The sequence below is a fragment of the Leifsonia aquatica H1aii genome, assembly GCF_000633535.1.
GTDB lineage: Bacteria > Actinomycetota > Actinomycetes > Actinomycetales > Microbacteriaceae > Leifsonia > Leifsonia aquatica_A.
In genome coordinates this window covers 57,672-114,728 of sequence record NZ_AYMR01000002.1, presented here as the reverse complement: position 1 = coordinate 114,728, position 57,057 = coordinate 57,672, and the positions used below count along the sequence as shown (strand labels likewise).

At 70.4% G+C, this 57,057-nt stretch carries 57 protein-coding genes and 4 tRNA genes (2 of these 61 running past the window's edge); 9 read left to right on the top strand and 52 right to left on the bottom strand.

Annotated features, from left to right (window positions below; genetic code table 11):
• From U870_RS0101880 to U870_RS0101740, 28 genes are all read right to left on the bottom strand, one after another.
• Positions 1-1,746, bottom strand: the 5' portion of a protein-coding gene (locus tag U870_RS0101880; RefSeq protein ID WP_025155724.1) for a hypothetical protein. Its footprint begins 246 nt before the window's first position; the window shows 1,746 of its 1,992 coding nt (coding positions 1-1,746); it begins with the start codon at positions 1,744-1,746; the stop codon falls past the left edge of the window.
• Between the two features lie 2 nt (positions 1,747-1,748).
• Positions 1,749-2,942 (bottom strand): methionine adenosyltransferase, encoded by a 1,194-nt coding sequence (metK, locus tag U870_RS0101875; protein ID WP_025155723.1) that lies wholly within the window; start codon positions 2,940-2,942, stop codon positions 1,749-1,751.
• A gap of 38 nt (positions 2,943-2,980) precedes the next feature.
• The gene (locus tag U870_RS0101870) at positions 2,981-4,264 is read right to left on the bottom strand and encodes a bifunctional phosphopantothenoylcysteine decarboxylase/phosphopantothenate synthase (protein ID WP_025155722.1); all 1,284 of its coding nucleotides are present in this window, start codon (positions 4,262-4,264) and stop codon (positions 2,981-2,983) included.
• Between the two features lie 78 nt (positions 4,265-4,342).
• Entirely contained in the window at positions 4,343-4,600 is a 258-nt protein-coding gene (gene rpoZ, locus U870_RS0101865) for a DNA-directed RNA polymerase subunit omega (RefSeq protein ID WP_025155721.1), read from the bottom strand.
• Positions 4,601-4,708: 108 nt separating this feature from the next.
• Positions 4,709-5,635 carry a guanylate kinase gene (gene gmk, locus U870_RS0101860; protein WP_025155720.1) on the bottom strand — a complete coding sequence of 309 codons (927 nt, stop codon included), beginning with the start codon at positions 5,633-5,635 and terminating at the stop codon, positions 4,709-4,711.
• Complete coding sequence (pyrF, locus tag U870_RS0101855; RefSeq protein ID WP_025155719.1) at positions 5,628-6,500, bottom strand: orotidine-5'-phosphate decarboxylase; 873 nt, start codon at positions 6,498-6,500, stop codon at positions 5,628-5,630. The genes gmk and pyrF overlap by 8 nt, the downstream gene beginning before the upstream one ends.
• Positions 6,497-9,775, bottom strand: a complete 3,279-nt coding sequence (gene carB, locus U870_RS0101850; RefSeq protein ID WP_025155718.1) for a carbamoyl-phosphate synthase large subunit — start codon at positions 9,773-9,775, stop codon at positions 6,497-6,499. Before carB ends, pyrF begins: the two co-directional genes overlap by 4 nt.
• On the bottom strand, positions 9,775-10,953 hold the full coding sequence (gene carA, locus U870_RS0101845) for a glutamine-hydrolyzing carbamoyl-phosphate synthase small subunit (RefSeq protein WP_025155717.1): 1,179 nt from the start codon (positions 10,951-10,953) through the stop codon (positions 9,775-9,777). The genes carB and carA overlap by 1 nt, the downstream gene beginning before the upstream one ends.
• Before the next feature lies 1 nt (position 10,954).
• Positions 10,955-11,500, bottom strand: a complete 546-nt coding sequence (locus tag U870_RS0101840; protein ID WP_025155716.1) for a hypothetical protein — start codon at positions 11,498-11,500, stop codon at positions 10,955-10,957.
• The gene (locus U870_RS0101835) at positions 11,493-12,815 is read right to left on the bottom strand and encodes a dihydroorotase (protein WP_029947060.1); all 1,323 of its coding nucleotides are present in this window, start codon (positions 12,813-12,815) and stop codon (positions 11,493-11,495) included. Before U870_RS0101835 ends, U870_RS0101840 begins: the two co-directional genes overlap by 8 nt.
• 7 nt (positions 12,816-12,822) lie before the next feature.
• Positions 12,823-13,773: an aspartate carbamoyltransferase catalytic subunit gene (locus U870_RS0101830; RefSeq protein WP_025155714.1), complete on the bottom strand. Its 951-nt coding sequence runs from the start codon at positions 13,771-13,773 to the stop codon at positions 12,823-12,825.
• On the bottom strand, positions 13,770-14,351 hold the full coding sequence (gene pyrR / locus U870_RS0101825; RefSeq protein WP_025155713.1) for a bifunctional pyr operon transcriptional regulator/uracil phosphoribosyltransferase PyrR: 582 nt from the start codon (positions 14,349-14,351) through the stop codon (positions 13,770-13,772). The genes U870_RS0101830 and pyrR overlap by 4 nt, the downstream gene beginning before the upstream one ends.
• A gap of 79 nt (positions 14,352-14,430) precedes the next feature.
• Complete coding sequence (locus tag U870_RS0101820) at positions 14,431-15,138, bottom strand: DsbA family protein (RefSeq protein ID WP_025155712.1); 708 nt, start codon at positions 15,136-15,138, stop codon at positions 14,431-14,433.
• 40 nt (positions 15,139-15,178) lie between these two features.
• Positions 15,179-15,598, bottom strand: a complete 420-nt coding sequence (gene nusB / locus U870_RS0101815) for a transcription antitermination factor NusB (RefSeq protein ID WP_025155711.1) — start codon at positions 15,596-15,598, stop codon at positions 15,179-15,181.
• Positions 15,598-16,161, bottom strand: a complete 564-nt coding sequence (gene efp, locus U870_RS0101810; RefSeq protein WP_025155710.1) for an elongation factor P — start codon at positions 16,159-16,161, stop codon at positions 15,598-15,600. Before efp ends, nusB begins: the two co-directional genes overlap by 1 nt.
• Positions 16,162-16,266: 105 nt before the next feature.
• Complete coding sequence (locus tag U870_RS0101805) at positions 16,267-16,704, bottom strand: type II 3-dehydroquinate dehydratase (RefSeq protein WP_025155709.1); 438 nt, start codon at positions 16,702-16,704, stop codon at positions 16,267-16,269.
• 5 nt (positions 16,705-16,709) lie between these two features.
• Positions 16,710-17,102 (bottom strand): hypothetical protein, encoded by a 393-nt coding sequence (locus U870_RS0101800; protein WP_025155708.1) that lies wholly within the window; start codon positions 17,100-17,102, stop codon positions 16,710-16,712.
• Complete coding sequence (aroB, locus tag U870_RS0101795; RefSeq protein ID WP_025155707.1) at positions 17,102-18,187, bottom strand: 3-dehydroquinate synthase; 1,086 nt, start codon at positions 18,185-18,187, stop codon at positions 17,102-17,104. Before aroB ends, U870_RS0101800 begins: the two co-directional genes overlap by 1 nt.
• Positions 18,184-18,681, bottom strand: coding sequence for a shikimate kinase (locus U870_RS0101790; RefSeq protein ID WP_029947058.1), 498 nt, complete (start codon positions 18,679-18,681; stop codon positions 18,184-18,186). The genes aroB and U870_RS0101790 overlap by 4 nt, the downstream gene beginning before the upstream one ends.
• Before the next feature lie 5 nt (positions 18,682-18,686).
• Complete coding sequence (gene aroC / locus U870_RS0101785; RefSeq protein WP_025155705.1) at positions 18,687-19,895, bottom strand: chorismate synthase; 1,209 nt, start codon at positions 19,893-19,895, stop codon at positions 18,687-18,689.
• Between the two features lie 50 nt (positions 19,896-19,945).
• Complete coding sequence (locus U870_RS0101780) at positions 19,946-21,175, bottom strand: shikimate dehydrogenase (protein WP_025155704.1); 1,230 nt, start codon at positions 21,173-21,175, stop codon at positions 19,946-19,948.
• Entirely contained in the window at positions 21,168-22,700 is a 1,533-nt protein-coding gene (mltG, locus tag U870_RS0101770; protein ID WP_029947056.1) for an endolytic transglycosylase MltG, read from the bottom strand. The genes U870_RS0101780 and mltG overlap by 8 nt, the downstream gene beginning before the upstream one ends.
• Before the next feature lie 2 nt (positions 22,701-22,702).
• Complete coding sequence (gene ruvX, locus U870_RS0101765; RefSeq protein WP_025155702.1) at positions 22,703-23,170, bottom strand: Holliday junction resolvase RuvX; 468 nt, start codon at positions 23,168-23,170, stop codon at positions 22,703-22,705.
• 5 nt (positions 23,171-23,175) lie between these two features.
• Positions 23,176-25,833 (bottom strand): alanine--tRNA ligase, encoded by a 2,658-nt coding sequence (alaS, locus tag U870_RS0101760; protein WP_025155701.1) that lies wholly within the window; start codon positions 25,831-25,833, stop codon positions 23,176-23,178.
• Between the two features lie 44 nt (positions 25,834-25,877).
• Positions 25,878-26,069: a hypothetical protein gene (locus tag U870_RS0101755; protein ID WP_025155700.1), complete on the bottom strand. Its 192-nt coding sequence runs from the start codon at positions 26,067-26,069 to the stop codon at positions 25,878-25,880.
• Positions 26,070-26,146: 77 nt separating this feature from the next.
• Entirely contained in the window at positions 26,147-26,527 is a 381-nt protein-coding gene (locus tag U870_RS0101750; protein ID WP_025155699.1) for a DUF948 domain-containing protein, read from the bottom strand.
• A 131-nt stretch (positions 26,528-26,658) separates the two neighbouring features.
• Complete coding sequence (gene rpsD / locus U870_RS0101745; RefSeq protein ID WP_025155698.1) at positions 26,659-27,282, bottom strand: 30S ribosomal protein S4; 624 nt, start codon at positions 27,280-27,282, stop codon at positions 26,659-26,661.
• Positions 27,283-27,476: 194 nt separating this feature from the next.
• Positions 27,477-28,817, bottom strand: coding sequence for a replication-associated recombination protein A (locus U870_RS0101740; protein ID WP_025155697.1), 1,341 nt, complete (start codon positions 28,815-28,817; stop codon positions 27,477-27,479).
• A gap of 169 nt (positions 28,818-28,986) precedes the next feature.
• Here U870_RS0101740 and U870_RS0101735 point away from each other — a divergent pair, with 169 nt between their 5' ends.
• From U870_RS0101735 to U870_RS0101725, 3 genes are all read left to right on the top strand, one after another.
• Positions 28,987-29,784 carry a peptidylprolyl isomerase gene (locus U870_RS0101735; protein WP_025155696.1) on the top strand — a complete coding sequence of 266 codons (798 nt, stop codon included), beginning with the start codon at positions 28,987-28,989 and terminating at the stop codon, positions 29,782-29,784.
• Positions 29,785-29,862: 78 nt separating this feature from the next.
• Positions 29,863-31,092: a DUF349 domain-containing protein gene (locus U870_RS0101730; protein WP_025155695.1), complete on the top strand. Its 1,230-nt coding sequence runs from the start codon at positions 29,863-29,865 to the stop codon at positions 31,090-31,092.
• Between the two features lie 89 nt (positions 31,093-31,181).
• Positions 31,182-31,793 (top strand): hypothetical protein, encoded by a 612-nt coding sequence (locus tag U870_RS0101725; protein WP_025155694.1) that lies wholly within the window; start codon positions 31,182-31,184, stop codon positions 31,791-31,793.
• Here U870_RS0101725 and U870_RS0101720 read toward each other — a convergent pair.
• From U870_RS0101720 to pdxS, 12 genes are all read right to left on the bottom strand, one after another.
• Positions 31,780-34,029 carry a RelA/SpoT family protein gene (locus U870_RS0101720; RefSeq protein ID WP_025155693.1) on the bottom strand — a complete coding sequence of 750 codons (2,250 nt, stop codon included), beginning with the start codon at positions 34,027-34,029 and terminating at the stop codon, positions 31,780-31,782. The genes U870_RS0101725 and U870_RS0101720 overlap by 14 nt on opposite strands.
• Before the next feature lie 69 nt (positions 34,030-34,098).
• Positions 34,099-34,452 carry a rhodanese-like domain-containing protein gene (locus U870_RS0101715; protein WP_025155692.1) on the bottom strand — a complete coding sequence of 118 codons (354 nt, stop codon included), beginning with the start codon at positions 34,450-34,452 and terminating at the stop codon, positions 34,099-34,101.
• Positions 34,453-34,461: 9 nt separating this feature from the next.
• A complete protein-coding gene (gene secF, locus U870_RS0101710) occupies positions 34,462-35,481 on the bottom strand; it encodes a protein translocase subunit SecF (RefSeq protein ID WP_025155691.1) in 1,020 nt (339 codons plus the stop codon).
• On the bottom strand, positions 35,481-37,214 hold the full coding sequence (secD, locus tag U870_RS0101705) for a protein translocase subunit SecD (protein ID WP_025155690.1): 1,734 nt from the start codon (positions 37,212-37,214) through the stop codon (positions 35,481-35,483). The genes secF and secD overlap by 1 nt, the downstream gene beginning before the upstream one ends.
• A gap of 65 nt (positions 37,215-37,279) precedes the next feature.
• On the bottom strand, positions 37,280-37,699 hold the full coding sequence (locus U870_RS0101700; protein WP_029947055.1) for a preprotein translocase subunit YajC: 420 nt from the start codon (positions 37,697-37,699) through the stop codon (positions 37,280-37,282).
• Between the two features lie 56 nt (positions 37,700-37,755).
• Entirely contained in the window at positions 37,756-38,808 is a 1,053-nt protein-coding gene (gene ruvB, locus U870_RS0101695; RefSeq protein WP_025155688.1) for a Holliday junction branch migration DNA helicase RuvB, read from the bottom strand.
• 11 nt (positions 38,809-38,819) lie between these two features.
• A complete protein-coding gene (ruvA, locus tag U870_RS0101690; RefSeq protein ID WP_025155687.1) occupies positions 38,820-39,440 on the bottom strand; it encodes a Holliday junction branch migration protein RuvA in 621 nt (206 codons plus the stop codon).
• Positions 39,437-40,051 carry a crossover junction endodeoxyribonuclease RuvC gene (ruvC, locus tag U870_RS0101685; protein ID WP_205288708.1) on the bottom strand — a complete coding sequence of 205 codons (615 nt, stop codon included), beginning with the start codon at positions 40,049-40,051 and terminating at the stop codon, positions 39,437-39,439. Before ruvC ends, ruvA begins: the two co-directional genes overlap by 4 nt.
• A gap of 16 nt (positions 40,052-40,067) precedes the next feature.
• Complete coding sequence (locus tag U870_RS0101680) at positions 40,068-40,832, bottom strand: YebC/PmpR family DNA-binding transcriptional regulator (protein ID WP_025155685.1); 765 nt, start codon at positions 40,830-40,832, stop codon at positions 40,068-40,070.
• A 32-nt stretch (positions 40,833-40,864) separates the two neighbouring features.
• Complete coding sequence (locus U870_RS22290) at positions 40,865-41,521, bottom strand: hypothetical protein (protein WP_025155684.1); 657 nt, start codon at positions 41,519-41,521, stop codon at positions 40,865-40,867.
• Positions 41,518-42,123 carry a pyridoxal 5'-phosphate synthase glutaminase subunit PdxT gene (gene pdxT / locus U870_RS0101670; RefSeq protein WP_025155683.1) on the bottom strand — a complete coding sequence of 202 codons (606 nt, stop codon included), beginning with the start codon at positions 42,121-42,123 and terminating at the stop codon, positions 41,518-41,520. Before pdxT ends, U870_RS22290 begins: the two co-directional genes overlap by 4 nt.
• Positions 42,124-43,026 (bottom strand): pyridoxal 5'-phosphate synthase lyase subunit PdxS, encoded by a 903-nt coding sequence (gene pdxS / locus U870_RS0101665; RefSeq protein WP_025155682.1) that lies wholly within the window; start codon positions 43,024-43,026, stop codon positions 42,124-42,126.
• Between the two features lie 87 nt (positions 43,027-43,113).
• Here pdxS and U870_RS0101660 point away from each other — a divergent pair, with 87 nt between their 5' ends.
• On the top strand, positions 43,114-44,463 hold the full coding sequence (locus U870_RS0101660) for an aminotransferase class I/II-fold pyridoxal phosphate-dependent enzyme (RefSeq protein WP_025155681.1): 1,350 nt from the start codon (positions 43,114-43,116) through the stop codon (positions 44,461-44,463).
• The gene (gene pdxY / locus U870_RS0101655) at positions 44,460-45,311 is read left to right on the top strand and encodes a pyridoxal kinase PdxY (protein ID WP_025155680.1); all 852 of its coding nucleotides are present in this window, start codon (positions 44,460-44,462) and stop codon (positions 45,309-45,311) included. Before U870_RS0101660 ends, pdxY begins: the two co-directional genes overlap by 4 nt.
• Positions 45,312-45,383: 72 nt before the next feature.
• On the opposite strand, the gene U870_RS0101650 is transcribed toward pdxY, so the two are convergent.
• The 11 genes from U870_RS0101650 to U870_RS0101600 all read right to left on the bottom strand — a co-directional run bounded on the left by U870_RS0101650 (position 45,384) and on the right by U870_RS0101600 (position 54,206).
• Positions 45,384-45,992 carry an HIT family protein gene (locus tag U870_RS0101650; protein ID WP_025155679.1) on the bottom strand — a complete coding sequence of 203 codons (609 nt, stop codon included), beginning with the start codon at positions 45,990-45,992 and terminating at the stop codon, positions 45,384-45,386.
• The gene (gene thrS, locus U870_RS0101645) at positions 45,980-47,962 is read right to left on the bottom strand and encodes a threonine--tRNA ligase (RefSeq protein ID WP_025155678.1); all 1,983 of its coding nucleotides are present in this window, start codon (positions 47,960-47,962) and stop codon (positions 45,980-45,982) included. The genes U870_RS0101650 and thrS overlap by 13 nt, the downstream gene beginning before the upstream one ends.
• Before the next feature lie 75 nt (positions 47,963-48,037).
• Entirely contained in the window at positions 48,038-48,502 is a 465-nt protein-coding gene (locus tag U870_RS0101640) for a GNAT family N-acetyltransferase (RefSeq protein WP_025155677.1), read from the bottom strand.
• A gap of 78 nt (positions 48,503-48,580) precedes the next feature.
• The gene (locus tag U870_RS0101635) at positions 48,581-49,387 is read right to left on the bottom strand and encodes a hypothetical protein (RefSeq protein ID WP_025155676.1); all 807 of its coding nucleotides are present in this window, start codon (positions 49,385-49,387) and stop codon (positions 48,581-48,583) included.
• 92 nt (positions 49,388-49,479) lie between these two features.
• Positions 49,480-50,460: a hypothetical protein gene (locus tag U870_RS0101630; protein ID WP_025155675.1), complete on the bottom strand. Its 981-nt coding sequence runs from the start codon at positions 50,458-50,460 to the stop codon at positions 49,480-49,482.
• Between the two features lie 262 nt (positions 50,461-50,722).
• Complete coding sequence (locus tag U870_RS0101625) at positions 50,723-51,685, bottom strand: nucleoside hydrolase (RefSeq protein WP_025155674.1); 963 nt, start codon at positions 51,683-51,685, stop codon at positions 50,723-50,725.
• Positions 51,686-51,776: 91 nt separating this feature from the next.
• Entirely contained in the window at positions 51,777-53,093 is a 1,317-nt protein-coding gene (locus U870_RS0101620) for an MFS transporter (RefSeq protein ID WP_025155673.1), read from the bottom strand.
• 238 nt (positions 53,094-53,331) lie between these two features.
• Positions 53,332-53,700, bottom strand: a complete 369-nt coding sequence (locus U870_RS0101615; RefSeq protein ID WP_205288705.1) for a DUF2510 domain-containing protein — start codon at positions 53,698-53,700, stop codon at positions 53,332-53,334.
• 194 nt (positions 53,701-53,894) lie between these two features.
• A tRNA-Val gene (locus U870_RS0101610) sits at positions 53,895-53,969 on the bottom strand.
• Between the two features lie 25 nt (positions 53,970-53,994).
• Positions 53,995-54,065: transfer RNA gene (locus U870_RS0101605), tRNA-Cys, on the bottom strand.
• Positions 54,066-54,134: 69 nt separating this feature from the next.
• Positions 54,135-54,206 (bottom strand) — tRNA-Gly (locus tag U870_RS0101600).
• 178 nt (positions 54,207-54,384) lie between these two features.
• Here U870_RS0101600 and U870_RS0101595 point away from each other — a divergent pair.
• From U870_RS0101595 to U870_RS0101580, 4 genes are all read left to right on the top strand, one after another.
• Positions 54,385-54,460, top strand: a tRNA-Val gene (locus tag U870_RS0101595).
• A 104-nt stretch (positions 54,461-54,564) separates the two neighbouring features.
• On the top strand, positions 54,565-54,924 hold the full coding sequence (locus U870_RS0101590) for a hypothetical protein (RefSeq protein WP_025155671.1): 360 nt from the start codon (positions 54,565-54,567) through the stop codon (positions 54,922-54,924).
• A complete protein-coding gene (locus U870_RS0101585; RefSeq protein WP_025155670.1) occupies positions 54,921-55,367 on the top strand; it encodes a hypothetical protein in 447 nt (148 codons plus the stop codon). Before U870_RS0101590 ends, U870_RS0101585 begins: the two co-directional genes overlap by 4 nt.
• Positions 55,368-55,460: 93 nt before the next feature.
• Entirely contained in the window at positions 55,461-56,654 is a 1,194-nt protein-coding gene (locus tag U870_RS0101580; RefSeq protein WP_025155669.1) for a MalY/PatB family protein, read from the top strand.
• Between the two features lie 285 nt (positions 56,655-56,939).
• Here U870_RS0101580 and U870_RS0101575 read toward each other — a convergent pair whose 3' ends face one another.
• A protein-coding gene (locus U870_RS0101575) for an O-acetylhomoserine aminocarboxypropyltransferase/cysteine synthase family protein (RefSeq protein WP_025155668.1) crosses the window boundary here: on the bottom strand, positions 56,940-57,057 show its 3' end. 1,178 nt of this gene lie beyond the right edge of the window; only the last 118 of its 1,296 coding nucleotides appear in the window; its start codon lies off the right edge, out of view; the stop codon is at positions 56,940-56,942.

Sequence of the window (57,057 nt, the reverse complement as noted above, 5' to 3'; positions counted from 1 at the left end):
GACCGCCTCCTCCGTGCCGGTCACCGAGGCGAGCCGCACCGCGGGCGGGAATCGCAGCCCGCGCCGGTCGGCCAGCTCGGCGCGGGCGAAGTCGACGAGCCGGCCGGTCGCGAACGCACGCGCCAGGGGGCCGGACACTCCGACCAGGAGCGTCGGTGCGCCCGCGGCCGCCAGGGTCGCGGCACTCGACCACCAACGGAGGCAGTCCTCGGCGACATGGAGGGTCTCCCGGGCCAGCATCCGCTCACCGTCGAGCAGGAGCACCGCCTGATAGCCGCCTTCCGCGATCGGCTCCGCACCGCGGGTGGCGACGACGAGCGCGGGCGCAGCGGGGACCCGCTGGACCGGGTGGTCGCCGTCGGCCAGGATCACCCGAACGCCCGGGAACGCCCGCCCCAGTTCCTCGGCCGTGCGGCCGGAGCCGAGACTGACCATCCGGAAGCGCCGGCCCTCGCAGCGTTCGCACTGCCAGTCGCTCGCCAGCGCACCGCACCACCCGCACGACGGCGTGGCACCGGAGCGGGTCTGCCCGAGCGGTCCCTCGCAGCGGTTGCAGCGCGCGGCCTGACCGCAGCTCACGCAGGCCAGCAGCGGGACGTAGCCGGGGCGCGCGACCTGCACGAGCACCGGCCCCGCCGGCCGTCCGCTCTCGCCGCTCAGCGACTCCCTGGCCGCCCGCCAGGCCAGCGAGGGGATGCGAGCGGCGCGGGCGGCGTCCTCCGTCGCCTGCTGGTTCGCGGTCAGCACCACCTTCGGGGTGACCGCACGCTCGGGGGCCACATCGCGCAGCCAGCCCAGCTCGACCAGGCGCTGCGTCTCCACGCTGCGCACCAGTCCGGAGAGGACGAGCGCGCAGCCCTCCAGCTCCTGGCGCACCAGTGCGGCATCCCGGGTGTGCACGTAGGGGCTCAGGGGTTCGGCCTGCAGCGGATCGCTGTCCTCCCAGACCACGATCAGCCCGAGGCGCGCTGCCGGGGCGTAGACGACCGAACGGTTCCCGATCACGATGCGGGGTCCGCTCAACGCGGCGAGGAAGGCACGGTACCGGTCGGGGTTCGCCTGTGCGGCGTCCGCCCGCACGACGGCCTCCGCCGGTGCGATCGCGGCGAGGGCCGCGGCCAGCTGGTCCAGGTCTCGATGATCGGGCACCGCGATGATGGCGGTCCGTCCACCAGCCCAGCACGCGGCGGCGAGAGCCGCCAGCGTCACCGCCCACTCCCCGACCCAGGTGCCGTCGGGCAGCGGCGCGAGGCGTGGGATCGCCTGCAACGCGAGTCGATCGTTCCCCGCGACGGCGGCCTCCAGGACACCCTCGCCGTAGCCGCGGACCGCGATCGCGGGCGGCCGCGGAGCGGGCGAGCGCTGTTCCTCGGGCAGCGCCAGCCAGGACTTCTCCGCCCGGACCATCCGCCCGGGCACGGCGAGACGCAGGATGTCGCTGGCCGTTCCCGCGCTGCGGTCGGCCAGCCGACGGGCGAGCGCCCACACCCCCGGGGTGAGCACGGGAACCGGGGAGACGACGGCCTCGAGCGGGCTCAACGTGCCCTCGAACCCGTCCTCCGGTTCCGCGAGCTCGACGAGGTACCCGTCGGCGATCCGGCCTGCGGTCCGCAACGGAACCCGCACGCGGACCCCCGGCACCGCGTCGTCGACGAGCGCGTCGGGCACGGAGTAGTCGAAGAGATGATCCAGCTGCGGGAGGGGCGAGTCGAGGACCACGCGGGCGACCCGGCCGGCCGCCGCCACCGTTACAGCCCCGCGGCCGACCGCAGGTCGTCGACGCGGTCGAGCCGCTCCCAGGTGAAGTCGGGGAGCTCGCGGCCGAAGTGACCGTAGGTCGCCGTCTGCGCGTAGATGGGCCGCAGCAAGTCCAGGTCGCGGATGATCGCGGCCGGGCGCAGGTCGAAGACCTCGCGGATCGCGGCGATGATCCGCTCGTCCGGCACGGCGCCCGTGCCGAATGTCTCCACGTACAGGCCGACAGGCGCCGCCTTGCCGATCGCGTACGCGACCTGGAGTTCGAGGCGCTCGGCCAGACCGGCGGCGACCGCGTTCTTCGCCGCCCAGCGCATCGCGTACGCGGCCGAGCGGTCGACCTTCGACGGGTCCTTGCCCGAGAAGGCGCCACCGCCGTGCCGGCTTGCGCCGCCGTAGGTGTCGACGATGATCTTGCGGCCGGTCAGCCCGGCATCCCCCTTCGGGCCGCCGATCTCGAATCGGCCGGTCGGGTTGATGAGCGTGCGGATGTGCGACGTCTCCAGCCCGGCGCCGTGCAGCACGGGGGCGATGACCTCCTCGATCACCTCGGCCTGGAGCTGCTCGTTCGAGACGGAGGGAGCGTGCTGCGTCGAGAGGACGACGGTCTGGACCGACTTCGGCACGATGCCCTCGTAGCCGACGGTGACCTGGGTCTTGCCGTCCGGGCGCAGGTAGTCGAGGGTCCCGTCCTTGCGGACAGCGGCCAGCCGCTCGGAGAGGCGGTGCGCCAGCCAGATCGGGAGGGGCATGTACTGCGGGGTCTCCGTCGTCGCGTATCCGAACATGATGCCCTGGTCGCCGGCGCCCTGGCGATCGAGGTCGTCCTCGCTCTGCTCGGAGCGGGTCTCGAGCGCGTTGTCGACGCCCTGGGCGATGTCGGGCGACTGCGCGCCGATCGAGACCGAGACGCCGCACTGGGTGCCGTCGAAGCTCACATCGGACGAGTCGTAGCCGATCTCGACCAGCTTGTCGCGCACGAGTGACGGGATCTCGACGTATCCGCGGGTCGACACCTCGCCGGCGACATGGACGAGGCCGGTGGTGACCAGCGTCTCGACCGCGACGCGACTGTTCGGGTCGACGGTGAGCAGGGCGTCCAGGATGCTGTCCGAGATCTGGTCGCAGATCTTGTCCGGGTGCCCTTCGGTGACCGACTCGGACGTGAAAAGGCGCAGATCTGCCATGGTTCTCCTTGGGTCGGACGGGGCTGCGGCGACGGGCGTCAGGCGATGACGTCGAGGATACGATCGGCCACCGACAGCTTGGTGCCCGACGCCTCCATCACTATATCTCCGCCCTTCCGGAGCACCACGACCTCGTTGCTCTCCGTTGCGAAGCCCTGCGTCCAGCCCACCTGGTTGAGCACCAGGAAGTCGCAGCCCTTGGCCGCGAGCTTGTCGCGGCCGAGCTCGATCAGCGCGGAGGGGTCGGGTTCGGTCTCCGCGGCGAAGCCGACCAGCACCTGGCCATCGTGCTTGCCCTGCGCGAGGCCGGCGAGGATGTCGGGGTTCGCGACGAGCTCGAGGGTGAGGGTCTCCCCCACCTCGGACTTCTTGATCTTCGCGTCGCGCGCACGCACCGGCCGGAAGTCGGCGACGGCGGCGGTCATCACGACGATGTCGGCCGAACGGGACGCCGTGGTCACGGCGTCCTGCAGCTCGAGCGCGGTCTGCACCTCGACGAGCTCGACGCCCTCGGGAGGGTCCACCTCCAGGTGGGCCGCAACCAGCACGACCTCCGCCCCGCGCGCCAGCGCAGCGCTCGCGAGGGCGACGCCCTGCCGACCGCTGGAGCGGTTGCCGAGGAAGCGCACGGGGTCCAGCGGCTCCCGGGTGCCCCCGGCGGTGATCACGACACGCCGGCCGGCCAGGTCGACGCCGCCGCGGGGAAGGCGGGCGGCCTCGTTCGCCCGGCGACGCTCGGAGAGCACGACCACGTCGGCGACCGGTTCTGGTGCGGGGGCCGCCGCGGGCCGGGGCGACACGCCCGCCGCCCGCAGCGCGGCGCGCGCGATGACCTCGGGCTCCTCCATCCGGCCGGGGCCGGAATCGGCGCCGGTCAGCTGACCGCTCGCCGGACCCACGATGGTGACCCCGCGGCCGCGGAGCGTCGCGATGTTCGCGACGGTGGCCGGGTTGCGCCACATCTCGGTGTGCATCGCCGGTGCGATGACGAGCGGGGCGGTGGAGGCGAGCACGGTGTTGCCGAGCAGGTCGTCGGCGATGCCCGCGGCGAGCTTCGCTATCGAGTTCGCCGTCGCAGGCGCGATCACGATGAGATCGGCCGACTGCCCGATCGCCACGTGCCGCACCTCCGCGACGCCCTCATAGAGGTCGGTCGCCACCGGGTTGCGGCTGATCGCCTCGAGGGTGGGACGCCCGACGAACCGCAGTGCGGCCTCCGTCGCCACCACGTGCACCGAGTGGCCGTCGAGCACGAGCGCCCGGATCACGCCCACCGCCTTGTAGGCGGCGATGCCTCCGGTCACTCCGACGACGATGGTCAAACGTGCGCTCACGGCGCCACCCCCTCAACGGCAGAGTCCTGCTGCGGCCGGGCCGTGCCCGGCGATCTCGGTGCTGTGCTACTCGACGATCGGCTTGACGACGAGCTTGTCCTCGTTGATCTCGTGCATCGCGACCGAGAGGGGCTTGTCGTCGACCGACGAGTCGACCAGCGGGCCGACATTGTCGAACAGGCTGCCCTCGTGCAGGTCGGCGTAGTAGTCGTTGATCTGGCGGGCGCGCTTGGACGCGAAGATCACCAGGGCGTACTTGGACTCCACCTTCGAGAGCAGGTCGTCGATGGGCGGGTCGATGATGCCGTTGTTGCTGGTTGCCATGCGGAGGGACTCCTTCAGCTGTTTTCTGTGGAAGACCGTGGTCGGTCTGGTCGTTCTGGGCGGTCGACATGCGGCGACCGGCGCCGGGTGCGGCGCGACGATGGCGGTCTACGGACGCGACGGCGCCGCGCGGACCTTCATCAAGTCTACGACCTCGCGGGCGGCCTCGGCGACGTCGTGGTTCACGACGCGGTGATCGAACTCGTCCTGGGCGGCCAATTCGACCTTCGCGGTCTCCAGCCGGCGGGCCTGTTCGGCCGAGTCCTCGGTGCCGCGACCGATCAGCCGGCGCACCAGTTCCTCCCACGTCGGCGGGAGCAGGAAGATCAGCCGGGCCTCCGGCATGCTCTCGCGCACGCTGCGCGCGCCCTGCAGGTCGATCTCGAGCAGGACGCTGCGGCCGGCGTCGAGCGCCTTCTCGATCGGACCGCGCGGGGTGCCGTAGCGGTACGCGTTGTGCACGGTGGCGTACTCGAGCAGCTCGCCCTCGGCGATCATCCGGTCGAACTCGGCGTCGTCGACGAAGTAGTAGTTGACCCCGTCCACCTCCCCGGGGCGCGGGGCACGAGTCGTGGCCGAGACCGAGAGCAGCACGTCCGGGTAGTTCTCCCGGATGTAGGTCGAGACGGTCCCCTTGCCGACCGCGGTCGGCCCGGCCAGCACGACGAGCTGGTTGCGCTGACGCCCGGCCTTGTTCTCGCGCTCGATGAGGAAGTCGCGTAGACGCAGACGCTGGTGCCGACCGAGGCCGCCGAGTCGCTTCGCGGGCGAGATGCCCAGCTTGGTGAGCGCCTCCTGCATCTTCGTCGTACCGATCGCGGGGACGCTGAGGAGGAACTCCGTCACTCGGAGGCGCCCCTCGACCCCGTCGGGCTGCGCGGTGGCGTGATCGAGCACGGTCAGCGGCGACACCTCCCGCGAGGCGATGGACTGCTTGACCGCGGCTCGCGCGCGACGCGCGGCGACGGCGGCCTGGGAGGCCGCGCGGCGGTCGACGTCCGGCGGGGCGGGGCGGCGCGAGGCGGACTCAGCCATGGGACCCGCGCACCTCCTCGGCACGGCGGGCGACGGCGTCGGCGAGAGCGGCGGGACCGGCGGCCAGGAGGCCGCGCGACTCGCTCACGATCACACCGGGCGCCAGGGTTCCGAACAGACGCGCCGCATCCTCGACGCGGGCACCCTGGTGGCCGAAGCCGGGCGCGAGCACGGGGAACGCCGGCTCGAACGCCGGTCCCGCCGTGTCGACGCCGTAGGCGGCCAGGTCGACGGTGGCCCCGAGCACCAGGCCCACGGTGCCGTAGGCGTGCGGGGGCTGCTGCTGGTTGAACGCGTGCACGTCTTCGATGATCGCACGGGCGACGCTCATCCCGGCACGCGGTCCCGATGCGACGACGGCCTGCTGGATCGCGGCGGCCTCCGGATTGGAGGTCGCGGCGAGGACGAACAGGCCCTTGCCGTGCTCCTCGGCCAGGCGCATCGGCTCGGCGATCGACCCGACGCCCTGGAAGGCGGAGAGGGTCAGCGCGTCGGCCTCCAACGGGGAGCCCGGCGTGAGCCAGGACTCCGCATAGGCGGTCACGCTGGTGCCGATGTCGCCGCGCTTGGCGTCGGCGATCACCAGCAGGCCGGCCGAGCGGGCAGCTCGGACGACCTCCTCCAGCGCCGCGTAGCCTGCGGAACCGTAGCGCTCGAAGAAGGCCACCTGCGGCTTGACCAGCCCGGCCCGGCCGACCGCGGCCTCGACCGCGATCAGTCCGAACTCGCGCACGCCCGCGGCCGAAGCCGGCAGGCCCCAGTCCGCGAGCAGGTGGGCGTGCGGGTCGATGCCGACGCAGAGGCGCCCGCGTTCGGCGAACGCCTCCGCGAGGCGGTCGCCGAACGCCGGGACGACACCCGTCATGCGCGCGCGGCCCGCTGCAGCGCGTACTCCTGCAGCGAGGTCACCTCGAAGCCCTCGCGCACCGCGTCGAGGGAGGCGACGGCGGCGCTCAGCTCGGCGATGGTCGTGAACAGCGGCTTGTCCCCCGCCACGGCGGCCGCGCGGATCTCGTAGCCGTCCGCGCGGGTGGTCCCGCCGCTCGGCGTGTTGATGACCACGTCGACGGCGTCCCGGGTGATCAGGTCGACGATCGAGTCGTCCGGGGACTCGCTGTACTTGCGGACGACGCGCGCGGCGATCCCGTTGCGGTTCAGCACCTCCGCGGTGCCCTCGGTCGCGAGGATCTCGTAGCCCAGCTGCTGCAGCCGGAGCACCGGCAGCACGATCGCGCGCTTGTCGCCGTCCGAGACCGAGACGAACACGGTGCCGGTCAGCGGCATGCCGCCGTAGGCGGCCGACTGGCTCTTCGCGAACGCGGTCGGGAAGTCCTTGTCGATGCCCATGACCTCACCGGTCGAGCGCATCTCCGGGCCGAGCACGGAGTCCACGATCTTGCCGTCGCGGGTGCGGAAGCGCTTGAACGGCAGCACGGCCTCCTTCACCGCCACCGGCGAGTCCATCGGGATGACCGAGCCGTCCTGCTCCGGGAGCAGCCCCTCGGCGACGAGGTCGGCGATCGAGTCGCCGACCATGACGCGGGACGCCGCCTTCGCCAGCGCGATGCCGAGCGCCTTGGAGACGAACGGGACCGTCCGCGACGCACGCGGGTTGGCCTCCAGCACGTAGAGCACGCCGGCGCCGATCGCGAACTGCACGTTCAGCAGGCCGCGCACGCCGATGCCCTGGGCGATCTTGAGCGTCGCCTCGCGGACCCGGTCGATCTCGCGCCGGCCGAGCGTGATGGGCGGGAGCGTGCAGCTCGAGTCGCCGGAGTGGACCCCGGCCTCCTCGATGTGCTCCATCACGCCGCCGATGTAGAGCCGCTCTCCGTCGAAGAGCGCGTCCACGTCGATCTCGATCGCGTCGTCGAGGAAGCGGTCCACCAGCAGCGGGTGCGACGGGCCGACGATCCCCTGGCCCGCGACGCGCTCGAAGTAGTCGGCGAGGGAGGGGGTGTCGTAGACGATCTCCATGCCGCGGCCGCCGAGCACGAAGCTCGGGCGGACCAGCACCGGGTAGCCGATCTGCTCGGCCGCCTGTGCGGCGCTCGGGAAGTCGATCGCGGTGCCGTTGCGGGGCGCGAGCAGGCCGGCGTTCTCGAGGATCTCGGCGAACAGGCCGCGCTCCTCTGCCAGGTCGATCGCGTCCGGGGTGGTGCCGAGGATCGGAACCCCGGCTGCCTCCAGGCCCTTGGCCAGGCCGAGCGCGGTCTGGCCGCCGAGCTGGACGACAACGCCGACCAGCTCGCCGGACTGCGACTCCGCGTGGATGACCTCCAGCACGTCCTCGAGCGTCAGCGGCTCGAAGTACAGGCGGTCGGAGGTGTCGTAGTCCGTCGACACGGTCTCCGGGTTGCAGTTGATCATGATCGTCTCGAACCCGGCGTCGTGCAGTGCGAACGACGCGTGCACGCAGGAGTAGTCGAACTCGACGCCCTGGCCGATACGGTTCGGGCCGGAGCCGAGGATGACGACCTTGCGCTTGTCGCTCGGCTCGACCTCGGTCTCCAGGTCGTAGCTCGAGTAGTGGTACGGGGTGAGAGCGGGGAACTCCCCGGCGCAGGTGTCGACCGTCTTGAAGACCGGCCGCACGCCGAGGATGTGCCGCACCTCGCGCACGTCCGTCTCGCCGAAGCCGCGGAGCTCGCCGATCTGCGCGTCGGAGAAGCCGTGGTCCTTGGCGTAGCGGAGCGTGTCCGTGTCGAGGGTGTCCGCGTCGCGGATCTGCTCGGCGACCTCGTTGATGAGCACGATCTGGTCGATGAACCAGGGGTCGATCTTGGTCGACGCGAAGACCTGCTCCGGCGTGGCCCCGAGGCGCAGCGCCTGCTGCACGTCGACGATGCGGCCGTCGGTGGGCGTGCGGATGGACTCCAGCAGCTCGTCGACCGTGCGCGTCTGCGGGCCCCAGTGGAACGACGAGCCGCGCTTCTCGAGCGAGCGGAGCGCCTTCTGCAGCGCCGACGAGAAGCTGCGGCCGATCGCCATCGCCTCGCCGACCGACTTCATGGTGGTGGTGAGGGTGGGGTCGGCGGCCGGGAACTTCTCGAACGCGAACCGCGGCACCTTGACGACCACGTAGTCCAGGGTCGGCTCGAAGCTGGCCGGCGTGACGCCGGTGATGTCGTTCGGGATCTCGTCGAGGCGGTAGCCGATGGCCAGCTTCGCGGCGATCTTGGCGATCGGGAAGCCGGTCGCCTTCGACGCGAGAGCGGACGAGCGGGAGACGCGCGGGTTCATCTCGATGACGATGATGCGCCCGTTCTCGGGGTCGACCGCGAACTGGATGTTGCAGCCACCGGTGTCCACGCCCACGGCACGGATGATGTCGATGCCGATGTCGCGCAGCTTCTGGTACTCACGGTCGGTGAGCGTGAGCGCCGGAGCGACCGTGATCGAGTCACCCGTGTGCACGCCGACCGGGTCCACGTTCTCGATCGAGCAGACGACGACCGTGTTGTCGGAGGTGTCGCGCATGAGCTCGAGCTCGTACTCCTTCCAGCCGAGGATGGACTCCTCCAGGAGCACCTCGCTGGTCGGGCTCTGGTGGATTCCGTCGCCGGCGATCCGGCGCAGCTCCTCCGGCGTGTACGCGAAGCCCGAGCCCAGGCCGCCCATGGTGAACGACGGGCGCACGACGAGCGGGTAGCCGAGGTCCTCGGCGAACTCCAGCGCCTCCTCGACGGTGTGGGCGATGTGCGAGCGGGCGACCTCGGCCCCGGCCTCGATGACCAGGTCCTTGAAGATCTGGCGGTCCTCGCCCTTCTGGATCGCCTCGAACTTCGCGCCGATGAGCTCGACGCCGTACTTCTCCAGGATCCCGTGCTCGTGTAGCTGCATGGCCGCGTTGAGCGCGGTCTGGCCACCGAGGGTCGGCAGGATGGCGTCCGGCTTCTCCTTGGCGATGATGGTCTCGATGACCTGCCAGGTGATCGGCTCCACGTAGGTGGCATCGGCGAAGTCGGGGTCGGTCATGATGGTGGCCGGGTTCGAGTTCACCAGGATGACGCGCACGCCCTCCTGCTTGAGAACGCGGCACGCCTGGGTGCCGGAGTAGTCGAACTCGCAGGCCTGGCCGATGACGATCGGGCCGGAGCCGATGACCAGGACGGATGAGATGTCGGTGCGCTTGGGCATCAGGCGCCGGCCTCCTTGGTGGGCTCAGCGTCGGTGGTCTCGCGACCGGTGATCATGCTGAGGAAGCGGTCGAAGAGGTAGTTGGCGTCGTGCGGGCCGGCCGCCGCCTCGGGATGGTACTGCACGCTGAAGGCGTTCAGGTCGAGGCAGTTGAGCCCCTCCACCACGTTGTCGTTCAGGCTGAAGTGGCTCACCTCGACGCGGCCGAAACCGGCCGGGGAGTCGAATGCGGCGTCGATGGGCGCCTTCACGGCGAAGCCGTGGTTCTGGGCGGTGATCTCGACGCGGCCGGTGCGCTTGTCGAGCACGGGCTGGTTGATCCCGCGGTGGCCGAACGGCAGCTTGTAGGTCGAGAGCCCGAGCGCGCGCCCGAGCAGCTGGTTGCCGAAGCAGATGCCGAAGTACGGCAGGCCGGCCCGCAACGTCTCCTGCAGGAGGGCGACGTGGCGGTCGGAGGCCTGGGGGTCGCCGGGCCCGTTCGAGAAGAACAGCGCCGAGACGCCGAGGTCGAGCACATCCTGCGCCGACACCTGCTGCGGCAGCACGTGCACGTCGAGGCCGCGGCCCGCGAGGTTCTCGAGGGTGGACTTCTTCACGCCGAGGTCGAGCACGGCCACCGAGCCGACCTTGTCGCCGACGGCGGGCAGCGTGTACGGCTCGACCGTCGACACCTCCGCCGACAGGTTGCGGCCGCTCATCGCGGCGCCGCTGCGCACCAGCTCCAGCTGCTCGCCGTCCGACAGGTCGAAATCGGGGCCGGAGAAGATGCCGGAGCGCATGGCGCCCGCGGAGCGGATGTGCCGCGTCACCGCGCGGGTGTCGATGCCGCTGATGCCGACGACGCCCTGGGCGACCAGGTCGTCGTCGAGGCTGCGCTGGGCACGGAAGTTGGACACGATGCGGCTGGGCTCGCGCACCACATAGCCGGCGACCCAGATCTGGCGGGACTCCATGTCCTCGTCGTTGGTGCCGGTGTTGCCGATGTGCGGCGCCGTCATGAGCACGATCTGCCCCGCGTACGACGGGTCCGTCAGCGTCTCCTGGTATCCGGTCATCCCGGTCGAGAAGACGGCCTCGCCGAGCGTGCGCCCGCGGGCGCCGTAGGCCCGGCCCACGTGGCGCTTCCCGTCTTCGAGGACGAGCACGGCCCGTCCCTCTGTCACGTCGCCTGCGGCCACGTCACACCTCCTGATCTTCCGGGCCGTTGTCGCCCGTCGTGCTCCCCGTCGGCGTCGCGCCGGGGAGGATGTCCTGAATGGCCGCGGTCACCGAGTCGCGGCCGGCCGGGTCGACGACCCGGAAGAAACTGTCGGCGGGCACCCCGCCGCTGGTGGTCCATCCGAACCGGAGCAACCCGTCGCGCTCCACCACCCGGTCGATGGTGAAGGTCGCCGCGCCGACGCCGGTGAGCGTCGAGGCGGGGACGAACACGGGCGGCTCCCCGGCGACCCGGATCGAGACCCCCTCGGGCGAGACGCTGAGCGTCCCCTTCCCGCGGTAGGTCAGACCCGGCAGGGCGAGTCGCTCGAGCTGCTCCCCCGCCTTGGTGGTCGCGACGTAGAGCACATCGGCCGCGGCGGTCGGTGCGCCGAGCTGGGCCGGGGCCGGGTGGCCGCCGCCCGCGGGCACGTCGCGCCGCGCCCGTCGTCGCCAGCCCCAGAAGGCGAGCAGCAGGATGAGGACGAGGACGATCGCCACGCCCACGGTCGGCAGGAGCTTATCCACGGGTGGCCTCCAGATCGACGACCGTGCCGTCGAGCACGGTCGCGTAGCCCCGGTGGAACGTCGCGATGACGCGACCGGGGAGGGTCATCGACAGGTAGGGCGAGTTGACGCCCTTCCCGGCGAGGTCGCCGGTCGCGAAGGAGCGCGACGCGGTCGGGTCGTACAGGAACAGCTCGGCGGGAGCTCCGACCTCGATCGGCGTGCCGTGCCCGGCCAGACGGCCGATCCGCGCCGGCGTGCTGGAGAGCACCCGCGCGACATCCGTCCAGTCGAGGAGGTCGTTGTCGACCACCGAGGCCTGCACCACCGACAGCGCCGACTCCAGGCCCACCATGCCGAACGCGGCGGCGTCCCACTCGCAGTCCTTCGACTCCACCGGGTGCGGCGCGTGGTCGGTCGCGACGATGTCGATCGTGCCGTCCGCGAGGCCGGCCCGCAGCGCCTGCACGTCCTCCGCGCGCCGCAGCGGCGGGTTGACCTTGTAGCGCGCGTCGTAGCCCGAGGCGAGCTCCTCCGTCAGCAGCAGGTGGTGCGGCGTGACCTCGGCGGTCACGTCGATCCCCCGCGCCTTGGCCCAGCGGATGACGTCGACCGAGCCGGCGGTGGAGACGTGGCACACGTGCAGCCGGGAGCCGACATGCTCGGCCAGCAGCACGTCGCGGGCGATGATCGACTCCTCGGCGACGGCCGGCCAGCCGGCCAGGCCGAGTTCGCCAGAGAGCGCTCCCTCGTTCATCTGGGCGCCGACGGTGAGCCGGGGCTCCTGCGCGTGCTGCGCGATCACGCCGTCGAAGGCCTTCACGTACTCGAGGGCCCGCCGCATGAGCAGCGGGTCGGAGACGCACTTTCCGTCGTCGGAGAAGACGCGGACCCGGGCGCGCGAGTCGGCCATGGCGCCGAGCTCGGCGAGCCTCTCGCCCTCGAGGCCCACCGTGACGGCGCCGATCGGGCGCACGGTCGCGTACCCCGCGGCCTCCCCGAGGCTCAGGACCTGCTCGACCACACCGGCGGTGTCGGCCACCGGAGAGGTGTTCGCCATCGCGAAGACCGCGGTGAAACCGCCCGCAGCCGCAGCGCGCGTGCCGGTCAGGACCGTCTCGCTCTGCTCGTAGCCGGGCTCGCGCAGGTGGGTGTGCAGGTCGACCAGGCCCGGCAGCGCCAGGAGCCCGTCGGCGTCGATCCGCGTGGCGCCCGCCGTGGTGAGGCCGGGGCCCACCTCGGCGATGCGGCCGTCGTCGATCAGGAGGTCGGCACGCGTGCCGTCGGCGAGCGTCGCGCCCGCGATCACATACTTCTCGGCCAGTTTCTCGTCCATCGTCGTCTTACGCCTCCCGCTCTCCACCGGACAGCAGGAGGTAGAGCGCCGCCATCCGGACGGAGACGCCGTTCGCCACCTGCTCCCTGACTGTCGAGCGGGGCGAGTCCGCCGCTGCGGCGGAGATCTCCAGCCCTCGGTTCATCGGGCCCGGGTGCATCACAATGCTATCGGTGCGGAGGCGTCCGAGCCGTTCGTCGTCCAGGCCCCACCTCCGCGAGTATTCGCGCGGGTTCGGGAAGAACGCCGCGTTCATGCGCTCGCCCTGGATGCGCAGCATCATCACGACGTCGGGATCGGCGTCGATCGCCGTATCGAGGTCGTAGCCGATCGCCGCCGGCCAGCCGGAGACGTCGACCGGCAGCAGGGTCGGCGGCGCGACGAGGGTGACCTCGGCGCCGAGCGTGCGGAGCAGCCAGACATTCGACCGCGCCACGCGCGAGTGCAGGATGTCGCCCACGATGGTCACGGTCACGCCGTCGAGGTCGCGACCGCGCGACGCCGCGCCGTGCAGCCGACGGCGCATCGTGAAGGCGTCCAGCAGGGCCTGCGTCGGATGCTCGTGGGTGCCGTCGCCGGCGTTGACGATGCCCGCGTCGATCCAGCCGCTCGTCGCCAGCGTCTGCGGAGCGCCCGACGAGCCGTGGCGGACCACGACCGCGTCCGCACCCATCGCGGCGAGGGTCTGCGCCGTGTCCTTCAGGCTCTCGCCCTTCGAGACGCTCGAGCCCTTGGCCGAGAAGTTGATGACGTCGGCGGAGAGCCGTTTGGCGGCCGCCTCGAACGAGATGCGCGTGCGGGTGGAGTCCTCGAAGAACAGGTTCACCACGGTCTTGCCGCGCAGCGTGGGGAGCTTCTTGACCTCGCGCTCCTGCACGTCGGCCATGTCCTCGGCGACGTCGAGGAGCCGGATCGCGTCGTCACGGGAGAGGGTCTTGGTGGAGAGCAGATGCCTCATGCGGTCGCCCCCGTCGATCCTGCAGGCGCCTCGTCGGGCGACTCGATGGTCACCGACTCCTCGCCGTCCACACCGGCCAGCCGCACGTAGATGCGCTCCGACGCCGCCGAGGGGAGGTTCTTGCCCACGTAGTCGGCCCGGATCGGCAGCTCGCGGTGGCCGCGGTCGACGAGCACGGCGAGCCGGACCGCACGCGGCCGGCCGAGGTCGTTCAGCGCGTCGAGCGCCGCCCGGATCGTCCGGCCGGAGAAGAGCACATCGTCGACCAGCACGACCGTCTTGCCGTCGATCGGCCCGGGCAACGAGGTGGGCTGCGGCGTGCGGATCGGCTGGCGTGCGAGGTCGTCGCGGTACATGGTCACGTCGAGAGCGCCGACGATATCGGCGGGCGAGGCGACCGCGTGCGGCTCGATGCGCTGGATGGTCTCGGCGATGCGGCGGGCGAGTTCGACGCCGCGCGTCGGGATGCCCAGGATCACCAGATCGTTCGTTCCCCGGTTGGACTCCAGGATCTCGTGCGAGATCCGGGTCAACGCCCGGGCGATGTCAGCCTGCTGCAGCACAGTGCGCGCTGTCATGCCGACCTCCTTCCCCGCCTCACAGGACGGCTCGTTAAAGGATGTCTACCGGTATCCGAGCATAACAGCCCGGCCCGCGTCACTTGTCTTTCAGGAACGTCTGGAACGCACTCGCGTCGCTGATGCTCCCCGTGAACTGCTTCCCGTCCACCAGGACGGTCGGGGTTCCCTCGATCTTGTCGAGTACCTTGGTGCCGTCGACCTCGATGGGGCCGGTCTGCGAGTGCGCCGTGTTCGCCTGAGCCCACGCCTGGTACGGCCCGCTGCGATCGAGGCAGCCGGAGATGTCGGCGATGCCGAGGTCGGTCGCCCGCTTCACGAGCTGCTCGTCAGTGAGGCCGTTCGAGTTCTCTTCGGGCTGATCCGCGAACAGCGCCTGGTAGTAGTCGAGCACTTTGGTCTTGTCGTGCACGCCCACACACGTCAGCGCTGCCGCTGCACGAGTGGAGTACCCGGTGCCGTTGGACGCCCTGTCGAGGAAGGTCAACGGGTGCAGGCGCAGCGTGATCGAACCGTCCTTGACCGCCTTCTCGAGCGTGTCGCCGTTCGCCTTCTCGAACGCGCCGCAGACCGGGCACATCGCGTCGAACCAGATGTCGACCTTCTTCTGCCCGGTGCCCGCGGCGATGTAGCGGTCGTCGAAGTTCACGGCGCCGTCCACCCCTGTCGGCGGCTTGTCGGTCGCGACGGGCACGGAGGCGTCCCCGAACATCGAGCAGGCGGAGACGCCGATCGACAGTGCGACGGCGAACACGGTGGCGGCGAGGATGCGGCGGGTGCGCTTCACGTCGTTCCTTCGGTTGTGGAGCTGGTTCTGCGGCGCTGCGCTAGGTCGTCGCGTTGCTCTGGGCGATCTTCGCGAGCAGGCCGTTGACGAATCCGGCGGAGTCGTCGGTCGAGAGTACCGTCGCCGCCTCAACGGCTTCTGAGATCGCGACGCCTTCGGGGATCGACTCGTTGAAGAGCAGCTCCCACACGCCGATCCGCAGGATGGCGCGGTCGACGGCGGGCATCCGCGCGAGGGTCCAGCCCTGCGCGTAGGTCTCGATCTGCTCGTCGATCTCGTCCTGGTGGTCGATCACGCCGTCCACGATCTCGCGGGCGTACATCCACGAGGCCTCACGCGTCGGCTCGTTCGCCGCGCGCTCTGCCTCGATCGCGAGCGCCTGCGGGAGGGTCTGCTGACGCAGGTCGGCGCTGTACAGGATGTCGAGCGCGCGCTTGCGGGCCTTGGTCCGGGCGCTCACTAGTCGTTGACGCGGCCGAGGTAGTCGCCCGTGCGGGTGTCGACCTTGACCTTGGTGCCGGTCTCCAGGAACAGCGGGACCTGGATCTGGTAGCCGGTCTCGACGGTGGCCGGCTTGGTGCCGCCGGTCGAGCGGTCGCCCTGCAGGCCCGGCTCGGTGTAGGTGATCTCGAGCACGACGGAGGCCGGCAGCTCGACGTAGAGCGGCGAGCCCTCGTGCAGGGCGACGGTCACGTTCTGGTTCTCGAGCATGAAGTTGGCCGCGTCGGAGACGACCGAGCCCGGGATGGTGATCTGGTCGTAGTCGCTGGTGTCCATGAAGACGAAGTCGGCGCCGTCCTGGTACAGGTACTGGTACTCGCGGCGGTCGACGTTGGTGATGTCGATCTTGGCGCCGGCGTTGTACGTGCGGTCGACGGTCTTGCCGGTGGTGACGTTCTTCAGCTTCGTGCGGACGAACGCGCCACCCTTGCCCGGCTTCACGTGCTGGAACTCGATGACGCTCCAGAGCTGTCCGTCGATGTTGAGGACGATGCCGTTCTTGATGTCAGCGGTCGATGCCATGCGCGAGTTCCATTCAGTTTGCGAAAGAGTTCCGGGTGGGATCCGCGGGCGTCAGCGGTCCACAACGCCGCGCGCGAAGCAGCGGCCCGGAGAAGATTCTAGACGTCAGCGCCCGTTTCGGCGAATGTACGCCAGCGCGAGCCGGTACGACTCGAACCCGAAGCCCGCGATCACCCCGGTCGACACGGCGGTGATCACGCTGGTGTGGCGGAACTCCTCGCGGGCGTGCGGGTTCGAGATGTGCACCTCGATGACCACGCCTCCAGCGGTCGTGACCAGCGACACGGCATCGCGCAGCGCGTACGAGTAGTGCGTCCAGGCGCCGGCGTTCAGGATGACCGGAGCGCCCGAGTCGGCCGCCCCGTGCAACCAGGCGATCAGCTCGCCCTCGGTGTCGGTCTGACGCACGTCGATGCGCAGGTCGGGGGCGTCCTCCCGCAGCTGCCGCGCCAGATCCTCGAGTGTCTCCGCCCCGTAGACCTCGGGCTCGCGGGTGCCGAGCCGGCCGAGGTTGGGACCGTTCAGGACGAGGACGCTGCTCATGCCGTTCACCCTACCGGTGACTCGGCGTCCGTCAGGGGGCGGACGCGCACGGCCGACCAGACCTCGTCCACGGCGACGTTGCTGATCGGCCGCCAGCCGAATGCGCCGGACTCCGCGATGATCGTGTCGCGGTTGAGGTCGGCCCGCCCGCCCTTCGGGTAGACGAACCAGACGGCGCGGGCTCCGGCGAGCCGAGGGAGGTCCGACCCGAACCGGGCGAGCAGTTCCGCCCGTGTGCCTACGACGACGACCGCGACCGTCGCGGCGTCGGCCGCGCCGTCCGTCACTCCCGCCGGAAGCGGCCGGAGGCGAGCGGCGAGCTCGGGCGTCGCACCGCTGAGGTGCAGGACGTCCCCGTCCTTCAGCAGCAGCTTCTGCGCGACGCTCCGTTCGGCCATCAGGACGCGATCTCCTGGTAGGCCGCGAAGAGCAGGCTCTGATCGGGGCCGGCGAGCACCGTCGGACGTCCGATGTCGTCCAGCACGATGAAGCGCAGCAGGTTGCCGCGTGCCTTCTTGTCGCGCTGCATCGTCGCCAGCAGCGTCTGCCAGCGGCCGAGCGGGTACGTCGTCGGCAGCGTCAGCGACTCGAGGATGCGCCGGTGCCGGTCGACCGCTTCGTCGGACAGGCGTCCGCTCAGCCGCCCGAGCTCGGCCGCGTAGATCATCCCGACGGCGACGGCGGCCCCGTGGCGCCACTGGTACCGCTCCGCGTGCTCGATCGCGTGCCCGAGGGTGTGACCGTAGTTCAGGATCTCGCGCAGTCCCTGCTCGGTGAAGTCCTCCCCCACGACGCGCGCCTTGATGCCGATCGAGAGCTCCACCAGCCGGCGGAACTCCGGGGACTCCGGGTCGGTGGCCACGTCGACGTCGCGCTCGACGATGTCGAGGATCTCGGGCTCGGCGATGAAGCCGTACTTCACGACCTCGCCGAAGCCGGCGAGGATCTCGTTGCGCGGGAGCGAGACGAGCGTGTCCAGGTCGCAGACCACGGCGGCCGGTGCGTAGAAGGCGCCGACGAGGTTCTTGCCCTCCGCGGTGTTGATCCCGGTCTTTCCGCCGACCGCCGCGTCGACCATCCCGAGCAGGGTCGTCGGGACCTGGACGAGCTTCACGCCGCGCAGCCAGGTGGCCGCGGCGAAGCCGGCGAGGTCCGTCACCGCGCCGCCGCCGAAACCGACGACCGCGTCCGATCGGGTGAAGTCGGCCTGTCCCATGATCTGCCAGAGGAACGCGGCGACCTCCACCCGCTTGCCCGCCTCGGCGTCCGGCACCTCGGCCAGGAGCACCTCGTAACGGCCGAGGAGGGACTCGCGCAGCTCGGCGGCCGCTGCGCCGAGCGTCGGCGGGTGCACGAGCAGCACCTTGTTGACCGTGGAGCCCAGGTGCTCGGCGAGGCCGAAGCGCACGCCGCGGCCGATCACCACGGGGTACTGGTCCTCCCCCGCGACGAGGATCTCGGTGGGGGTGTCGGCGTCGGTCATCGGTGTCCTTCCTCCTGCTCGACCCACTCGGCGATCTCCTCCACGATGGTCTCGATCGGACGGGACGAGGTGTCCGCGGTGTAGTCCGCGAGCGATGCGTACAGCTCGGCGCGTTCGGCGACGAGCCGCTTCCACGATTCGATGTCGGACACCAGCGGCCGCTTGCCGCCGGTGATCCGCTGGGCGATGGCCTCGGGCTGCACGGTGAGCAGGACCACGCGCAGACCCTCGAGGTCGGCCCGGGTGTCGGTGTCGAGCACCGCGCCCCCGCCGAGCGACACGACGCCGCCCTCGCGCAGCGCGGCGGCCACCGCCGCGCGCTCCAGGGCGCGGAAGTGCGGCTCGCCGTGATCGGCGAAGATCGCGGCGATGGGGCCGTGATCGGCGACGACGCGCGCGTCGGTGTCGACGAACGGCAGGCCGAGGCGTTTGGCCAGGCGCTTGCCCAGCCGGGTCTTGCCCGCCGCCGGCGGGCCGATCAGGACGACCGTCACGGCGCTCAGGCGTACGGGGCGCTGATGCGCTCGGTCGCCAGGTTCTGCGGGATGGCGTCCAGGTAGCCGCGCAGGTTGCGGGCGGTCTCCGGCAGCGAGTCCCCGCCGAACTTCTCCAGCACCGAGTTCGCGAGCACGAGGGCGACCATGGCCTCCGCGACCACGCCCGCCGCGGGCACGGCGCAGACGTCGGACCGCTGGTGGTGCGCGGCGGCCTCCTCGCTGGTCGCGACGTCGATGGTGCGCAGAGCGTGCGGCACGGTCGCGATCGGCTTCATGCCGGCGCGGACGCGGAGCACGGTGCCCGTGCTCATCCCGCCCTCGGTCCCACCGGCCCTGTCGCTCGCGCGCACGATGGTGCCGTCCTGCGCGAGGAGCTCGTCGTGGGCCTCGGAACCACGGCGCGTGGTCGTCAGGAAGCCGTCGCCGACCTCCACGCCCTTGATGGCCTGGATGCCCATCAGTGCCGCCGCGAGCTGGCCGTCGAGCCGGCGGTCCCAGTGCACGTGCGACCCGAGCCCCGGCGGGACGCCGTAGGCGAGCACCTCGACGACGCCGCCGAGCGTGTCGCCGTCCTTGTGGGCCGCATCGACCTCGGCGACCATCCGCTCCGAGGTCGCGGGGTCGAAGCAGCGCAGCGGGTCGGCGTCCAGGGCGTCCACGTCCGCCGGGGTCGGCAGCGCGGACCCCTCTGGCACCCGCACAGGACCGATCGAGAGCGTGTGGCTCACCAGGGTGATCCCGAGTTCGGCGAGGAAGGACCGCGCGATCGCGCCGAGGGCGACGCGCGCGGCGGTCTCACGGGCGCTGGCGCGCTCCAGGATCGGGCGGGCCTCGTCGAATCCGTACTTCTGCATGCCCACGAGGTCGGCGTGACCGGGCCGCGGGCGGGTCAGGGCGGCGCCACGGCCACCGGCGAGCTTCTCGGGCTCGACCGGCTCGGCGCTCATCACGTCGACCCACTTCGGCCATTCGGTGTTGCCGACGCGCAGGGCGATCGGGCTGCCGAGGCTGGAACCGTGGCGCACACCGCCCGAGATCGCGAGAGCGTCCTGCTCGAACTTCATCCGCGCGCCGCGACCGTAGCCGAGCTTGCGGCGGGCCAGGTCGGCGCGGATGGCGTCGAGCGAGACCGGGACCCCGGCGGGGAGACCCTCCAGGACGGCGATGAGTTCGGGGCCGTGGGATTCCCCGGCCGTGAGCCAACGAAGCATGGTTCGATTCTGGCACAGCGGCCGGGGGCGTCCGCGCGCTGTGACGGCGCTCAGGCCTCCAGCGGAACCCCGGCGGCGTCGATCCCGACCGCCTCGAGCATCGCCGCGAGCACGGCCTGCTCGTCGGCGAGCGGTTCGAGCGGGTCGCCGGAGACGAAGATCCGCACCTGCAGCAGCGCCTGGTGGACCAGCATCGACAGGCCGGAGACGACAGTGCCGCCGACGGCTCCCCAGGCCGTGGCCAGCGCACTGGGCCACGGCTCGTAGGCGACGTCGAACAGGACGGCCCTCCGCCGGGTCGAATCGGTGTAGAGGACCTCCGGGCGCGTCCCGCCCGGCAGCGTGCTGATGACCAGCTCGGGAACGTCGAGCGAGCGGTCCGCCTGAGCCAGGGAGCGCAACCGCACCATCAGGCCGAGTTCGTGCGCGAGCGGCTCCAGCCAGACGCTGCGGGTCAGGTCGCGCACATGCACGTCCACGCGCTCCGCCCCGACCTCGGCGGCGGCGACGAGCGCGGACGCGGCCGTCGCTCCGCCGCCCAGGATGTGCACGTAGCGCGCCGAAGAGACTCCGGCGCCCGCGAGCGCGCGGACGATGCCCGCGACATCGGTGTTGAAACCGCGCACCGACTCGCCGTCGAGCAGCACCGTGTTCGCAGCCCCGGTCTGCTCCGCCACCCGGTCGATCTCGGTCAGCAGCGGCAGGACGGCCTTCTTGAGCGGCATCGTGAGCGACAGTCCGCGCCACTCCTCCCCCAGGCCCGCGACGAAGCCGGGCAGGGCGTCCTCGGTGACCTCGACGGGCTCGTAGGACCAGTCCAGCCCCAGCACGCCGTAGGCGGCGCGCTGCAGGGTCGGCGACTGCGAGTGCGCGATCGGCGAGCCGAGCACGGCCAGCGAGCGGCGGGCGACCGCGCCCTTCTTCGCGGACGTCGCGGGCTTCTGACCCCCGGCAGGGCGCGCCGGGACCGCCTCGGCCCCGCGCTCCTCGATCGGAGCCTCCTCGGCCAGGGGCTCGGCGTCTGCCGGCTCCGCTGTCGTCGGGGCGTCCTCGGGTTCCTCCCGCTCCTCGGCCGCCTCGGCCTCGGCGACGGCGGTCTCCTCGGCCTCCCGCTCGCGCTCCGCCTCCACCAGCTCGGCGATCGACGCTTCCGCCTCGGCCTCCGACACCCCGTCTTCCACCGCGACGTCCGCGGGCGCGCTCACCGTGTCCGGGGTCTCGGTCGCCTCGGCCGAAGCCTCGGCCTCGGTCGAACGGGGGGTGCGGGGGGAATCACTCATATCCGGGGTTGTCCTTCATCCATTGCTGCCACTTCTGCACCGCGGCCTCATGCTCGGCTTCGGTGGTCGAGAAGATCGTCTCGCCCGTCTGGAGGTTCCACGTCACGAAGAACATCCACGGGCCGTCCGCCGGGTGCATCACCGCGTTGATCGCGAGATCGCCCGGATTGGAGATCGGTCCGACCGGCAGGCCCGGGTGCACGTACGTGTTGTACGGGTTGTTCGCGTCGGCGCGCTCGGCGTCCGTCGTCTCCACCCGGTGCGTGTTCCCGGTGCCATAGGCGACGGTGGCGTCCGACTGCAGGTCCCATCCCTGCGCCAAGCGGTTCAGGAAGACCCGCGCGACTTTGGGGTAGTCGTCCTTGAGCCCGGCCTCCCGCTGCACGATCGACGCCAGCACGACCGTGTTCCACCGGTTCTCGGGGGCCACGCCGGCCGAGTCGAGCGCCTGGAACATCCGGTCGACCATCGTCTTGATCGCGTCGTGCGCGGTCGTGCCGGGAGGGAACGTGTAGGTCGCCGGGAAGAGGAATCCTTCGAGCGTCTTCGCCTCGGCGGGGAGGCCGAAGTCGGCGGGATTGGCAGCGGCCGCTTTGAGATCGGCGATCGGGATCTTCGTCACGTCGGCCACGGTCTGCAGCGCATCCACCTCGGCCGTCCCCTCCGGGATGACCGCCGTGTTCTCGACCCGGTTGGCCGGATCCTTCAGCGCGGTCAGCGCCGCGCTCGCACTCATCTGCTTCTTCAGCTTGAAGGCGCCCGGCTGGAACTCCACCTCGGGCTTCTGCCGCAGCAGCAGGGAGTAGAAGGCGTCATACGACTTGGTGACGCCCGCCTTGTGGAGGTTCGTCGCCACATCCGACCCGGTGTCCCCCGAGACGATGGTGAACATCACCTCGCCCGTCCCGCTGCCGGCGTAATCGTTGTCCACCGGGGTGAGCGCGTTGACGAGCTGGGCGACCTGGGGCTGGAAGATCGCGTACGCAGCACCCGCCATCCCGCCGAGGACGGCCAGGATGACGACCACGACCACGAGCGGCTTGACCCAACGCCGCTTGCGCTTGGGTTCGGCGTGGGAGAGGTAATTCTGCTGGCGCCAGGCGAGCGGGGACTCCCCCGTCGGCGGCTGCCGATCCTCCGCGTGCGGCTCGTCGGCCAACGGGGCGAAGAGCGTGCGCGCGGGATGGTCCGCCGGGAAGTCGTCCGAGCCATGCCGGACAGCGGCGCCCACGGGCTCCGGCTCCGGCTCGGGCTGCTCGACGCGGGAGATCGGTCCGGTGATCACCGCATCGAAGTCGAGACGGTCGAGCGTCTCGCGCTGCCGGCTCGCGGCCGGATCGACGGCCTCCGGTCGCAGGACGGCGCCGTCCTGCTCAGGCTGCGGCGGGAGCACGTCGTCGTGCGGCACCGGCTGCGGAGCGGACTGCGCCTCCCGTGCCTCGCGCGCCTCCCGGCGCGTCATCGGCGGCCGGTTGACGGCGGGGAACACAGGGAGTTCCGGCCGTTCCTCGGGGTTCTTCGACAAACTCAGGGTCCAATGCTCGATTCGACGGACTGGCCCGGCGGACGGCCGGAGGCGCGCTCCGCGTCGAGGGCATGCTGCAAAATTATCGTGGCTGCCACCTGATCCACCACCGGACGCGCGCTTTTGGAGTTTCTGCCGGACGCGCGGAGGGCCGAATGGGCCGACACGGTCGACAGCCGTTCGTCGACGAGGCGGACCGGGACGTCGAGCTCGGCGTCCAGGGCCTCGGCGAACGCCACCGCGTCCGCGGTGGACGGGGTGTGCGCGCCCGAGAGCGCCAACGGCAACCCGACGATAATCTCGAAAACTCCGAGTTCAGTCACAATGGCGCCGATTCTCCGGCGATCCGAAGCGTCTTCGGAGCGTGCGACGGTCTCGACCGGCGTCGCGATCATGCCGTGCGGATCGGACCGGCTGACGCCGATCCGGACCTTGCCGACGTCGATGCCGAGCCGGACACCGGTGCGCATCCGCGCTATCCGATCGCCGAGACGACCGCGTTCAGCGCGGCCGGGATGGCCGCGAGGTCGGTTCCGCCGCCCTGCGCGAGGTCGGGCTTGCCGCCACCGCCGCCGCCGAGCACGCCCGCCGCCGTCTTGGCCAGCGCTCCGGCGTTCGCACCGGCGTCACGTGCCGCCTGGTTGGTCGCGACGATCACGACCGGCTTCCCGCCGGCCTGAGCGGCCAGGGCCACGACGGCCGGGTCGGAGCCCAGACGCTCGCGCACCGTGGTCACCAGCAGCCGAAGGTCGTCCGGCGTGTTGAGCGTGCCCGCGTCGTGCGCCACGACCGTGAACGCGCCCTGACGCGAAGCCGCCTCGATCAGCCCGGGGACCTTGTCGAGCACGGCACGCGCCTCGAAGGCCTGGATGCGCTTCTCGGCGGCTTTGAGGTTCGCCAGGAGGTCGGCGATCTTCTCGGGAAGCTGCTCGCGGGGGGTCTTCAGGCTTCCGGAGAGCTGCGAGACGATCGTGCGCTCGACCGCGAGGTCGCGGAACGCCTCGAGACCGACGAGGGACTCGACCCGGCGATTCGTGGAACCGACGGAGGACTCGCTGACCAGGTTGATCATCCCGATCTCGGCGCTGGCCGCCACGTGGGTGCCCGCACAGAGCTCGCGCGACCAGGGGCCGCCGATGTCCACGACGCGCACGACGTCGCCGTACTTCTCCCCGAAGAGGGCCATCGCACCGAGCGACTTCGCCTCGTCGAGCGGAAGCTCGCGAGTGGTGACCTCGAGGTTCTGCCGGATCGCGTTGTTCGAGATCTCCTCGATCTCGCTGCGCGTCTCGGCCGAGAGCGCCTGGTTCCACGAGAAGTCGAGGCGGAGGTAGCCGGCCTTGTTGTACGAGCCGGACTGGTGCGCGTTCGAACCGAGTACCTGGCGCAGCGCGGCATGGATGATGTGCGTGCCCGAGTGCGCCTGACGCGCGCCACGGCGGTACTCGTGATCGACCAGGCTGGTCGCCGGGGAGCCGACGCCGACCTCTCCGCTGCGGACCAGCACCTTGTGGCTGATCAGTCCCTTGACGGGCTTCTGCACGTCGAGCACATCGAGCTCGTAGCCGGGACCGACGATCGTCCCCGCGTCGGCGTCCTGACCGCCCGACTCGGCGTAGAGCGCGGTCGCCCCGAGGATGATCTCCGCGACCTGGCCTTCGACGGCCTTCGACACCGAGGCGCCGTCGACGATCAGGCCGAGCACGCTCGACTCGGTCTCCAGCTCGGTGTAGCCGGTGAAGACCGTCTCGCCCTGGGCGCGGAACGCGCTGTAGACCGAGAGGTCAGCCAGAGCGGTCTTCTTCGCCTTCGCGTCGGCCTTGGCGCGCGAGCGCTGGTCCGCCATCAGGCTGTCGAAGGCGGCGCGGTCGACGCTCAGGCCGGCCTCCTCCGCCATCTCGAGGGTCAGGTCGATCGGGAAGCCGTAGGTGTCGTGGAGCAGGAAGGCGGTGTCGCCCGCGAGCTGCTCCTTGCCCGCCTTGCGCGTGTTCGACACGGCGGTGTCGAGGATGCTCGTGCCCGCGGCGAGTGTGCGGAGGAAAGTCTCCTCCTCCGCGTACGCGAGCTGGGAGATGCGGTCGAACTCGATCGCGACCTCCGGGTACGCCGCCTTCATCGCGTCACGAGAGGCGGGGAACAGCTCGGGGAAGGTCGCGCTCTCGACGCCGAGCAGGCGCATCGCGCGCACGGTGCGGCGGAGCAGGCGACGCAGCACGTAGCCGCGGCCCTCGTTCGACGGCGTCACGCCGTCCGTCATGAGCATGAGCGCGCTGCGGACGTGGTCGGCCACGACCCGCAGGCGGACGTCGTCCTCGTGCGCCTCGTTGCCGTACGGCTTGTTCGCCAGGGCGGCGGCGCGATCGAGCACCGGACGCACCTGGTCGATCTCGTACATGTTGTCGACGCCCTGCTTGATGAACGCGACGCGCTCCAGGCCCAGGCCGGTGTCGATGTTCTTCTTCGGCAGGTCGCCGAGGATCTCGAAGTCCTTCTTGCCGTCGCCCTCGCCGCGCAGATACTGCATGAAGACGAGGTTCCAGATCTCGACATAGCGGTCGTCGTCCGTCGCCGGGCCGCCGTCGATGCCGTACGCCGGACCGCGGTCGAAGAAGATCTCCGAGCACGGGCCCGCCGGGCCGGGCTGACCGGTCGACCAGTAGTTCGTGTCCTTGCCCAGCCCCTGGATGCGCTCGGCGGGCAGCGTCGAGACGCGTCCCCAGATCTCCCGGGCCTCGTCGTCCTCCTCGTAGACCGTGACCCAGAGGTCGTCGGGCGAGAAGCCGAGGCCGCCCTCGTCCTCCGAGGTGGTCAGCAGATCCCAGGCGAACGTGATCGCCTGCTCCTTGAAGTAGTCGCCGAAGGAGAAGTTGCCGCACATCTGGAAGAAGGTGCCGTGCCGCGGGGTCTTGCCGACCTCCTCGATGTCGAGGGTGCGGATGCACTTCTGCACGCTCGTCGCCCGCGGGAACGGGGCGGGGACCACGCCGGTCAGGTACGGGACGAAGGGCACCATTCCGGCCACCGTGAAGAGCAGCGACGGGTCGTCGCTGACGAGGGAGGAGGAGGGGACGACGGTGTGGCCGCGCTTCGCGAAGAAGTCGAGCCAGCGGCGGTGGATTTCAGCGGTCTGCATGGGTTCCGGTCGGTCGAAGCTGCGTGAGGGGGTGGTGTGCGCGGTCAGTCGCCGTCGATGGCGGAACGGATCTCCGCCTCGCGCTGGCGGTAGCCGTCCGAGACGGCCTCTCCGAAGTCGCGGGCCTTCTGGTCGAGCGAGCTGAAGAACTCGCGGCCCTTCGACGTCTCATTGACCTTGTGGGCGACGACGAAGCCGATCCCGACGCCGACGAGGAGCCACAGGAAACTCTTCATTGCTGTTCTTCCCTCCGAGTCCGGTGCGCGAGCACACCTGATCGAGTCTAGTGGCAGGCGGCCACGACGGGGCGGCTCTACTCCGAGCCTGTGCGCCGTGCCTTCCGGCCGCCGCCCGCGGCGCCGAAGGCCGCCTTGACCGCGGCGCTGAAGCCCGCCAGCTTGATGAGCGGTCCGCCGACCGTCGCCGCGAAGAGCGACACCAGGGCGGAGACGTTGCCGGTCACATCGGCGACGTTGCGCGTGATGACGTCGACGCGGGCGAGCTGCTTGTTGGTCTCACGCAGCGTCGTGGCCGTTTCGTCGAGGATGGGCGTGATCCCGTCGCTCGTCTCCTTGATCGAGTCGCGCGTCTGATCGAGCACCCGGCCGAATTTGAGCAGCGGCACGGCGATGAAGCCGACGAGCACGGCGAACACGCCCGCCGCGATGAGCCCTGCGATGTCCCCACCAGACACGAGTCGTCCTTCCATTCCGCCACCGGCATACGGCTCCAGCGTAGTCCTGCCCGGCGCCGGGCACTGCGCCGGAACGACGGAACGGGGCCGCGGCCGAAGCCACGACCCCGTTCCGGGAGTCTCGCGGAGCCTTAGCGCGCCGCGTAGTACTCGACGACCAGCTGGACCTCACAGGTCACCGGCACCTCGGCGCGCTTGGGGCGACGCTCGAGACGGGCCTGGAGCTTGTCGATCTCGACATCCAGGTAGGCCGGGACCTTGGGCAGGACGTCGACGTGACCGCCGGCGGCCGCGACCTGGAAGGGCTCGGTGCCCTCGGAGCGGGCCTTGACGTGGATGAGCTGGCCCGGCTTCACGCGGAAGGAGGGACGGTCCACGATCTTGCCGTCGACGAGGATGTGACGGTGCACGACGAACTGACGCGCCTGCGAGATGGTGCGGGCGAAGCCGGCGCGGAGCACGAGGGCGTCGAGACGCATCTCGAGGATCTCGACCAGGTTCTCACCGGTCAGGCCCTGGGTGCGGCGAGCCTCTTCGAACGCGATGCGGAGCTGCTTCTCGCGGATGCCGTACTGGGCGCGCAGACGCTGCTTCTCGCGCAGACGCACGGCGTAGTCGGAGTCGGCCTTGCGCTTGGTGCGGCCGTGCTCACCGGGGGCGTACGGGCGCTTCTCGAGGTAGCGCGCGGCCTTCGGGGTGAGCGCGATGCCGAGGGCACGCGACTCGCGGGTCTTGCTGCGGGAACGTGAAGACACGGTTTCCTTTCAATGATCTCTCTAGTACATGGACTGCGGAACGCGACGAAGGCGTCCGCGCGCACGACGAGTGCGCTGAGAGAGGGATTCGATGCCCGGGGCGCCCGGCTACAGGGCCGTCCCCTTCGAGAACGTGATGAGCGCAGCCGCACGCCGCACACGCTTCTAGGCCCATCGAGTGTATCAGAACGCGGTCAGCGTCCGCGCACGATCCGCCGCAGCTTCGCCAGCCGCGCCGAGACGTCGCGCTCGTTGCCGTGGTCGGTCGGCGCGTAGTACGTGGTGTCCTTCAGCTCGTCGGGCAGGTACTGCTGCTCCAGCACGCCCAGGGCGTCGTCGTGCGGGTACTTGTATCCCTTGCCGTGGCCGAGCCGTTTGGCCCCGGGGTAGTGCGCGTCGCGCAGGTGCTTCGGCACGCGGCCGATCTTGCCGGCACGGACGTCCGCGATGGCCGCGTCGAGCGCCATGTAGGCCGCGTTCGACTTGGGCGCCGTCGCCAGGTGCACGACCGCCTGGGCGAGCGGGATGCGCCCCTCCGGCATCCCGACGAACTGCACGGCGTCGGCAGCGGCGATCGCGACCACGAGCGCCTGCGGGTCCGCCATCCCGATGTCCTCCGACGCGGAGATGATGATGCGCCGGGCGATGAAGCGGGGGTCCTCCCCCGCTTCGATCATGCGGGCGAGGTAGTGGAGGGCGGCGTCGACGTCCGAGCCGCGCACGGACTTGATGAAGGCGCTGATCACGTCGTAGTGCTCGTCGCCGTTGCGGTCGTAACGCAGGAGGGCGCGATCGACCGCCTGGGCGACGATCTCGGCGGTGATCACCGGCTTCTTCTTCGAGGTCGCCGGCGTCATCGACGCAGCGGAGACCGAGGAGGCCTCCAGCGCGGTCAGGGCGCGACGCGCGTCGCCCGAGGCGAGCCGGATGATCGCGGCGCGCGCATCGTCCGCGAGCGTGTACTGACCGCCCAGCCCGCGGTCGTCGACCACGGCGCGGTCGACCACCACTCCGAGGTCGTCGTCGCTCAGCGTCTCGAGCGTCAGCAGCAGCGACCGCGACAGCAGCGGGGAGATGACCGAGAAGGACGGGTTCTCCGTGGTGGCGGCCACGAGGATCACCCACCCGTTCTCGACTCCGGGCAGCAGGGCGTCCTGCTGCGCCTTCGTGAAGCGGTGGATCTCGTCCAGGAACAGCACCGTGGAGACGCCGTAGAGGTCTCGGGTGGAGAGCGCCTCGTCCATCACGAGCCGCACATCCTTCACGCCCGCCGTCACCGCGGAGAGCTCGACGAACTTGCGGCCGGAGGAGTGAGCGATGGCCTGGGCCAGCGTCGTCTTGCCCGTCCCCGGAGGCCCCCACAGGATGACGGACACCGAGCCGGTCTCGCCGGACTGGTCCGAGGCGAGTGCCACCAGCGGCGACCCCGGACGCAACAGGTGCCGCTGACCGGCAACTTCGTCCAGGGACGTCGGCCGCATGCGCACGGCGAGCGGCGTCGCTCCGGTGCGGAGCCCGGGTTGCACATCGACCATCCCACCAGGCTACCGGGCACCACCGACACCGTCGTGCTTCCGTGCTCGGCGCACGGCTGTCGTCTGGTTTGGCGTCCATAGGCGCGCCGGATAAGGTTCTCCTGACCCGCGGACCGGTCTTCCTCGGGACACCGACTCCCCGCTCGACGGCGCCCCTCGGAGGACACACGTGGCACCCAGCAAGCAGAACGATCGCGACGCACGGCAGGCTCGGGAGCGGCTGCGCGCCTACCAGGCGCGGCAGACCGTGCACGAGTCGAAGGTCAAGCGCCGGGCGCGGGACAACTGGATCGCCGGCATCGCCGTGGTCGTGGTGGTCGGCCTCGCCGTCGCCACGCAGCTGCTCTACTTCACGGGCGGCCCCGGTGCGCCCTCCGCCAGCGCCTCCCCCTCCGCCACGCCGACGCCGACGCCGACCGCGACGGGCGCCAACACCGGCGACGTCCCCTCGGCCGCCCTCGCCGAGGGTCGCGACTGGAAGGGCTCCCTCGTCGTGAACGGGATCGACCTGGGCGTCACGCTGGACGGCGCGAAGGCCCCGCAGGCGGTCTCGTCCACGATCTCCCTGGCCAAGAAGGGCTTCTACGACGGGCTGACCTGCCACCGTCTCACCACCAGCGGGATCTACGTGCTCCAGTGCGGCGACCCGAACGGCGACGGCACGGGCGGACCGGGATACTCATACGGCCCCGTCGAGAACGCACCGAAGGACGGCGTCTACCCCGCTGGGACGATCGCGATGGCGCGCCAGAGCGGAAACGGCTACAGCCAGGGCAGCCAGTTCTTCATCGTGTACAAGGACAGCTCCATCCCCTCGGACGCCGCCGGCGGCTACACCGTCCTCGGCACCATCACCAGCGGGCTCGACACACTCGACTCGACGGTGGTCGCCAAGGGCGTGGAGGGCGGCGGCACCGACGGCAAGCCCGTCGTGGCCACCAAGATCGACAGCTTCACGCTGCAGTGATGCGGCGCGTGCAATAGGCTGATTCCACCGTGGGGCGGGCTCTCTCCGCCCCGACCGCACAGCAGCAAGGTGAGACTCTTGGCTACTTCTGAACAGCACCCCTGGGGTCGCGTCGACGAGACCGGGACCGTGTACGTCCGCGAGGGCGACGGGGAACGCACCGTCGGCCAGTACCCGGACGGCACGCCCGAGGAGGCGATCGCGTACTTCGAGCGCAAGTACACCGACCTCGCCGGGCAGGTCTCCCTGCTGGAGCAGCGTGCCCGCCGCGGCGCCCCCGCCGGCGACGTGGCCAAGTCGGTCGCGAACCTCCGATCGGCCGTGCAGGGCGCCAACGCCGTCGGCGATCTCGCGTCGCTCCTGACGCGTCTGGACGCGTTGGGCGGCACCGTCGAGGAGCTCACCGAGCAGCAGAGCGCCGAAGCCAAGGCGGCGGTCGACGCCGCCATCGCGGAGCGGACCGCCATCGTCGACGAGGCGGAGGCCCTCGCCGCGCAGGACCCCGAGCGCACGCAGTGGAAGCAGACCACGACCGCGCTGGACGAGCTGTTCGCCCGGTGGCAGGCCCATCAGCACGACGGCCCGCGCCTGCCCAAGAACGAGGCGAACGAGCTGTGGAAGCGGTTCCGTGCCGCCCGGTCGACCATCGAGCACAATCGCAAGGCCTTCTTCGCGGAGCTCGACAATCAGCATCGCGACGTACGCAGCCGCAAGAACGCCCTGATCGAGCAGGCCGAGCGGCTGATCCCCCAGGGCGCCGACGGCGTGCCGGAGTACCGGCGACTGCTCGACCAGTGGAAGCTCGCGGGTCGAGCAGGCAAGAAGAACGATGACGCCCTCTGGGCTCGTTTCAAGGCCGCCGGCGACGCCATCTACTCGGCCAAGGCAGAGGTCGACGCGCGCGACAACGTCGAATACGAAGCCAACCTGCAGGTGAAACTGGAACTGCTGGACGAGGCGGAGCCGCTGCTCACCGAGACGAACCGCGAGACCGCCCGCGCCAAGCTGCTGTCGATCCAGGAGCGCTGGGATGCCGCCGGTCGCGTTCCGCGCGAGCAGGTGCGCCCCATCGAGGACCGTCTCCGCAAGGTCGAGACCGCGGTGCGCCGTCTCGACGAGGAGCACTGGGAGCGCAACAACCCCGAGAAGAAGGCCCGCTCGGAGGGCCTCGCGAGTCAGCTGAACGCGGCGATCGCGAAGCTCGAGGAGGAGCTCGCCGAGGCCAAGGCCGGCGGCGACGCCGCGAAGGTCAAGGCCGCACAGGAGGCCCTGGACGCCCGCAAGATCTGGCTCGACGCGCTGGGCTGATCCCCTCCACAGCCGTCTGCAAGGCACGGCTTATCCACAGATTCCCGCCTCGGTAATCTCCCCGGCGTCGCAGACGCCACGCTGGGGAGATGACCGAGACACTCTGCCCCACCCTCTTCGACCGTCGCGTCCTCCCCCTCGCCGAACTCCTGGCGCTGTGTCTCGACGGCCAGCTCTACCGGGTCGGCGAATCCTTTGCGACGACAGACACACCGGACACCCCCGGGCTGCGTGCGCGCGCGCTCTCGTCGACCGTCCCTCGGCGCTCCATTGCCGAACGGGGCACGGCCGCGTGGATCCACGGCACCCGCAACAGTCCCCCTGGCCGGCCGCAGGTCTGCGTCTCGCCCTCCAACCGAGGAACCCGGTTCCCCGCGCGGGTGGACGGCCGCCAGCGGTCCTTCACGGCGGGTGAGACGCAGCTGATCGGGCCGATCGCCGTCACGACACCACTGCGGACCGCCGCCGACCTGATGCTCAAGGCGCCCGGGTTCGAGCACGCCGACGCGCTCGAACTCCGCCATCTGCTCTCGCTCGCGGCGATGTCGCCCGAGGCGCTCGTCCCGTTCATCCCGAGCACCCGGCGCGGCGGGTCGGCGCGGGCGATGGAACGCCTGCGGATGGTGGAGCAGGTGCGGCTGCCGTTGGTCGAGCCGCCTGCCGGCCGCGTCGAGGAGCGGGCCGATGTCAGCCGGCGCTGACCCGGTAGACGTCGTAGACGCCGTCGATGCGGCGCACCGCGTTCAGCACGCGGTCGAGGTGGGTGGTGTCGCCCATCTCGAAGACGAACCGGCTCAGAGCGAGGCGATCGCTCGATGTCGTGACCGTGGCCGAGAGGATGTTGACATGATGCTCCGAGAGCACCCGCGTGACGTCCGAGAGCAGTCCGGAACGGTCGAGCGCCTCGACCTGGATCTGCACGAGGAAGACGCTCTTCGAGCTCGGCGCCCACTCCACGTCGATCATCCGCTCGGGCTCCTGCAGCAGGGACTGCACGTTGTGGCAGTTCGCCTGGTGCACGGAGACTCCCTGACCGCGGGTGATGAATCCGACGATCGGATCCCCCGGAACCGGCGTGCAGCACTTCGCGAGCTTCACCAGGATGTCCGGAGCGCCGCGGACCAGCACGCCCGAGTCGCTGTTGCGGAGTTGGCGCGCGCGTCCCTTGACCGGGATCTCCAGCTCGCCGTCGGACTCCACATCGCTCTGCAGCGACGCGACGACCTTCTCGATCACGGACTGGGTCGAGACGTGCCCCTCGCCCACGGCGGCGTAGAGCGTGGACACGTCGGCGTACTTGAGCGACGAGGCCACCTCGACGAGCGCATCCTGCGTCATCAGCTTCTGCAGCGGCAGGTTCTGCTTGCGCATCGCCCGGGCGATCGCATCCTTGCCCTGCTCGATCGCCTCGTCGCGGCGTTCCTTGGTGAACCACTGCCGGATCTTGTTGCGCGCCCGCGGGCTCTGAACGAAGTTGAGCCAGTCCTGGCTCGGGCCGGAATCCGGATTCTTGGACGTGAAGATCTCGACCACATCACCGGTGGCGAGGGTGCTCTCCAGCGGAACGAGACGGCCATTGACCTTGGCGCCCATCGTCCGGTGGCCGACTTCGGTGTGCACGGCGTAGGCGAAGTCCACAGGCGTCGCCCCGGCGGGCAGCCCGATCACCCGCCCCTTCGGCGTGAAGACGTAGACCTCCTTCGCCCCGATCTCGAAGCGGAGCGAGTCGAGGAACTCGGTGGGGTCGGCGGTCTCGGCCTGCCAATCGGAGATGTGAGCGAGCCACGCCAGGTCGGTGTCGACCGAGGCCGGGCCTCCCGAGCTCTTGCCGGTGGTCTGCTCCTTGTACTTCCAGTGCGCGGCGACACCGAACTCGGCCCGCTGGTGCATCTCCTCGGTCCGGATCTGGATCTCTACCGGGCGCCCCTGAGGACCGATGACGGTCGTGTGCAGCGATTGGTAGAGGTTGAACTTCGGCGTCGCGATGTAGTCCTTGAACCGTCCGGGCATCGGAGTCCAGCGCGAGTGGATCTGCCCGAGCACGGCGTAGCAGTCGCGCACCGTGTTGACCAGGACCCGGATGCCGACGAGGTCGTAGATGTCGTCGAACTCGCGGCCGCGGACGACCATCTTCTGGTAGATCGAGTAGTACTGCTTCGGCCGGCCGACGACCTTGCCGCGGATGCGCGCGGACTTGAGATCGTCGTTGATCGCGTCGATGACCTGCTGCACGAGCCGCTCGCGCTCGGGCGTGCGCTGCTTCACGAGGCTCTCGATCTCCGCGTAGAGCTTCGGATACAGCACCGCGAACGAGAGGTCCTCGAGCTCCCACTTGATGGTCTGGATACCGAGCCGATGCGCGAGCGGCGCATAGATCTCCAGCGTCTCCGTCGCCTTGCGGGTGGCGTTGGCCGCGGGAACGAAGCCCCAGGTGCGCGCGTTGTGCAGGCGGTCCGCCAACTTGATGATCAGAACACGGATGTCCTTCGACATCGCGACGATCATCTTGCGGACCGTCTCGGCCTGCGCGCTGTCGCCGTACTTGACCTTGTCGAGCTTCGTCACGCCGTCGACGAGCATGGCGATCTCATCGCCGAACTGGTCGCGCAGCTCGTCGAGGGTGTACTCGGTGTCCTCGACCGTGTCATGCAGCAACGCCGCGGCGATCGTCTTCGCGCCGATGCCGAGGTCGGCGATGATCTGCGCGACGGCGACCGGGTGGGTGATGTACGGCTCCCCCGACCGGCGCTTCTGGCCGGTGTGGGCGCGTTCGGCGACGGCGTAGGCGCGCTCGATCAGCGAGAGGTCGGCCTTCGGGTGGTGCATGCGCACCGTGCGGATCAGGGTGTCGACGGCGCCGGCGGGCTGCGCCCGCGAGAAGATGCGCGGGACGAGACGGCGCAGCGAGGCGGACTGCGGTGTCGAAGTATCAACCATGTGCGCGCCTCCTGTCGTCCATTATCGCCGCATCCCGGGGCCCACCCGGCCACCGTCCGCTCGCAGCGATCAGCCGACGGCTCCGGACGGGCTCGCTCCGCGCTCGACAGGGGCTCCGCCGGACTCCCACGCGATCATGCCGCCGGCCACGTTCGCCGCCGGGAAATCGGCGCGGAGGAGGGCATCGGTCACCATGCGCGATCGGGCGCCGGAGTGGCAGATCACCAGGATCTGCCGATCCTCCGGGAGCTCGTCCTGACGCTCCTGCAGCTGGGAGAGCGGGATGAGGTGCGCATCCGGAGAGCGCACCTCCTCCCACTCGTACGGTTCACGAACGTCCAGCAGCCAGGCGTCGCCCGCCGCGATGAGCTCGCGAGCGCGGGCAGCGCTCACCTCGTCCTCGGAGAGATAGGGGCCGCCCATGCGTGTGCGCTACTCCGCCGCGACCGCTTCGGGGGCCGCCGCAGCAGCCTTCGGACGGATGGCGCGCACCTTCTGGTCGTGCTTCTTCACGGCGGGCTCGCCCTCGCGGAACTGCGAGTACATCGGGGCGGCCAGGAAGATCGTCGAGTACGTGCCGACGATGATTCCGATCAGCAGCGCGAGCGAGATGTCGCGCAGCGTCGCCGCACCGAGGGCGTAGGCGCCGATGAACAGAATGGAGGCGACCGGGAGCACCGCGACGACCGCGGTGTTGATCGACCGCACCAGGGTCTGGTTCACCGCGAGGTTGACCGACTCGGCGAACGTCCGTCGCGTGAGCTCGAACTCCTCGCGGGTGTTCTCCCGGACCTTGTCGAAGACCACGACCGTGTCGTACAGCGAGTATCCGAGGATCGTCAGGAAGCCGATCATCGTCGCCGGCGAGACCTCGAAGCCCACCAGGGCGTAGATGCCCGCGGTGATGATCAGGTCGTGGAACAGGGAGATGATCGCCGAGGCCGACATCTTCCAGGTGCGGAAGTACAACGCCATCGCGATGAACGCCAGGAGCAGGAACACCACGAGGCCCTGGATGGACTGCTGCGTCACGTCGGCGCCCCACGACGGGCCGATGAAGGTCGAGGCGACCTCCGAAGCCGGGACGTCGTACGCCTTGGCGAGCGCGTCGGCGACCGCCTTGGTCTCGGTCTCGGACAGCTGGTCGGTCTGCACCTGGACGGCGTTGGACCCGACGACGCTGATGTGCGAGACCGCGTTCGGCACGACGCTCGTCACCGCGGACTGCGCCTTGTTGGTGTCCGTGCTCTCGACGTTGGTGATCTGGAACTGCGAACCACCGCGGAACTCGATCGAGAAGTTGAACCCGCCCTTGACGATCGGGATGAGGATCGAGACGATCACCATCACCGCCGCGATGACGTACCAGATCTTGCGCTTGCCGACGAAGTCGAACGAGCGTGCGCCGGTGTAGAGGTCGTTTCCGAACTTGGTGAGACGACTGGCGGCCATCAGGAGTCCTTCCCATCGGTCGATCGATCGGAGGAGGTCGAGGCGCCGCTGAGCTCAGCGGCCTTGCGCTCGGCGATCGTCTGGCGGCGGGCCGCCTCCTTGCTGCTGCGTGCGGCCGTACCGGCGCCGATCTTGGCGGCCGACGGCGTGCGGAACTGCGCTGCACCCCGGTACACCGCTCCGAGCGCCTGCGGGTCGAGACCCGACCAGGCGTGGCCGGTGCTGAAGAAGCGCGTCCGGCCGAGCAGCTGCAGCGTCGGGTGGGTGAACAGGAGCACGACGATCACGTCGATGATCGTGGTCAGACCCAGTGTGAACGCGAAGCCACGGACATTCGCGGCGGCCAGGACGTACAGCACCACGGCCGCGAGCAGGTTGGTGGCCTTCGATGCATAGATCGTCCGCCGGGCACGGGCCCATCCGGCCTCCACCGCCGACTCGAGACTCCTCCCGTCGCGCAACTCGTCGCGTATTCGTTCGAAGTAGACGATGAACGAGTCCGCTGTGAAGCCGATCGCGACGATCAGACCGGCGACGCCGGCGAGCGACAGTCGGTAGCCGTAGTGCCACGAGAGCAGCGAGATCGTCAGCCAGGTGAGCACACCGGCCACGACGAGCGACACGATCGTGACGAAACCGAGCAACCGGTACTGGAAGAACGTGTAGATCGCGACCAGGATCAGACCGATCAGACCCGCGACGAGACCGCTGATCAGCTGCGCGGAACCCAGGGTGGCCGAGATCGTGTCCTGGCTCTGCACCTTGAAGCTGAACGGCAGCGCGCCGAACTTCAGCTGGTCGGCCAGCGACTTCGCGGTGGTCTCGGTGAAGTTGCCGGTGATCTGCGGCTTGCCGTCCGTGATCGCGGCCTGAGTGGTCGGCGCGGAGATCACCTTGCCGTCGAGCACGATCGCGAACTGGTTCTGCGCCCCGGTGAGGCCCACCAGACGGGTGGTCACATCGGCGAACTGCTTCGTGCCCGTGGAGTCGAACACGATGTTGACGGCCCACCGACCCGTGGTGGCGCCCTGCGACGTCTGCACCAGTCCGGCGCTGGCGTCGCTGATGTTCTGACCCTTGACCTCCACCGGTCCGAGCAGGTACTTCACCTGGTTCTGGTCGTCGCAGGTGATGAGCGGCTGATCGGTCGGCGCGGAGCTGGTGTCCGTCGACTCATTCGCGGTGCAGGAGTAGGCGTTGAAGTCCGCCTGGAGCTTCGGCGTCACCCAGGCGAGGTCGCTGCCGTTGGTCGGCGAGGTCGACGGGGTCGACTCCAGACCGGGCGCCGGCGTCGGCGCAGGAGTCGACTTGCCGTCCGCTCCCACGACTTCGTTGGTCGGACCGCCCGCGACCAGCACAGGACGGAAGTCGAGGCGCGCGCTCGACTTCACCCGGTTGAGGGTCGCCTCGTCCGGGGTGCCCGGGAGGGAGACGACGATGTTGCGCGAGCCCTCGGTGGAGATCTGCGCCTCGGAGATCCCAGTGGCGTCGATGCGCTGACGGATGATCGAGACGGCCTGGTCCAGCTGCTGCTGCTGGATCTGCTGACCGTTCTCGACCTGCGGCGTCAGGATCACCTGGGTGCCGCCCTCGAGGTCGAGGGCGAGCTTCGGCAGCCACGTCGCATTGCTGAACAGCACGCCGGCCGTGAGGGTCCCGAGCAGGACCACCACCAGCACGCCGAGCCACGACAGCGAACGCCAGGCTTTCTTGACCGGAGTCGACTTTGCCACCTAGGAACTCAGCTTTCTACGAGTGTTCCGCGCACGCAGAAGCGCCGCGGCCCACGGGTCGGGAGTTAGTCGTCGCTCTTCGCGCCGGGCTTCTTCGAGGACTCGTCGATCCGCTCGCCGTACTCCGGCTCGTCGTGGCGGATGGCGTGGTCCTCGTTCAGCTCGGTGGTCCCGGCGATGGCGTCCTGGTCGACGTCGGCCTCGGCCGGCTCGTCGACGGTAGGCTCCACGACGCGGGCGAGCACCTGGCGGTGCACCTTCAGGACGTGCCCGGGGCTGGTCTCGACGAGCGCGGTGTTGTCGTCCTCGTTGACGGACAGCAGCGTCCCGTAGACACCGAAGTTGGTCATGACCTCGGCGCCCGGCACCATCTTCGAACGCGTCTCGGCCTGCTCGCGCTGGCGCTTGCGGCTGTTGCGGAACATGAAGAAGATGAGGGCCGCCAGAATGACGACCATCACAATAGTCAGCGGATCAATGGTCATGAATTTCTGCCGAACCTTCCGGTGGGGAGTATGAGGGGCCGAGCGGCCACCTCACATCATAAGTCATCGATCAGTGATGGTTGCTCCGAACGGCCTTGATGCGGGCCGGGAATCCCGAAATGGCGCCACGCGGCGGGAGTCGCGACCCGCCCTCGGGGGGTGCGCGAGAGCAGCCCGATCCTGACCAGGAAGGGCTCGACGACCGCCTCGATCGTCTCGGCCTCCTCACCGACGGAGACGGCGAGGGTGTTCAGCCCGACCGGACCGCCGTCGAACCGCTCCAGGATCGCGTGCAGCACGGCGCGGTCGAGCCGGTCCAGCCCCAGCGGGTCCACGTCGTACAGTTCGAGCGCAGCACTCACCGCGGCCAGGTCGGCCGCACCGCCGTGGACGAGGGCGTAGTCGCGGACGCGTCGCAGCAACCGGTTGGCGATACGCGGCGTCCCGCGGCACCGGCCGGCGATCTCGGCCAGCGCCTCCCGGTCGATCTCCAGCTCGAGCATCGTGGCCGCACGCGTGAGCACCTGCGTCAGCTCGCTCTCGTCGTAGAACTCGAGGTGAGCGGTGAATCCGAACCGGTCGCGCAGCGGGTTGGGCAGCAGCCCCGACCGGGTGGTGGCCCCGACGAGCGTGAACGGCGCGAGGTCGAGCGGGATCGATGTCGCGCCCGCCCCCTTGCCGACCATGATGTCGATGCGGAAGTCCTCCATCGCGAGGTACAGCATCTCTTCCGCCGACCGTGCCATCCGGTGGATCTCGTCGATGAAGAGCACCTCGCCGGGGGTGAGCGACGACAGCAGCGCGGCGAGGTCCCCCGCGTGCTGGATGGCCGGGCCGCTGGACATCCGCAGCGGACGACCGCTCTCGTGGGCGACGATCATCGCGAGCGTGGTCTTGCCGAGTCCGGGCGGTCCGGCGAGCAGGATGTGGTCCGCCGTGCGGTCCTGCATCGTCGCGGCGGTGAGCAGCAGCTGGAGCTGACCGCGCACCTTGGCCTGACCGACGAACTCGGCCAGGGACCGGGGACGCAGGGCGCCCTCGAAGGCGAGCTCCGACTCCGACTCGAGCTCGGGGGCCGTGAGATCGTCGCCCGCCGCGTCGTCGCTCATCCGGTCGCCGCTCATCGGGCGGCCTGCGCAGCGGGACCGAGCCGGGAGAGGGTCAGACGCAGCAGGGCGGGGACGGTGTCGCGCGCCGACTCCGCGGTCTCGGCGACCACGTCGGCGATCGCCTCGACGGCCACCTTCTCGGGCCAGCCCAGGCCGACGAGGGCGATGAGGACGCTGTCGGACGTCGACGAGGGCACGCCCGCGGACGGCCGGGCCGGCGCGGCGCGGCGCGTGGCCGTGAGCTTGCCCGTCAAGGACACGACGATCAGCTTCGCCGTCTTGGGGCCGATCCCGGAGACCTTGCGGAACGGCGCGTCGTCGTCGGCGGCGACCGCATCGGCAATCTGGTCGGGCGAGAGCACGGACAGCACGCCGATCGCCGACTTGGGACCGACGCCGCTCACGCCGGTGAGCACCTCGAAGACGTCGAGCTGCTCGCGGTCGACGAAGCCGAACAACTGCAAGGAGTCCTCGCGCACAATCATCGACGTGTGCACGAAGGTCTCATCGCCGGTGCGGAGGGAGAGGACGTGGTCGGGGGTCAGCTGCACCGCGAACCCGACGCCGCCGACCTCGATCACGGCGGTGCCGCCGCTCGCGGAGAGGACGGTGCCGCGGAGAGAGGAGATCACCTGGCCAGCCTACGGGGCACCGCCGACGACCGGGCGGAGCGCTCCGCGGCGCGCCATGCGGCCTGCGCAGGAGTCTCCTGCGCTCCTCCGCCGGCCGCGTCCCCCGCGCCTCCGACGGCGCCGTGGGTCGACGGCGCCGGGGCCCCGCGCCAGGCGTGGCAGATCGCGATCGCGAGGGCGTCCGCGGCGTCCGCGGGCTTGGGGACCTCCGTCAGGCCGAGGATGCGGGCGACCATCGCCTGCACCTGCTTCTTGTCGGCGGCGCCATAGCCCGTGATCGCCGCCTTGACCTCGCTCGGCGTGTGCAGGGCGACCGGGAGGCCGCGCTTGGCGGCGGCGTGCAGGGCGACACCGCTCACCTGGGCCACGCCCATCACGGTGTTCAGGTTGTGCTGCGCGAACACTCGCTCGATCGCGACGGCGACCGGTCGGTGCTCGTCGAGGAGCCGTTCGATCCCGTCACCCACGGCGAGGAGGCGCTCCTCGAGCGGCATCGAGGGCGGGGTACGGATGACCGTCACCTCCACCAGCGCGGCACGGCGGTCGGGTCGCACGTCGACGATCCCGACACCGCACCGCGTGAGTCCGGGGTCGATGCCGAGCACCCGGATCGACATGGCGGCCTGCTTACTCGTCGTCCTCGTCGAGCTGCGCCTGGACCTCGGGGGTCAGGTCGAGGTTCGTGTAGACGTTCTGCACGTCGTCCGAGTCCTCGAGAGCGTCGATGAGTCTGAACACCTTGCGGGCGACGTCGGCGTCGGCCTCCACGTTGACGGTGGCGACGAACTCGGCGTCGGCCGAGTCGTAGTCGATGCCGGCCTCCTGCAGCGCGGTCCGCGCCGCGACCAGGTCGGTCGCCTCGGTCAGCACCTCGAAGCTCTCGCCGCGGTCGGTGACCTCTTCGGCGCCCGCGTCGAGGACGGCCGTGAGGACGGTGTCCTCGTCGACGCCGTCCGCGTGCGGCACCACGATGACGCCCTTGCGGTGGAAGTTGTACGCGACACTGCCCGGGTCGGCCATGGTGCCGCCGTTGCGGGTCATCGCCGTGCGCACCTCGGCGGCGGCACGGTTCTTGTTCTCGGTGAGGCACTCGATCAGCAGGGCAACTCCGCCCGGGCCGTAGCCCTCGTACATGATCGTGCTGTAGTCGATGACCTCACCGGTGAGACCGGCGCCGCGCTTGATCGCGCGGTCGATGTTGTCGTTGGGGACGGAGGTCTTCTTGGCCTTCTGCACCGCGTCGACGAGGGTCGGGTTGCCCGACATGTCGGCGCCGCCGGTCTTCGCCGCGACCTCGATGTTCTTGATGAGCTTGGCGAACGACTTGGCACGGCGTGCGTCGATGACCGCCTTCTTGTGCTTGGTCGTGGCCCACTTGGAATGCCCGGACACTGCTGCTCCCTCGAGTTACGTTCTGAACCTGTCTATAGTAATGCGGCCCGTCCGTCGCGCAGGACCATCCCCCGCTCGGCGTGGAACCGGGCGAAGGTCGCGACATCCGCGGTCGCGTTCGCCGCGGTCGGCCCGATGCCCGACGGGTTGTGGAACACGAACCGGTCGCCGACCCGGTCGTGCACCAGGACGAGGTGTCCCCCGCGACGCTCGTTCGCGCGCTCCGGCCAGCGGATCTCCGGCGAGACCGAGGCCAGGACGACCTGTCCGGGGCGCACCAGCGGCAGGAACGCCGCAGTCGGGGTGCGCTCGACCACCTCACCCTCGATCGCGAACTCGTCGGCGATCCAGGCGAGGAACGGCCGGTAGGACAGGCCGTCGACCGTATCCTCCCGCCGGACCAGCGCCTCCGCCGCCACGGCGCCCGCGATGAGCCGCGCCATCGGCACGACTCCCAGCTCGGGCCGCCAGGCCCGCAGGACCGAGCGCAGGCACGCGAGTCCGCACACGTGCGCGGCCCAGAACTCGTACTCGGCCGCCGAGGCGTAGCCGTCGACGGTCCAATCGTGACAGCGCGCCGGAGACTCGCCGCGCACGATCAGCGGCTCGTTGCACCGCAGGTCGCCCCACTGCGACTCGTAGGGGAACGGCGACGCGGAGGGCGAGGCGGACGGGGTCGGCGCGGTCACCCGTGCGATCGTATCTTCCGCAGGAAGTACGCGTGGAAGCGGGTGTCGCCCGTGATCTCCGGATGGAACGACGTCCCGAGCAGGTTGCCCTGCTCCACCGCGACCACGCGACCGTCCGTCACCCGGGCCAGCGCGGTGGCGCGCTCGCCGACCCGCTCCACGATGGGCGCGCGGATGAAGACGGCGTGCATCGGCTCGCCGCCGATCGCAGGGATGTCGAGGTCGGTCTCGAAGGAGTCCACCTGGGAGCCGAACGCATTGCGGCGCACGGCCACATCCAGCCCGCCGAGGCTCTGCTGCCCGGCGATCCCGTCGACGATGGTGTCGGCGAGCATGATGAGCCCGGCACAGGTGCCGTACACCGGCAGCCCGCCCGCGATGGCCGCCCGCAGCGGCTCGGCGAGGCCGAACGCCCGGGACAGCTTGTCCATCACACTGGACTCGCCGCCGGGGATGACCAGGCCCTCCACCGTCGCGAGCTCCTCCGACCGCCGAACCGGGACGGCGTCGGCGCCGAGGCCGCGCAGGACCGCGAGGTGCTCGCGGAAGTCCCCCTGCAGGGCCAGGACGCCGACGCGCGGCGCGCGCTGGTCGCTCAGCACTTACCAGCCACGCTCGGACAGGCGGTGCGGGGCGGCGAGATCGGCGACGTTGATGCCGACCATCGCCTCGCCGAGGCCGCGCGAGACCTCCGCGATGACCTTCGGGTCGTCGTGGAAGGTGGTCGCCTTGACGATGGCGGCGGCCCGCTGCTCGGGATTGCCCGACTTGAAGATGCCGGAACCGACGAACACGCCGTCGGCGCCCAGCTGCATCATCATCGCCGCGTCGGCCGGGGTGGCCACGCCGCCCGCGGTGAACAGCACGACCGGGAGCTTCCCGGTCTCAGCGATCTCGGCGACCAGCTCGTAGGGCGCCTGGAGCTCCTTCGCCGCGACGTAGAGTTCGTCCTTCGACATCGACGAGAGGGCGTTGATCTCGGCGGTGATCTTGCGGATGTGCTTCGTGGCCTCGGAGACATCCCCGGTGCCGGCCTCGCCCTTCGAGCGGATCATCGCCGCGCCTTCGTTGATGCGGCGCAGCGCCTCACCGAGGTTGGTGGCGCCGCAGACGAAGGGGACGGTGAACTTCCACTTGTCGATGTGGTTGACGTAGTCGGCCGGCGAGAGCACCTCGGACTCGTCGATGTAGTCGACGTCGAGCGCCTCCAGCACCTGCGCCTCGACGAAGTGGCCGATGCGCGCCTTCGCCATGACCGGGATGGACACCTCGGCGATGATCGCGTCGATCAGGTCGGGGTCGCTCATCCGGGCGACACCGCCCTGGGCGCGGATGTCGGCGGGCGCGCGCTCGAGCGCCATGACCGCGACGGCGCCGGCGTCCTCGGCGATCCGGGCCTGCTCGGGCGTGACGACGTCCATGATGACGCCGCCCTTCAGCATCTCGGCGAGCCCGCGCTTGACGCGGCTCGATCCGGTGGCGGTGCCCTGGTGCGTGTCTGTCATGGTCGCCCTTTCGTGCGGAACGTAATCGTTTTTGACCTATGCCGAACCATAGCATCCCGGAAACCGATCACTAGACTCGGTTCCGACATGGATGAACTGAGCATCACCGGCACGACGGCCGCCGAGATCGCGGCGAGCGTCCGCGCCCTGCACGAGCGCGGACGGCTGCGTCGCGGGGACGCCCTCCCGCCGGTGCGCGAGCTCGCCGGGCAGCTGGGCGTGAACCGCAACACCGCCGTCGCGGCCTACCGGCTCCTGGCGCAGGCGGGCGTCGTCGTGGCGCGTGGGCGCGCCGGCACGGTCATCGCCGGTGTCGAGGCGGTGGCCCAGGAGGGCTACGCGCGCGACAGCGTCCTGCGCGACATCGGCACCGGCAACCCGGACCCGGCACGCATCCCGGACGCCTCCCGCGCGCTCGCGGGTGCGATCGGCCGCCCGGTGCTCTACGGCGAACCCGTGATCGACCCCGCCCTCGAGCAGTGGGCGCGCACCTGGGCGGAGAGCGACCTGCCCGGGCTCGACCTCCGCATCACCGTCACCAGCGGCGCCGTCGACGCGGTCGAGCGCCTCCTCGCGCAGGCGCTGCTCCGGGACGATGCGATCGCGCTGGAGGACCCCTGCTTCCTCGCCAGCATCCACACGGTGCGGCATGGCGGCTACCGGGCCGTCCCTGTCCCCGTCGACGACGAGGGGATGACCGTCGACGGCGTGCAGGCGGCACTCGACGCGGGCGTGCGTGCGATCATCTGCACGCCCCGAGCGCAGAATCCGACCGGCGCGACCCTCTCCCCCGGTCGTGCCGCCGCGCTGCGCGCCCTCCTGGCGGATCACCCCTACGTGCTCGTCATCGAGGACGACCACTTCTCGATGCTCTCGCAGCGCCCGTACGAGACGCTCATCGGGCCCGGCCACCGTCGCTACGCGCTGGTGCGCTCCGTCTCCAAGTTCCTCGGGCCCGACATGTGCGTCGCGCTGGCCGCCACCGACCCGGAGACGGCCGAGCGGCTCGCCTTCCGGTTGAGCCCGGGGACGACCTGGGTCAGTCACATCCTGCAGCGGCTGGTGCTCGCGCAGCTCACCGATCCGGACGCGCTGCGTGCCATCGCCGAGGCCGGCGCCCACTACGCGGAGCAGAACGCCCGGTTCGCCGCGCTCCTGGCCGAGCGCGGGCTACCCGCCACCGCGGCGGACGGGCTCAATCTCTGGGTCGAGCTGCCGCTGACCGCACGCGTGGTCGCGGATCGCCTGATGCGCCGTGGCTGGCTCGCCCGCACCGGCGACGAGTTCGTGCTCTCGGACGACCCGGCGCCGTCGCACCACCTGCGGTTGACCGTCCACGACCTCTCCGAGGACGAGTCCGCACGCCTGCTCGACGACCTGGCCGATGCCACCGGCGGACGGAGCACCCCCGCGCGGGGTGAGAGGATCGAGGGATGAAGATCCTCTCGATCCAGTCCGCGGTCGCCTACGGTCACGTCGGCAACTCCGCCGCCGTCTTCCCGCTCCAGCGCATCGGCGTCGAGGTGCTCCCCGTCTACACGGTGAACTTCTCCAACCACACCGGCTACGGCGCCTGGCGCGGGCCGCTGATCGCCCCCGACGACGTCCGCGCGGTCATCACCGGCATCGAGGAGCGCGGGGTGCTCGGACAGGTCGACGCCGTGCTCTCCGGCTACCAGGGCGGCGAGGGGATCGGGGACGTCATCATCGACGCCGTCGCACGCGTGAAGGCGGCCAACCCGGACGCGGTCTACGCCTGCGACCCGGTGATGGGGAACGCCAAGTCGGGCTGCTTCGTCGCACCGGCCATCCCGGACCTGCTGCGCGACCGCGTCGTCCCGGTGGCCGACATCATCACCCCCAACCAGTTCGAGCTCGGCTACCTGACCGGCACGACGCCGGACACGCTGGAGTCGACGCTGGAGTCGGTCGACGCCGCCCGCGCGATGGGCCCGCGGACCGTGCTCGTGACGAGCGTCGAGCGCCCGGACCAGCCCGCGGACACGATCGAGATGCTCGCCGCCGACGACTCCGGCGCGTGGATCGTGCAGACCCCGCGCCTGCCGATGAAGGCGAACGGCTCGGGAGACGTCACCGCCGCGCTCTTCACGGCGCACTACGTGCGCACGGGCAGCGCCGAGATCGCCCTCCGCAAGACCGTGTCGAGCGTGTTCGACCTGCTCACCCGGACGCTGGAGTCGGGTGACCGGGAGCTGCAGCTCGTCGAGGCGCAGGAGTCGTACGCGCACCCGCGCGAGCAGTTCCCCGTCCGCCAGGTGCGCTGACCTCCCGCACGTTCGTGCCGAATGTCGACTCCGCGGGCGCGAGAGTCGACATTCGGCACGAATGCCGACGCGTCAGGACACGGGCCAGGCGGCCGCGAGGGAGGCGCGCACGTCGCCGAGCAGCTGCGGCAGCGCCTTCGTCTTGGCGATGATCGGCAGGAAGTTCGCGTCCTGCGCCCAGCGCGGCACGATGTGCTGGTGCAGGTGCGCCGCGATCCCGGCTCCGGCGATCGCACCCTGGTTCATCCCGATGTTGAAGCCGTCGTTCTTCGACACCTCCCGGATGACCCGCATCGCCGTCTGGGTGAGGGAGCCGATCTCGGCGACCTCCTCGGGCGTCGCCTCGTCGTAGGTGGCGATGTGGCGGTACGGGCAGACCAGCAGGTGGCCGCTGTTGTACGGGAAGAGGTTGAGCAGCGCGTACGCATGCTCGCCGCGGGCGACGATCAGCGCATCCTCGTCGCTCATACTGGGTGCGACGCAGAACGGGCAGTCGTCCGCGCCGGGCTGCTGACCGTGCTGTATGTAGACCATCCGGTGCGGGGTCCACAGCCGCTGGAACTCGTCCGGCACCCCGACGAGGTACGACGGGTCGTCGACGCGGACCCGGTCTGCGCCGACGCCGTCGTGTCCGTCGCCCGGTTCGGGGGCGGCGTAGTCGTCCAGACTCAGGCGGGCCATGCGGTGTCGACCAGCTCGTGGCTGCGGATGCTCGCGACGATGCGCTCGATCGCCTCCGCGACCGGCACGCCGTTCAGCTGGCTGCCGTCGCGGAAGCGGAAGCTCACCGTGCCCGCCCCGGCGTCCTCCTCGCCCACGATGAGCTGGAAGGGGACCTTCGCCTTGGTGTGCGTGCGGATCTTCTTCTGCATCCGGTCGTCCGAGTGGTCGACCTCGGCCCGCACGCCCTGGGCGCGGAGCTGGGCGATCACGTCGTCGAGGAACGGGCCGTACGCGTCGGCGACGGGGATGCCCACGACCTGGACCGGCGACAGCCAGACCGGGAAGGCGCCCGCGTAGTGTTCGAGCAGGATGGCGAAGAACCGTTCGATCGAGCCGAGCAGCGCCCGGTGGATCATCGCCGGCTGCTTGCGCGTGCCGTCGGCCGCGTTGTACTCCAGCTCGAACAGCTCCGGCTGGTTGAAGTCCAGCTGGACCGTCGACAGCTGCCAGGTGCGGCCGATCGCGTCGCGCGCCTGCACGGAGATCTTCGGGCCGTAGAACGCGGCGCCGGCCGGGTCGTCCACGAGCTCCAGCCCCGACTCGATCGCCACCTCGCGGAGCGTCTCGGTCGCCGTCTCCCAGCTCTCGTCGGAACCGACGTACTTCTCCGGGTCCTTGGTGGAGAGCTCCAGGTAGAAGTCGGTCAGGCCGTAGCCGCGCAGGGTCTCCAGCACGAACTGGAGCTGGCTGGCGACCTCGTCCTTGATCTGGTCGTCCGTCACGTAGATGTGGGCGTCGTCCTGGGTGAGGCCGCGCACGCGGGTGAGGCCGGACAGCGTGCCCGACTTCTCGTACCGGTACACCGTCCCGAACTCGGCCAGGCGCAGCGGCAGCTCGCGGTAGCTGCGGCCGCGCGCCCGGAAGATCAGGTTGTGCATCGGGCAGTTCATCGGCTTGAGGTAGTAGTCCTGCCCCTGCCGGGTGATGTTGCCGTCCGCGTCGTGCTCCTCGTCGAGGTGCATGGGCGGGAACATGCCGTCCTTGTACCAGTTGAGGTGCTGACTGGTCTCGAACAGGTGCGCCTTGGTGATGTGCGGCGTGTTCACGACCTCGTACCCGTTGGCGATGAGGCGCTCGCGCATGTAGTCCTCGATCTCCTTGCGGATGATCCCACCGCGCGGGTGGAAGACCGCGAGACCGGATCCGATCTCCTCGGGGAACGAGAACAGGTCCAGCTCGGCGCCCAGCTTGCGGTGGTCGCGCTTGGCGGCCTCCTCCATGCGGGTCTGGTAGGCGCGCAGCTCGTCCTTCGTCGGCCACGCGGTGCCGTAGACGCGCTGCAGCTGCGGGTTCTTCTCGGAGCCGCGCCAGTAGGCGGCGGCCACGCGGGTGAGCGCCCAGCCGTTGCCGATCATGCGTGTGCTCGGGACGTGCGGTCCGCGGCAGAGGTCCTTCCAGACCGTCTCGCCGCTCTTGGGGTCGACGTTGTCGTAGATGGTCAGCTCGCCGCCGCCCACCTCGACGTTCTCGCCAGAGTCTGATGCAACCGTGCCGCCCGCGGAGGCCGACCCCTTGAGGCCGATCAGCTCGAGCTTGTACGGCTCGCCGGCGAGCTCGGCGCGCGCCTCATCGTCCGTGACGACCCGGCGCACGAAGCGCTGGCCCGCGCGCACGATTCGCGCCATCTCCTTGTCGAGCGCCTTGAGGTCCTCCGGGGTGAACGGCTCGGCGACGTCGAAGTCGTAGTAGAAGCCGTCGGTGATGGGCGGACCGATGCCGAGCTTGGCCTCCGGGTTGATCGCCTGCACGGCCTGGGCGAGCACGTGGGCGGTGGAGTGACGCAGGATGTTGAGACCGTCGGGCGAGTCGATGGTCACCGGCTCGACGACGTCGGTCGTAGTGACGGTCGTCGCGAGGTCCTTCAGCTCGCCGTTGACGCGCATCGCGACAACGGAACGGTCGGTGAAGAGCTCGAAGCCGTCGGCCACCTGTCCACTCCTTGAGTTGTAGTTGTAGGGAACGGACCAACTCTATCGGGGTGCGGGAGGCGGCGGCGCCCGCGGCTAGACTAGCTCCCGCGTCATATAGACGCTGTTGGGGTCGAGCACGTACGACCCGAACGGCCCGGAGACGGTGAACCCGTGCCGTTCGTACAGCCGCCGGGCCGGTGCGAAGAACTCCTGCGAGCCGGTCTCGAGGGAGACGCGCTCGATGCCGCGGACCCAGGCGTCGTCGAGTGCGTGGGCCAGCAGGCGCGCGGCGATCCCCTCGCCGCGCCGCTGCGGGTCGGTCCGCATGCTCTTCAGCTCCTCCCAGCGCGGGGTGAGCGGGGCGAGGGCGGCGGTGCCGATCACCGCGTCGCCGTCCGCCGCGACCCACACCCGCACGCCCGGCCGTTGCAGCCCGGCCAGGTCGAGCGCATGCCGACTCTCCGGAGGCGCGGTCGGCTCCATGTCGTCCAGGTGCGCCTGGAGGAACGCGCGCAGTGCGGGCTGCGCGAAGTCGGCGGGACGGATCGCGAAGGTCATGCGCCGATGCTAGTGACGGGATGTGTCGGCGGTGTTTCCGCGGGGGCTACCAGGTCGGGTGCGCGGCGGCCCGCGTCGTCACGGCTTCGCCCCGTTGTGGAACGCCCCGTGGAGGGTGGTGTCGCGGAAGATGGTCGTCTCGATCACCGCTCGCACGCCGTCGAGGGTCGCCTGCTCGGAGGTGTCGACGCCGACGGTCAGCGAACCGTAATCGACGCGCATCGTGTACGGGATGGATGCCTCCACGGACGACACGTGCGGCGTCGCGGCGAGGGTGGAGAGTCCGCGCGCGACGTCGGTCGCCGTCTCGATCGGGATCGTCTGGTCGAACGTGCCGGTGTAGTGCACCACGGTTCCGATGTGCCCGCTCCCGGGAGGGACACGGAGTGCCAGACTCACCCCCGTCCACGCCAGGTGGGCGGCCATGGTGGTCGGCACGGCGCCGGCCTGGGCGGGAGTCGCGTCCGCCGACATGGTCACCGTCACCTCGGTGACGAAGTGGTTCTCGACGACGGCGCATCCGGGGCTGCCCGGCTCGGAGGTCATGGTCTGCCCGTTCGAGGTCTGGGCGTCCACGAGGTCCACGGCAGGCAGCGCACGCACGGCGTCGACCGCTGCCCCGAGCTCGCCGGCGACCTGCGGATCGAGTGTCGGAGTCGGAGTCGGGGTCGGGGTCGGGGTCGGGGTCGGGGTCGGCGCGCTCGTGCCGGACGCCGACCGGGTCGGGGCGGGCGACGACGACGACGACGACGACGCGCACCCTTCCGCGGCCGTGCCCTGTTCCGGCACTGCAGAGACCCGGCCGAGATCGCGGATCGTCGAGCATCCCGCGACCAGCCAGACGACGCACAGCAGGGCGATGACGACGGCGGATCGGCGCAGCACGCGCTCCACACTACGGGCACACGTCCGAGTCGCGCATCGGCCGCTCGGATGATCTGGCGGCGCTGGATGGCGACGGGGACCGCCGCCATCCCTCAGCGGAGCCGGGCGTCGAGAGCGACGAGTGACGGGAACAGCACTTCGGCGAACGACGTCAGTTCCGTGGAGTCGACCCGACGCGTGCGGACGCCCAAGTAGTCCCCCGCGTAGCCTTTCGCGAAGCGCAGGTCCAGCCCGTAATGGTTCGCCTGATCGATCTTGCTCCGGCCGAGACCGCTCCGGCCCGTCGCGGCCGGATACCGCGAGATCTCGGCGGCCGTCCCGTGGAGGTTCTCGTCGAGGAACTGTCCGATGCGGCCCGCGTAGTCGATCCAGACCGGACACGCTTCGTCGGCGGCGCTCGGGTCGAACGGACCGAATTCGTCAGCGGCGACCGAGATGCCGACCGTCGCGGCGTACGCTTCGCCGTCGGTCCGGCCCACCAGTTCGACTTGCACGATCAGGGTCTTCCCGTCCTGGAGGTCCGGCCCGAAGGCCGTGATCGACGGCCAGCCGCGTTCGCCGTCCTGGCCTTCCACCTGCCACCCGATGAGTGCCGACGTGTCGATCGATCGGAGACGGCGACGCGCCACCCGTTTCCTGTCGTCGACGGCCTCGATGTCGTCGAGGGTGATCCGCGACTGAGTGAAGTGGGCGAGCGCGTCCGTCCAGGTGATGACGGACAGCGGTGGTTCTCCGGGGACCGCGGGGAGGTCGACGTCGTCGCGGTCCTTCACCAGGAGGATGAGTCGACCATCCACCGCCGCCCGCTCCTCCGCGATCTGCTTCTCGGTCGCCCGATGCCCGATCTTCCCCTCGATCCCGACCACGACGGCACCGGCGAATTCGATGGCGATGTCCAGATTCCGCAGCTCGGATGCCTCGCAGCGCACACTCAGCGCCGGGCCGAGGTCCTCCCCGAGCGCTTCGGCGACCAACCGGCCGGCCGCTTCCCGGTCGTACCGCAGCTCGGCGGCGAACGCGCGCATCACCAGTGGTTCGGTCGTGAAGATCTGCCCGTGTTGCGGCCTGCCCATGTGTTCCTCCTCCTGACGCCGTCCACGGACCGCCGCAGTCAGCGGCGGTCGGGACCGGCGTCGCCGTTTCGATCGTGACGCGACGATCTCCACCGACGACGGGTGAGCGTCAGGCGTCGGTCGAGGATCCCCCGTCGCCCATCATGGCATCGGACCGCACGCACGACGAAGCGCCCCGGACGGCTCGTCCGGGGCGCCTCGATGTCGGCGACGACCCGATACCTCGTTCGGCCGGCTCATCCGTGGCGTCGGTCGGCCTCCGCTACCGCGTCGGCGCGAACGCGGTGACCGCGGCGGTGAGCGCGTCGGCGACGGCCTGGCCGTCGATGCCGAGGAGGACGTCCACGTTCGGCTCGCCGTGCCAGCGATCGGTCATGTGCACGACCGTCTGCCCACGGGTGTACTCGCCGCGCAGCTCCACGTCGACGTGCAGCCGGCGCACCGTGAACCAGTCCGGGTTCAGAGCGTAGGCGACACAGGGCACGTCGTTGAGGTGCATGCCCTCGGTCTTCCATTCCGGCATCTCGTCCCGGTCGTTCTGGCGGTCCGGGTAGCCGATCATCTCGCAGAGCGCCCGCCCCAGGGGCGACTGCGAAGCCCAGAGCGTTTCGAGGTGGCCCGGGGTGAGGGCGAAGTTCCTCGACACGTCCAGGCCGACCTGCGTGAGCGGGGCGCCCGACTGGACGACGATCGCCGCGGCTTCGGGGTCGTTGAAGATGTTCGCGCTCGCGACGGGGGTCACGTTGCCCCAGGTGAGGGCGGCTCCGCCCATGTAGATGATGCGGCGCACCGAGCGGGCGAACTCCGGCTCCAGCGTGATCGCCAGGGCGACGTTCGTCAGCGGTGCGAGGGCCAGGATGGTGACCTCGCCCGGCGCCGCCATGACGGTCTCGATCATCCGGCGCACCGCCTCCGGCTTGTCGTCCGCCTGCGGATCGGGGTCGGGGTACTCCCAGTAGCCCACTCCGCCGGGGCGGTGGATGTGCTCGGCGTAGTGGGGCTCGCCGACCAGAGGCCGGGCGGAGCCGCGCCAGATCGGCAGTTCGGGGCGGCCGGCGAGGTCGGCGATCTTGCGCGCGTTCGCGGTGGCCGTGGCGACGTCGACGTTGCCGAACACGGTCGTCAGCGCCTCGATCTGGAAGGCATCCGTCGAGAGCGCCCAGAACAGGGCCCCGGCGTCGTCGATCCCCGGGTCGGTGTCAATGATCAGTCGTTCCATCGTCATGCTTTCTCTTGGTGTCGTTCGTCAGGTGAGGTCGTCGGGTGAGGGTGTCGGGCGCCGACGGAGGCCTGTCGGCGCGGGCGGTCTCGGGCGGTCACTTCCCCACGAAGAGGCCGTTGCGCCGCTTGGCGAGGAGGTAGAGCACCACGCTGATGGCGCAGAGGGCGGAGATGTAGACGGGGAACACCCACAGCAGCTGCTGGCTCTGCAGCCAGAGCAGCAGGTAGGACGCGGTGCCGCCGAAGATGGCCACCCCGAGCCCGTAGCCGAGGCCGAGCCCGGTCCCGCGGATGTGCTGCGGCAGGAGCGAGTTCGACACGACGACGAAGATCGTCATGTTGAGCAGCAGCACGATGGCGCCGCCGAACATCACACCGGCGAGCGTCCCGACCCCGGGCTGCGAGTAGAGCAGAGCCAGGAAGATCGTCGGGACGGCCAGGATCCGCGCGACCACGAACCACCGGGAGAGCGGGAACCGGTCGAGGATGCGGCTCAGCACGAACGCCCCGATCGTCAGGAAGACGCCCATCCCCGTGGTGATGGCGAACACCGCGGTGGGGTCCTCACCGAACGTCCCGTTCGCGAGGTTCGGGAGGCCGGCGATCCAGGTGTAGTTGTATGCCTGGATCGCGCCCACCACGAACACGGTGGCCAGCACGCTCAGCCAGTACTTCCGCACGTCGCGCCAGACCGTGCTGTCCGGGGTACGGCGGCCGCCGACGGTGCGGATCGCCGTGGTGTCGAGGGTTTCGGGCAGCGTGCTGCGCAGCCACAGCACGATCAGGCCGAACGCTCCGCCGAGGATGAAGGGGATGCGCCAGCCGAACGCGGCCAGCGCATCCGGCCCGAGGGTCAGGCTGATGAAGAAGATGGAGAGCGGCGCCAGCAGGTTGCCCAGATTGTTGAAGAAGGCGAAGAACCCGGCGACGTAGCCCGGGCGGTTCGGCACCAGCTCGATGGCGTACGCGGTGCCGAGCGGCGCTTCGACACCCGCGGAGAGTCCCTGCAGGAGGCGAGCGGCGACGACGATGATCGGGGCGGCCACGCCGATGGCGCGGTAGTCGGGAAGCACGCCGATGACGAAGCTGCCGAGCGCCACCGCTCCGATGGCGCCGACCATGATCTTCCGCCGGCCGAAGCGGTCGGCCACGAAGCCGAACACGACGCCGCCGAGCGGGCGCGCGACGAACCCGACCGCGAAAACCGCCAGCGCGTTCAACGTCGACGCCAGCGGGTTGTTGGACGGGAAGAACGCGGCGCCGATGTAGACCGAGAGCAGCCCGAAGATCGCCCAGTCGTACCACTCGAGCGCATGCCCCCAGCTCAGCGCGCGCAGGTTCCGCCGCTCGGTTCTGCTGGGCTTCCCCGTCAATTGCGGCGCGGAGGTGGCCGCCAGTTCTTCCGTGCTCATGGAGCTCCTTTGCTCTGTCCTCCGCGCGGGGAGGCGATCGACTGTGTCCGTGCGCCTCCGCCGCACCGAGCTGATTCCTGCCGCCGGCAGCGCTCATTCTGCGGTGGAATGCACGTTCGGATCACTATACTATAGTGATCAGAGCGGCAGGAAATGCTCGCATCGCGATCATGAGGCGCCCCTCCGAGCGCCCGAACTCACAGCGGTGCGACGGGACGACGCATCCGTATCCTGCTATTCAGGACATCCACGCCATCCACGATGTGACGACGCCGACGCACATCGACGCCACGGAGAGGACGACGCCTCCGATGGCGAGCCGTCGACCTCCCCGATGCCGTTCCGTGGTTCCGAAGACGGAGACGACAACGCCGACGAGGCCGATGAGCACACCGAGGACCCCGACGACGAGAGCTGCGGCAAACGCGACGCACGCGAAGACGAACCCGGTCAGGCCGAGGCTGCCGCTCGGCGTCCGCGGTACGGTCTGCGCCAGCGGGGCACGCTTCTCCGTCCACGAGCTGCCGTCCCACCAACGAACACGACCTCGATCGTCGGCGTACCAGCCGGCGGGGATCGGCGGCGCTGGAGGGGGTGTTTCACTCACAGCCGGATACTAGGCGACGGCGGCGGGGACGCGCACGAGAATGATTCGATCGCTCCCGCGATCGCTCCCCTGCCACGGCGCACCGATGATCGCCCCAGAAAGCTCTCCTCCAGACCGGCCGTGGGCCGCGAGCGGCCTCCGGGACGATACGCACGTGAAACGACGAAACCCCCGGTCTCCCGGGGGTTTCTCTCTGGTGGGCGATACTGGGATCGAACCAGTGACCTCTTCCGTGTCAGGGAAGCGCGCTACCGCTGCGCCAATCGCCCAGAGCCTGAATCAGGTTCAGGATCGAGGTGGATACGGGATTCGAACCCGTGTATACGGCTTTGCAGGCCGCTGCCTCGCCTCTCGGCCAATCCACCGAAGCCACAACACGGAAAGTACCGTACCGTATCGAGAGGCCCGGAATCCGTAGAGACCGGGCCGACTCGAGCGGATGACGAGATTCGAACTCGCGACCCTCACCTTGGCAAGGTGATGCGCTACCACTGCGCTACATCCGCATTTCGTTCCGCAGTTCCCTGCGGCACTTGAATGACTTTAGCTGATCCGTTCGCCGAAACCAAAACCAGACACGCCACCCGGGTGTGTCGCCGCGCCCGGCCGCGACCGATGTGCATTCCACGCCCCGCGTCGGCTAGTATCGAATCTCGCAGCCGGGACACCGGATGCGAACCCCACGGGCGATTGGCGCAGTTGGTAGCGCGCTTCCTTCACACGGAAGAGGTCATCAGTTCGAGTCTGGTATCGCCCACCAGAGAGAAGGCCCCCGGTCCGCCGGGGGCCGTTCGCGCTCCTGCGGCGGTCGCTCCCCCGTCTGCACCGAGTCCCCCGTTATGCTGTGCTGCGGGGGTGGGGACGATGACGACGACCCGACGACCCGGCGACGAAGGCCGGTGGTTGACGGTGGCCGCGTCACTGATCGCGCTCGCCGCTCTCGCGGTGGTGATCGGTGCGGTCCTGGTCCACGGCAGGACGGGTGATTGGTGGCCGCGTGCCGTTCCGACGACGGCCCAGTACCAAGGTCGCGACTACAGCTGCCGCGGCCCCCTGGACCGCCCGAAGACCGCCACGGCGTCCGAAGCGGCGGGAATGCGGCCCAACGGCACCACGATCGGCGGCGGCGAGATCCTCGCCGCCGACACCGATGGCACGCCGGTCGTGATCATCGTCCATGCGGACGGCGGCTACACGGCGTGCTCGCTGAGTGGCGGACCGTGAACGCGCACACGCACGAACTCTCGGGCGGGCCTGCTGAGCGCCCGCAGACCGATCCGCTCGGAACGGACGGCGCGCCCTCCACCCTGCACCCGGAGAGACGGCGGCGGACCGCTCCGGAGGCGACCATCACGATCGTGGTCTTCACCGTCATCCTGCTCACGGTACCGGCCGCCTCGGCCCTTGATTCGCTGCGGCTCCTGGCCGGATACGGCTGGCTCGGGCCTTACGACAACGATATGGCCGCACTGAATGCCGGAGAGAGCCTGTTCAAGACCGAGATCTCGGGCGTGCTGGTGCTCCTCGGACTGGCCGCGTCGGCGATCATGACTGGGTTCGTGGCACGATCCGCCGGAATGCGCGTCACGCGGGTCGTCCTCCTCGCGACCGGCTGCGCGGTCGTCGCCATGGCCGCCCTCGCCCTCGCGGTCACCTGGAAGCCCTGAGATCGCGCACGGGAGGCCTCCCTCCCGCCCCTTTGCTACGCCCTGTGACACCTCCGGTCGCGCAGCGGGCGCGCCTGAGGCACCCTGAACTGCATGAGCTTCGGACCGGCACGCCCCCTGGAGCAGCTCTTCGCGACCAGGTCGAGTATCAAATGGCGCCGCTACCCGGCGGACGTCCTCCCTGTCTTCGTCGCGGAGATGGACTTCGACGTGGAGCCGGCGGTGCTCGACCGGGTCGCCGAGACACTCCGGAACTCCGACACCGGCTACCTCGACGCGGCCGGCCCGCTGGCACCGGCGTTCGCCCGCTTCGCCGCCGATTCCTGGGGCTGGCGGGTGGACACCGACTGGGTGCACCTGGCGACGGATGTGACGGTCGGGGTGGTCGAGTCGCTCCGGCTCGCGCTTCCCGAGGTCGGCGGCCGGGTGGTGCTGACGCCTCCGGTGTACCCGCCGTTCTTCGAGATGGTGGAGGAGGCCGACGCGGTCGCCGTGACCGTCCCGCTGCGGGAGGACGATGGCTGGGTGCTCGATCTCGCCGGGATGGAGGCGGCGTTCGCGGGCGGGGTGGACGCGCTCCTGCTGTGCAACCCGCAGAACCCGACCGGCCGATGTCACAGCCGAGCCGCCCTGCAGGAGCTGGCCCGGCTCGCCGCCGCGTACGAGGTCTTCGTCGTCAGTGACGAGGTGCACGCTCCCCTCACCCATCCCGGAACCGTCTTCACCCCGTTCGCTCCGATCGCCCGCGCGGCCGGCGCCCGCGCCGTCACCGTGACCTCCGCCAGCAAGGCGTGGAACCTCGCGGGCCTCAAGTGCGCCGTCGTCGTCGCCGCCGAGGAGCGCTCCGCCGCGCTGCTGACCCGGCTGCCCGAGGAGCTCGCCGCGCGCACCAGCATCCTGGGCCTGCACGCCAACGTCGCCGCCCTCTCCTGTCTCGACTGGCGGGACGGCCTCCTCGATCGTCTGGTGGCCAATGTGCGCCTGCTGGAGGCGGAGCTCGCCGTGCACGCACCGTCCGTCCGCATGATCCGCCCGGATGCCGGCTACCTGGTCTGGCTCGACTTCCGCGACGCCGGCCTCGGCGACGACCCCGCGCGGGTGCTCATCGACGAGGGACGGGTCGCCCTGAATTCCGGCCTCGCCTTCGGGGAGCCCGGGCGCGGCTTCGCCCGCCTCAACCTGGCGTGCGACCCGTCGACTGTTCTGGAAGCCGTGCGGCGCATCGCCGCCACCGTCGACGCCCGCGCCGCGCGCACCTCCTCCCCCGCCCTCGCCCGCGCCGTCTGATCCGGTCGCGGGCGCACGCCCGCCCCTCACCACACGCGCCGTCGCAGGGGGCGCACAACGTCGCTCCGACGCCCGCAGAGCGACGATTCGCGACCCCGCGAGCGCGACCTCCTGGCGCACCCCGGCGACGGCACGGCGACGGCACGATGACGGCACGATGACGCAGGGGGCGCACAACGTCGCTCTGCGGTCGCCACAGCGACGATTCGCGACTCCGGGCGCGGACAGCGGCGCCGGGGCGCCGCCGGCGGCCAGGCGCCGCCAGCGGTCAGGCCCCGCCGACGGTCAGGCCCCGGCGGCGTCGAGCGCGGCGGAGAGGTCGGCGACGAGGTCGCGCGGGCTCTCCAAGCCGATCGAGAGGCGGATGAGCCCGGGCGTGATGCCGGCGGCGGCGCGCTCCTCG

Coding starts and splice junctions, on each gene's coding strand:
- U870_RS0101715 (WP_025155692.1), bottom strand. CDS start 34,452: ATGGGCGGCCCCTATCTCTCCGAGGACGAGGTGAGCGCTGCCCGCGCT.
- aroC (WP_025155705.1), bottom strand. CDS start 19,895: ATGCTTCGTTGGCTCACGGCCGGGGAATCCCACGGCCCCGAACTCATC.
- U870_RS0101590 (WP_025155671.1), top strand. CDS start 54,565: ATGACGACGACCCGACGACCCGGCGACGAAGGCCGGTGGTTGACGGTG.
- U870_RS0101800 (WP_025155708.1), bottom strand. CDS start 17,102: ATGGCCGAACGGAGCGTCGCGCAGAAGCTGCTGCTGAAGGACGGGGAC.
- U870_RS0101720 (WP_025155693.1), bottom strand. CDS start 34,029: ATGGTTGATACTTCGACACCGCAGTCCGCCTCGCTGCGCCGTCTCGTC.
- efp (WP_025155710.1), bottom strand. CDS start 16,161: ATGGCATCGACCGCTGACATCAAGAACGGCATCGTCCTCAACATCGAC.
- alaS (WP_025155701.1), bottom strand. CDS start 25,833: ATGCAGACCGCTGAAATCCACCGCCGCTGGCTCGACTTCTTCGCGAAG.
- U870_RS0101755 (WP_025155700.1), bottom strand. CDS start 26,069: ATGAAGAGTTTCCTGTGGCTCCTCGTCGGCGTCGGGATCGGCTTCGTC.
- pyrR (WP_025155713.1), bottom strand. CDS start 14,351: ATGACAGCGCGCACTGTGCTGCAGCAGGCTGACATCGCCCGGGCGTTG.
- U870_RS0101835 (WP_029947060.1), bottom strand. CDS start 12,815: ATGGACGAGAAACTGGCCGAGAAGTATGTGATCGCGGGCGCGACGCTC.
- U870_RS0101640 (WP_025155677.1), bottom strand. CDS start 48,502: ATGACCTTCGCGATCCGTCCCGCCGACTTCGCGCAGCCCGCACTGCGC.
- gmk (WP_025155720.1), bottom strand. CDS start 5,635: ATGGCTGAGTCCGCCTCGCGCCGCCCCGCCCCGCCGGACGTCGACCGC.
- aroB (WP_025155707.1), bottom strand. CDS start 18,187: ATGACCGACGCCGACACCCCCACCGAGATCCTCGTCGCGGGGGAGGAC.
- U870_RS0101620 (WP_025155673.1), bottom strand. CDS start 53,093: ATGAGCACGGAAGAACTGGCGGCCACCTCCGCGCCGCAATTGACGGGG.
- metK (WP_025155723.1), bottom strand. CDS start 2,942: ATGGCAGATCTGCGCCTTTTCACGTCCGAGTCGGTCACCGAAGGGCAC.
- pdxS (WP_025155682.1), bottom strand. CDS start 43,026: ATGACAGACACGCACCAGGGCACCGCCACCGGATCGAGCCGCGTCAAG.
- carB (WP_025155718.1), bottom strand. CDS start 9,775: ATGCCCAAGCGCACCGACATCTCATCCGTCCTGGTCATCGGCTCCGGC.
- U870_RS0101805 (WP_025155709.1), bottom strand. CDS start 16,704: ATGAGCAGCGTCCTCGTCCTGAACGGTCCCAACCTCGGCCGGCTCGGC.
- secF (WP_025155691.1), bottom strand. CDS start 35,481: ATGGCCGCCAGTCGTCTCACCAAGTTCGGAAACGACCTCTACACCGGC.
- U870_RS0101650 (WP_025155679.1), bottom strand. CDS start 45,992: ATGGCCCGCCTGAGTCTGGACGACTACGCCGCCCCCGAACCGGGCGAC.
- U870_RS0101625 (WP_025155674.1), bottom strand. CDS start 51,685: ATGACGATGGAACGACTGATCATTGACACCGACCCGGGGATCGACGAC.
- U870_RS0101740 (WP_025155697.1), bottom strand. CDS start 28,817: ATGGTCGATGTGCAACCCGGGCTCCGCACCGGAGCGACGCCGCTCGCC.
- pdxY (WP_025155680.1), top strand. CDS start 44,460: ATGAAGATCCTCTCGATCCAGTCCGCGGTCGCCTACGGTCACGTCGGC.
- pyrF (WP_025155719.1), bottom strand. CDS start 6,500: ATGACGGGTGTCGTCCCGGCGTTCGGCGACCGCCTCGCGGAGGCGTTC.
- U870_RS0101725 (WP_025155694.1), top strand. CDS start 31,182: ATGACCGAGACACTCTGCCCCACCCTCTTCGACCGTCGCGTCCTCCCC.
- U870_RS0101660 (WP_025155681.1), top strand. CDS start 43,114: ATGGATGAACTGAGCATCACCGGCACGACGGCCGCCGAGATCGCGGCG.
- U870_RS0101780 (WP_025155704.1), bottom strand. CDS start 21,175: ATGAGTGATTCCCCCCGCACCCCCCGTTCGACCGAGGCCGAGGCTTCG.
- ruvB (WP_025155688.1), bottom strand. CDS start 38,808: ATGAGCGACGACGCGGCGGGCGACGATCTCACGGCCCCCGAGCTCGAG.
- U870_RS0101830 (WP_025155714.1), bottom strand. CDS start 13,773: ATGAGGCATCTGCTCTCCACCAAGACCCTCTCCCGTGACGACGCGATC.
- U870_RS0101580 (WP_025155669.1), top strand. CDS start 55,461: ATGAGCTTCGGACCGGCACGCCCCCTGGAGCAGCTCTTCGCGACCAGG.
- rpoZ (WP_025155721.1), bottom strand. CDS start 4,600: ATGGCAACCAGCAACAACGGCATCATCGACCCGCCCATCGACGACCTG.
- U870_RS0101700 (WP_029947055.1), bottom strand. CDS start 37,699: ATGACCATTGATCCGCTGACTATTGTGATGGTCGTCATTCTGGCGGCC.
- ruvX (WP_025155702.1), bottom strand. CDS start 23,170: ATGCGCACCGGTGTCCGGCTCGGCATCGACGTCGGCAAGGTCCGGATC.
- U870_RS0101630 (WP_025155675.1), bottom strand. CDS start 50,460: ATGGGCAGGCCGCAACACGGGCAGATCTTCACGACCGAACCACTGGTG.